Genomic DNA, 54,182 nt, shown 5'->3' on the forward strand with positions numbered 1-54,182 from the left:
CTTGCTTATGGAGACTCTGCCTTAACCGCGGCCGTGTGGCTCATCCCAGTCAAACGCTGGACCCAGCGAAATCACGCCGTTCGGGTTGATGGTCTTATGGCTGCAATAGTAGTGATGACGAATATGCGGCAGGTTAACCGTCTCGGCGATACCGGACATCTGATAGATATCGCGCAGGAAACCGCTCAGATTAATGAAATCACCAATGCGATGACGATCGCATTTGAAATGGGTCACATAGACGGGATCAAAACGGACCAGCGTGGTCCACAGCCGTAAATCTGCTTCGGTCAACTCATCGCCGGTCAGGTAACGGTGCTGACCGAGGATCTGCTCCAGCCGCGACAGCGAATGAAACAGTGCGGTAACCGCTTCATCATAAGCCGACTGTGAAGTGGCGAAGCCCGCCTTATAGACGCCGTTATTCACCGTATCGTAAATCCAGCCGTTCAGCTCATCGATTTTCTCGCGCAGGGCAACCGGATAGTAATCTCCGGCACGGGCGCCCACCGCATCAAACGCGCTGTTAAACATCCGGATGATATCGGCGGATTCATTGCTGACAATGGTGTTCTGCTGCTTGTCCCACAACACCGGCACCGTCACACGACCGCTGTAGTGCGGATCGGCGTGCAGATAGAGCTGATAGAGAAACTCGTTCTGATACAGCTTATCGCCGGTCGCTGCCTCAAAGTCATCATCAAAGGTCCAGCCGTTTTCCAGCATCAGTGGATGGACCACGGACACATCAATCATGCTATCCAGCCCTTTCAGCTGACGCATCAGCAGAGTGCGATGCGCCCACGGGCAGGCCAGCGACACATAGAGATGATAGCGGTCACGCTCGGCGGTAAATCCCGCTTTCCCGTCAGGGCCGGCGCTGCCATCGGTGGTGACCCAGTTGCGCCATGCTGATGCCGAACGCTTAAATCGTCCACCAGTAGATTTAGTGTCGTACCAGGTGTCATGCCAGACACCCTCAATTAACTGTCCCATATCGCCTCCAATGCAAACAGGGCGAGGTTGTCTCCTCGCCCTGTTAAGTATATGTGTGAATACGCGTTACGGCAGATTAGCGTGCAATCGCAGCCTGTGGCTTTCTTTTGCTCAACAGACGGTCGATGCTGTACGCGCCAGGACCCACCAGGCCTAATACCAGGAAGCCGCCCGCAATAGAGAGGTTCTTCATGAACATCAGCTGGTTCACGCCTTCGGCAAAGTTACTGTGGAACAGAAACGCGGTCAGGATGGTGAAACCGGCAGTAAACAGCGCGGTGAAACGGGTCAGGAAACCGAACAGAATCGCCAGGCCGCCGCCAAATTCCAGCAGGATAACCAGTGGCAGCATGAAGCCAGGCACGCCCATCGCTTCCATGTACTGCTGGGTTGCCGCATAACCGGAAATCTTGCCCCAGCCAGCGGTAATGAACAGGATTGGCATCAGGATGCGAGCCAGCAGCAGACCAGTATCTTCGAATTTTTTCATCATTTACTCCAGCGCTATCAGTTTTGCAGGGCAGGCTGCCCGCAGGATTTATTCCCGTTGAAAGCTGTGTTGCCATTCATTGGGTTGATAGCTGGGGATGATAGTCGCGGCGCGCAAAGGTTGTAAGTGAGATATACTGTCGGTGTTTTTCAGAATTTCTGATGAAGAGAAGCCGGCCTGTTCAGGACCGGCTTTAAGCAGGATTAACGCGGCGGTAAAGCGGACTTGATCATGCGCCAGGTGCTCCAGGCACCAAATCCGCGTTTTGCCCAGCGTAACAGCATGTTGGGACTGCGAATCGAGTAGATCGCCAGCGCGCTGCTGCCAATCGCCAGATAGCGCCGTAAACTGAGAAACGTGAACCAGCCGCGATCGTAATGGGCGGTCCCTTCCAGCCAGTCACGGCGCGCGGCGCTTAAATCAAGCCGCTGCTGCTGCACATGCTTGAGCAGTTCCTGGATGCGTTCTTCACGCTCGCGGCGGCTCATTAACGCTGATCCTCAAGTAAGCTGCGGTCAGTATCCAGCTCCTTGCGCGTGTGGCGCAACAGCGTGGACTGACGCGATTTACGTAGCGTCCAGAGCCCGAAGATAATCGCCAGCAAGAACAGGGTTCCTGTGGTGATGCCAATGGCCATCAGTCGATACTGCGCATCTACTGCCCAGATGATCAACACCATCAGACTCATCAGACCAAAAGCGGTGAACAGCATCGTCAGGCCGACCATCAACAGCAGCTGTATCAGGTTAGCTTTCTCTTCTTCCAGTTCCACCACTGCCAGACGAACGCGCGTCTCAACCATACCCACCAGCGTGGTCACAATACGCTGGCCGATGTTTATGACCCCTTTAGCCGGGCCGTGGTTATGCTGTGAATCTGCCATAGTTAACGACGCGAAATGAAGATGCCCAGTGCGACGCCAATCGCTGCACCGATACCGACACCATGCCATGGATTTTCACGCACATAGCCTTCGGCTTTTTGCGCGGCTTCGCGGGTGGTGGCAGCGATGCGCTCGCTGGATTCACCTAAGCGCTCGCGGGAGCTGTCCAGCGCCACACGCGCTTTGTTACGCAGTTTATCCAGCTCGCCTTTGGATTTCTCAGTGCTGCTGCTCAGCACCTCTTCCAGTGTGTCAGCAAGGTTTTTCAGTTCAGCACGCAAATGTTCCGACGATGTGTCTTTAGACATGAAATACTCCTTTAACATCAGTAGGTTAATTCCGGTTAATAGGGCTCCGCCTGTAACTTCTTCAGCTCCCGGCGCGCGTCATCCAGTTTTTGTTCTCGCTTAGCAATCTTATCCTTGTCATGGCCCTCATCACGCTCTTCCCTGAGTTCGTGTTCGCGCTCAGCCACTTTCTGTTTCTGAGCGTTTATTCTTTCCAGATGCGACGCTTCCAGCTTTTTGTCGGTGCAGTCAGCGCGGACTTCAGTCAGGGCTCGCTCCAGGCCGTTAACGCGGCGCTGATTGTTATGTTTCTGCGCCACCTCAATTTCACGCTGGATATCCTGTTCTTTCTGCTGACACAGCGACTCTGCCGCCAGCAAAGATCCTGACAGCGACAGCAGCGCTATTCCCAGTAATAGATCATATTTCATCAGGCTTGGTACCTTCCGTTGTTACCTGACCCGTCACCACGCAGCCTGTTCGCTTACGGCGCGTGTTGAGAATCAACTCTCGGTTAAGCATAGACATCAGCGGTAAAAAGTTCAAAGAACACCGGGAGATAGAGTTCACCTCAGACCAGAGCCGTGTAGGTGTGGTCTGAGGTGAGAACAGCGAGGAAGGAAAGATCAGGCCAGCGACAGGCGTTGAGACTGGTCGTGCTGCGCCACAATAAAGCCCTGAGGCAACAGACGACGCAGCACTTTTTGCGCCGCCAGACTCTGTTCTTCACTGTCGAAATGAATAATCAGCGCATCGCCAGCCGGGGTAATGCTTTTAATACGAATCCCCTGGGCGCTGAGCTGTTGATAAAGGTAGAAGCCGTCGGGCAGGGTCGCGCCAGCATGGGAAACGCGAATCTGCACCACCGTTTCATGTCGCATCAGGGTTGGCGCCACACCAATCGCAATCAGCGCAAAACGCCCGCGATCAACCAGGGTAACCACCGTTTTGGAATAGCCTGTAGCAATTTCATTACTCAGCTTTCCCGTTTTGATCCGCCTGTCGTTTACGCCACAACACCACCAGCGATCCCACCAGGCCAAACACCAGCAGCGCCAGCGGCAGCATCATCAGGAAGAACATCAGTTCATCCTCATAACGGCGGAAAATCGGCGTTTTGCCCAGGGCAAAGCCCATCACGGTTAAAATAACGACCCAGAGGAAGGCGCTGACCCAGTTGAAAAACTGAAAGCGAGCATTGCTCAGACCGGATAATCCGGCGATGGTTGGCAGCAGGGTACGTACAAAGGCGATAAAGCGGCCAATCAGCAGGGCAGATAACCCGTGCCGGTGAAACAGGCTGTGGGCGCGAAGATGGTACTGGGCGGGGAGGTGCGACAACCATTTTTGCACCGTAGGCGTATTACCCAGCCAGCGACCCTGAATATAGCTCACCCAGCATCCCAGGCTGGCGCCGGTGGTCAGCACCAGAATGGTTAACGGAAAACTCATGGTACCTTTGGCAATCAGTACGCCGACCAGAATCAGCAGACTGTCACCCGGTAAAAACGCGGCGGGCAGCAGGCCATTCTCCAGAAACAGAATCATGAACAGCACGCCGTAAATGGCCCATACCAGCGCGGGGTCGGAAAGCGTTTCGTAGTCCTGTTGCCACAAGGCATGCAGCAACGCTTGCAAAATATCCATCAATCTTTCCTGAACATCATTGTTAAACATGTCCCACCGGGACTTGAGCACAGACTGGCAGTTAGTTGTAAATTTTAGGCGCGCAGCCTGGGCAGGATTTTCCGGATCCTTCCAGAATTGATCGTTAAATCAGCGACTTTATAAACCCCTGTCGCAAAGGGTAAGAAAAGGGCGATAACTGTAACAAAAATCACCTGTCCGAGACAGGAAAACTCGTCGGCGAACAGGAGTTTTACCTTGTGAAACGGCGTGTAAAAAGGAGCTTTACATGACCTGACACTATTGCAGATTAACTGACCATGTTGGGCGCTTTTTAATCACGGTTAGCGGGCGTTATTTGACCCGTCTGGCAGGACGACCGGGTTTTCACCAAACATGTAACGGTCTACGTTAAATTCGAAGTCATCCGCCGTGGCATTGAACAGCATCTGTTTAGTATTTTCCAGATGTTGCCACATCGCCAGTTTACTGGCGGCCGGATCTTTACGCATCAGGGCTTTAAGAATTTGATCGTGGTCGTCGCACCAGCTGAGAATGCTGCGCTGATCGATGTGCTCGTGGAGTTTGAGCCAGTAAGGATTGTGCAGGCGATGCAGCCACATTTTTTCAACAATGGCGGCTAACGCACTGTTCTGGGTTGATCGGGCAATACGAACGTGGAACTGCATATCCCATTCAGAATCGCGAAAATGATCTTCCTGACGGGCTTTTTCCTGAATCGCCATGAGGTCAATAATGTCCTGACGCGTTACCTGCGTGGCAGCGAACTCAGCCACGTTACTTTCAATTAACTGGCGTGCCTGCAGTAACTCGAACGGGCCGAAGGTGGCGAACTCCAGCTGGCTGCTGGTCGGCGCAATGCGGTTCTGCTGCTGGCTGGCCATCACGTGAATGCCTGAGCCTTTGCGTACTTCAACATACCCTTCGACTTCCAGCATGATGATCGCTTCACGGACCACGGTGCGGCTCACTTCCATCTCTTCAGCAATCAGGCGCTCGGCCGGCAATTTCTCGCCTATCGGGTAGATTCCGGCTTCAATGCGGCGTTTCAGCTCGCTGGCCAGCTGTTGATAAAGTCGACGGGATTCAGTGAGGTCCATAGCACAGTCCAGGTAGCAAACAGAGAGTTGTTATACCACTTTGTGACGGGCGAGGAAATGGGCTGGCTTGTGCCAGCCCGGAAGACTAACTGCGGGCCACAGCGGCCTGCGGTGCGGTTACCTCAGGCGTAAGCTCTGAAATCGGTTTGTTTTTCAACACGGTCCAGATCACTACGGCACCCAACAGGTCAAATACCGCCAGCGCGGCAAACAGCGGGCTGAAGCCCAGCGTATCGGCCAGGGCACCGACCACCAGCGCAAACATGGTACTGGCCGTCCATGCCGCCATGCCGGTTAAGCCGTTGGCGGTGGCGACTTCGTTGCGGCCAAACACGTCAGAGGAGAGGGTAATCAGCGCACCCGAGAGCGCCTGATGAGCAAAACCGCCGACGCACAGCAGGGCGATAGCCACGTACGGGCTGGTAAACAGGCCGATAGTGCCGGGTGCAATCATCAACACCGCGCCCATCGTCACCACCAGTTTGCGCGACACGATCAGGTTGACGCCGAACCAGCGCTGAAACAGCGGTGGCAGATATCCGCCAATAATGCAGCCAAAGTCGGCAAACAGCATCGGCATCCAGGCAAACAGCGCAATCTCTTTCAGATTGAAACCGTAGACTTTGAACATGAAGAGCGGGATCCAGGCATTGAAGGTTCCCCAGGCCGGTTCCGCCAGAAAACGTGGCAGCGCTATGCCCCAGAACTGGCGGTTACGCACGATCTCCATCGCCGACATTTTGCGGGTGTTGCCGGTCTGATGCTGCGCTTCCTGGCCGGAAATGATGTAGTCGCGCTCCTCATCGCTGAGTTTAGTCTGCTGTTTCGGGTGCTTGTAAAACACCAGCCAGCATAACGCCCACGCCATACTCAGCACGCCGGTGATGATAAACGCCATCTGCCAGCTGTGCGCCACGATTGCCCAGACCACCAGCGGCGGTGCCAGCATCGCGCCGATTGACGATCCCACATTAAAATATCCGACCGCGACCGAGCGCTCTTTGGCCGGGAACCATTCGCTGCTGGCTTTCAGCCCTGCCGGGATCATCGCCGCTTCCGCCGCACCGACCGCACCGCGTGCCAGCGCAAAACCGCCCCAGCTACCGGCCATTGCGGTAGCGGCGCAGAAGATGGCCCACAACACGGCAAACACCGCATACCCGACTTTGGTGCCCAGCAGATCAAGTACGTAGCCTGCCACCGGCTGCATCAGCGTATAGCAGGCCGAATAAGCCGCCACGATGTAGGAGTACTGCTGTGTGGTGATATGCAGTTCAGTTTGTAGCGTGGGGGCCGCCACCGCGATAGTGTTACGGGTCAGGTACCCTAACACCGTGCCGAGAGTTACCAGTCCAATCATGTACCAGCGTAACCCTTTGATTTTACGCATCCTCTACCTCTTCCAGTTCTGTATGCGGTCATGCCGCTGTTGTTATCTGGAGCGGGACAACTCGTGATGCAGTTCTGCTCACGCCCGCAGGTCCTGTCTGAGCGACCGTTTTCTGACCTTGCCGTTTGTGAGTCAAAACACCCTCACGATGGAGCGAGAGCCTAACTTGTTATACAACTTTAAAAGTTGAGAGCCATCACAAAAACCCTTTCTGCGCTGTGGGATACTGGAAACCTGCGAAATGACAGCCGTTTAGCACGCTACAGGCGACAAAAGTGTCCATAACCGTCGACAGAGAACGCCGTTTATGTGAGCAGGATCGCAAATAAATCCGCAGCGGGCTTAAATTGGTATGATAACTTTGGGCCATTAGCGGTTCAGTTGATGAGGATGTTGCTATGTCGCGTTTTATGACCGAGGATTTTTTGCTGGATAACGAGTTCGCCCGTCGTCTCTATCACGACTATGCGAAGGATCAGCCGATTTTCGACTATCACTGCCACCTGCCGCCGCAGCAGATTGCCGAAAATTATCGCTTCGCTAACCTTTACGACATCTGGCTGAAAGGCGACCACTACAAATGGCGGGCGATGCGCGCCAACGGCGTACCGGAGGCGCTCTGTACCGGCGACGCCAGCGATCGTGAAAAATTTGACGCCTGGGCGCGTACCGTTCCCCATACCATTGGCAACCCCCTCTATCACTGGACCCATCTGGAATTGCGCCGGCCTTTCGGCATCACCGATACGCTGCTCTCGGAAAAAACTGCGGATAACATCTGGCATCGCTGCAACGAACTGCTGGCACAGGACAGCTTTACCACGCGCGGTATCATGCAGCAGATGAAGGTGAAGATGGTCGGCACCACCGACGATCCACTGGACGATCTGCGTCATCACCACGCACTGGCGCAGGACAGCAGCTTTACGGTCAAAGTGCTGCCGAGCTGGCGGCCGGACAAAGCGTTCAATATTGAAGCGGAAACCTTCCTGCCGTGGATTGAGACGCTGGAGCAGCTGACTGACATCAGCGTGCAGCGTTTTGACGATCTGCGTAGCGCACTTAATCAGCGGCTGGATCACTTTGCGGCGCACGGCTGTAAAGTCTCCGATCACGCGCTGGACGTGGTCTGTTATGCCGAGGCGGATGACGCCACGCTGGACGCCATTCTGGCTCGCCGCCGCAGCGGTGCTGCACCCAATCCGCACGAGACCGCCCAGTTCAAAACCGCCGTGCTGGTGTGGCTGGGCAGTGAATATGCCCGTCGCGGCTGGGTGCAGCAGTATCACATTGGCGCGTTACGCAACACCAACCCGCGTCAGTATCAACTGTTAGGGCCGGATGTCGGCTTCGACTCGATCAACGATCAGCCGCTGGCTGAACCGCTGGCGCGTCTGCTGGGGGCGCAGAACCTCAACAACGCGCTGCCAAAAACCATCCTCTATTGCCTGAACCCGCGCGACAACGAAGTGCTGGCGACCATGGCAGGCAACTTCCAGGGTGAAGGTCAGGCCGGCAAGATGCAGTTCGGTTCAGCCTGGTGGTTCAACGACCAGCTGGATGGTATGCAGCGCCAGATGACCCAGCTGGCGCAGATCGGTTTACTGAGCCGTTTTGTCGGGATGCTGACCGACAGCCGCAGCTTCCTCTCCTACACCCGTCACGAATATTTCCGTCGTTTGCTGTGCCAGATGATCGGTCGCTGGGTAGAGCAGGGCGAAGCGCCAGCGGATGAGGCATTGTTAGGCGAGATGGTGCAAAACATCTGCTTTAACAATGCCCGCGATTACTTCGGCATTGAGCTGGGAGCCTGAGAATGAAAAGGCTAAACCGTCACGACTTTCCGGGTGCGGTCTATCGCGACCGGGTGATCCAGTTCGGCGAAGGGAACTTTCTGCGCGCCTTTATAGACTGGCAGATTGACTGGCTTAACGAACATCAGGCACCGATGCCGGGATCGTGGTGGTGCGGCCGCGTAACCGTGAGGTCAGCGACAGCCTGAATCAGCAGGATGGTCTCTACACCACGCTGATTCGCGGCCTGAACGACCAGGGCGAGTCGGTGAGCGAAACCCGGCTGATTCGGAGTCTGAACCGCGAGATCCAGCCATATCAGCAGTTCGGGGATTTTATGGCGCTGGCGCACAACCCCGATCTGCGCATGGTGTTTTCCAATACCACCGAGGCGGGTATCGCCTTTGTTGGCACGGATCAACTCACCGACCAGCCTGCCAGCAGTTTCCCAGGCAAACTGACGCAGCTGCTGTGGGCGCGCTATTCCCACTTCGGGGGCGCCAGTGACAAGGGCTGGCTGGTGGTGCCGTGCGAGCTGATTGACCATAACGGCGACACGCTGCGTGAGATGGTGCTGCGCTATGCCGATCACTGGCATCTGCCGTCAGAATTTAAAACCTGGATTCATCAGCACTGTGCTTTCTACAACACGCTGGTCGACCGCATCGTCACCGGCTTCCCGGCCGAAAGCGCAGAGATTGAGGCGGAACTGGGTTACGAAGATCGTTATCTGGTGGCGGGTGAAGTCTACTACCAGTTTGTAATTCAGGGGCCGTCGGCGCTGTTTACCGAGCTGAAGCTGAACGCGCTGGCACCGCAGGTGCGCCATGTCGATGACATTGCGCCCTATAAAGCGCAGAAAGTGGCGATCCTCAACGGCGCGCACACCGCGATGGTACCGGTGGCGTTTCTCGCCGGGCTGGAGAGCGTCGGTGAGGCGATGGACGATCCGGCGGTTGCCGGTTTCGTGGAGGGGCTGCTGCGTGACGAAGTGATCCCGACGCTCGACCTGCCCACGAGCGAGCTACACGCTTTTGCTGATGCAGTGCAGCGTCGGTTCCGCAATCCGTTTATTCGCCATGCGCTGTTGTCGATTGCGCTGAATGGCATGACAAAATTCCGCACCCGGCTGCTGACGCCGTTGCTGGCAGCGCATCAGCAAAACGGCGAATGGCCAACCCGCATGACCTTCGCGCTGGCAGCGCTGATCGCTTTTTATCGCGGCGAATCGGCAGAAAAAAGCTGGCCGCTGCAGGATGATGCACACTGGCTGCAGCGCTACGCCGAAGGGTGGACGGCGTTGCAGGCGGATCAGATTACACCGGAGCAACTGGTGCAGAGCGTACTAAGCGATGCGCAACACTGGGGCGAAGATTTAACCCAGCGACCCGGACTGGTGGCTGTGGTGACCCGACACCTGCAAAATATCATCGCCCACGGAATGCGTGAGGCGCTGAGTCAACTGAGATAACGCTATGCAAGACGCAATTAAAATACATTCCCGCGACAACGTCGCCGTGGCGTTGCGTGACTTAGACGCTGGCGCCAGCATCGAGGTCTCTGCGCTCTCCGTGGCGCTGCAACAGGCGGTCGGGCGTGGGCATAAGTTTGCCCTGCAGCCGATCGCTCAGGGCGAGCTGGTGATCAAATATGGTTTACCGATCGCCCATGCAACCCAGCCGATCGTGGCGGGTGAGCTGATCCATTCACAGAATGCCCGAACCAACCTCAGCGATCTGGATCAGTATCAGTATCTGCCAGACTTCGTGACCATTCCGCCACAGCCGGGCGATCGCGAAGTGCAGATCTATCGTCGCGCGAACGGCGAGGTCGGTATCCGCAATGAGTTGTGGATCCTGCCGACTGTCGGTTGCGTCAATGGCATTGCCCGTCAGATCCTGCAGCGTTTCCTGAAAGAGACGCAGCAGGCGGAAGATATTGATGGTGCCTTCCTGTTCAGCCACACGTTCGGCTGTTCTCAGCTGGGCCAGGATCATGAAAATACCCGTACCATGCTGCAAAACATGGTGCGGCACCCGAACGCGGGCGCGGTGCTGGTGATTGGGCTCGGCTGCGAGAACAATCAGGTTGATGCGTTTCGCGACACACTTGGGGTGTTTGAAAGCGACCGGGTTGAATTCATGGTCTGCCAGCAGCATGACGACGAAGTGGAAGCCGGGGTGGAGCGCCTGCATGCGCTGTATGAAAAAATGCGCCATGACCAGCGTGAGCCAGGCAAACTCAGCGAGCTGAAATTCGGTCTGGAGTGTGGCGGCTCAGATGGTTTTTCGGGAATTACCGCCAATCCGTTGCTGGGACGCTTCTCTGATCAGATGATCGCCAACGGCGGCACCACCGTGCTGACTGAAGTGCCGGAGATGTTTGGCGCGGAACGCATTCTGATGAGCCGCTGCCGCGACGAGGCGATCTTCGGTAAAACGGTAGCGATGATCAACGACTTCAAGCAGTACTTTATCGATCATCAGCAGCCGATCTATGAAAATCCGTCACCGGGTAATAAAGCGGGCGGCATCACCACGCTGGAAGAGAAGTCACTCGGCTGCACCCAGAAAACGGGGCAGAGCCAGGTGGTGGATGTGCTGAAGTATGGTGAACGGCTGAAAACGCCGGGCCTCAATCTGCTGAGCGCGCCAGGCAACGATGCGGTGGCCACCAGTGCGCTGGCGGGTGCCGGCTGTCATATGGTGCTGTTCAGCACCGGGCGCGGCACGCCCTATGGCGGGTTTGTCCCGACAGTGAAGCTGGCAACCAACACGCCGCTGGCTGAGAAAAAACCGCACTGGATCGATTTTGATGCCGGACGACTGATTGTTGGCATGAGCATGGATCAGATGCTGGAAGATTTCGTGGATACCATTGTAGCGATTGCCAATGGTCAGCTCACCAACAACGAAAAGAACGACTTCCGCGAGCTGGCGATCTTCAAAAGTGGGGTAACGCTGTAAAAAAGCGATCTGATAAAGTGCGGGTTGCTTGAGATCGCGGATAAAGTCCGGCTCAGTGGCGGTGAGACTGAGCTGGCGAAGGGAACACGGTCAGATCGGAAAGTCGCAAAGGCCGTCATCCATGACACGCTCGGCCCGCGCCATCCATGGCGCGGGACGCTTTCCTCCTCTGCCCGTGTTCCCTACGCGTTGAGTTATTCGTTGCGGCTGGGCTAACCCTGATATTGGCGTGCTAGCAGTCTGAAGCGACCCGTAGTGATACTTGCGGGTCGCCTTTTTATTTTTACTGAATCAGGCCCGGCTGGTTTCGCGTTCGGCTTCCGCCTGACAGACCGCGGCAGTAAACATAATATCGGTAGAGGAGTTAAGGGCGGTTTCCGCCGAATCCTGCAATACACCGATAATAAAGCCGACCGCCACCACCTGCATCGCCAGATCGTTGGGGATACCAAACATATTACAGGCCACCGGGATCAGCAGCAGTGAACCGCCTGCTACACCCGACGCGCCACAGGCACACAACGAAGCGACCAGGCTGAGCAGAATCGCGGTCGGGACATCAATGCTGATGCCCAGCGTATGTACTGCCGCCAGCGTCAATACCGTTATGGTTATCGATGCGCCCGCCATACTGATGGTTGCGCCCAGCGGAATGGAGACCGAATAGGTATCTTAATCCAGTCCCAGACGTTTCGCCAGCGCCATATTCACCGGAATATTGGCGGCTGAACTGCGGGTAAAGAAAGCGGTAACGCCACTTTCACGCAGGCAGGTAAACACCAGCGGATAAGGGTTGCGACGAATTTTGCTGAACACCAGCAGCGGATTGACCACCAGCGCCATCAGCAGCATGCAGCCGATTAACAGCGTCAGAAGATGAGCGTATTGCCACAATGCGCCAAAGCCGGTTGAGGCGAGAATCGAGGCCACCAGACCAAAAATACCCACCGGCGCGCAGCGGATAACGCACCGTACCAGCCAGGTCACCGCATGAGACGCATCATTAAGTAAGGTGCGGGTGGTGTCACTGCTGTGACGAAACGCCAGTCCAAGACCCACCGCCCACACCAGAATGCCGATGTAGTTAGCGTTCATCAGTGCAGTGATCGGATTGGCTACCATGCTCATCAGCAGGCCACGAAGCACTTCAGTGATGCCGGAAGGCGGTGTGATTTCGGTGCTACCCGCCGCCAGAGTCAGCGTCTGCGGCACCAGATGGCTGAATACCACCGCCACCACGGCAGCGAAAAAAGTGCTCAGCAGATAGAGCACAATAATCGGCCGGATATTGCTTTTCTGACCCTGCTGGTGGTTGGCGATTGAGGCGATCACCAGCATCAGGACCAGCAGCGGTGCCACCGCTTTCAGCGCACTGACAAACAGTTCGCCCAGCAGCCCAACGGCCAGCGCCGCATCGCGAGAAATCCAGGCGAGCGCCACACCGGCGATCAGCCCAACCATGATTTGCTTCACCAGGCTGCCTGTAAATAGCGCGCCCAGACGTGAGGAGAGAGTTTTCTGCATAGTATTTTCTATATTTTGTCGCGGATGTAGTTTTAGCGGCGATGTTATGCATCAGCTAAAGCGGTTTGCCCGGCGGAGTATAAGGAAAAGAACGAATGAGAAAAGAGATAATTCTGCCAGTGTGGTGGATGTCGGGTTTTTATTATGCTGGATAGAGGAAGTGTGACAGAGGTATGAAATGTCGCTGCTGGTGGCGGCAAAATAAAAAAGGGGCATCCGCTGCCCCTGTAGGTAATTATGGTGCGATCTTGTTCTGGTCTCTTTTGCGGTTAACCCAGGCATTAATCATCAGGGTTGACGCCAGAATCAGGCCGACGACGCTCAGAGAGATACCGACCGGAATATGGTAGATATCGACAATCAGCATCTTAATACCGATGAACACCAGCACGATGGCCAGGCCATATTTCAGCATCGAGAAGCGCTCTGCCACGTTGGCAAGCAGGAAGTACATGGCACGCAAACCGAGAATCGCGAACAGGTTTGAGGTCAGCACGATAAACGGGTCAGTGGTCACGGCGAAGATAGCGGGGATACTGTCGACGGCGAAGATGACATCGCTCAGTTCCACCATAATCAGCACCAGCAGCAGCGGTGTCGCAAACAGCACACCATTTTTGCGGGTGAAGAATTTCTCGCCATCGAGCGCGTCAGTCATGCGTAAGTGCTTACGCAACCAGCGCACCACCGGCTTGTCGCCCACCGCGTGATCGTCCTCTTTCGCCAGTGCCATTTTAATACCGGTAAACAGCAGGAATGCGCCGAAGACGTAGAGGATCCAGCTAAACTGCGTCACCAGCCAGCTGCCGGCGAAGATCATGATGGTACGCAGCACGATGGCGCCTAATACCCCGTAGATCAATACGCGACGTTGCAGGTTCGCCGGAATCGAGAAGTAGCTGAACAGCATTAACCAGACAAAGACGTTATCCACTGCCAGCGCTTTTTCCAGCACATAGCCGGTGAGGAAGGCGAGGGTCTGGGTGTTAGCGACTTCGCGTCCGGCACTGCCTTCCAGATACCACCAGAACGCGGCGCTGAACAACAGTGAAACTGACACCCAGATCAGCGACCAGACGGCGGCCTGTTTGAAAGTCATGGTTTGCGCGCCGCGGCGTCCCTGCAACAGCATGTCGATGGCCAGCATAATCAGCACCACAACCGCAAAGCTGCCCCAGAGTAGTGGCGTACCCACAGTTTGCATATTCGTATCCTGTCTGAAAAATAAAAAAACGGCTGAAGTCAGAAGACGTCAGCCGCTTATTTTACTGTAAGCAAACCTCGCCTTCCGGCAAGGTCTCACTTACAACTCAGAACAGATTCCGGGTTGCCTGATGACCGGATGCTTTCGCAACGTAGTGACGATCAATCAGCTTACAAGTTACTCCCCTTTGCAGAGGCGTAAGTTACGGCTTAGCCGGTCAGGAATCAATCATTGTCGTTAATATTTAGAAATATTTACACTGCCTGCTGATCGGCTGGGAATTCCACGCCGGTCTGGCGGCGAATCTCAGTCAGCAGCGCGGCGGTAATGCGTGAAACCTCCAGTGCCGGATGGTCCACCTGTTGCTGCTCAATCAGCCGGAAAAAAGTCTCAGCTTCATACAGCATGGTATTGATATGCTGCGGCTGGCTCAGCGCCTGTTTTTCTGCGCCGCGCGGAATAAAGGTCAGTTTCTGACACTCGGAGAGTTTCTCGATCACCAGTGCACCCGCTTCGCCCTGAATTTCACTCGGCAGTGAAGAATCACTTACCTTGGAGTGCAGGATGGTCACGTCAAAATCGCCGTAGCTCAGCAGCACCACGCCGTGTGCGTCAACGCCGCTCTCCAGCAGCGTGGCCGTGGCCTGTACCCGCTGCGGTTCGCCCCACAGCGCCACCGCCGACGCCAGGCAGTAATAGCCGATATCCATAATCGAGCCGTTGGACCAGCGTGGATCAAAGGTGTTGGGATTCTCGCCGTTGAGATAGCGCGGGTAACGTGAGGAGTACTGACAGTAGCTCAGCAAGGCTTTACGCAACTTACCCACTTCAGGCAGCGCCTGTTGCAGCCGGATAAAGTTAGGCAGGCTGGCGGTTTTAAAGGCTTCAAACAGCACCACCTGATGCTGGCGGGCGCAGGCGATCATCGCTTCCGCCTCACGCAGATTCGAGGCCAGCGGTTTCTCACAAATCACATGTTTGCCGTGCGACATAAACAGCAGCGCCTGCTGGCAATGCAGGGCATTGGGACTGGCAAGATAGACCGCATCAATCTGCGGGCTGGCGGCCAGCGCCTCCAGCGAGGTAAAGGTCTGCTCACAGCGATAATCGTGGCTGAACGCCTCCGCCTGCTGCTGACTGCGCGAATAGACCGCACAGAGTTTCATTGCTCCGGTTTCATGAGCGGCATCAATAAACTGGCGTGTAATCCAATTTGTTCCCACAATGGCAAAACGAATCACGTCATCTCTCCGGCAGAAGTAAAGCGGCAGAGTAACATCTCTCTGGCCGGGTGCAATGGGGCCGGGCGAGCAGGAGTGGATCCTGCGATCCACATTCCAGTAATAAGGTGACGCGATGATTTTCAGGTACAAAACAGGGAGCGCAGGTGAAAGCAAGTAAGCACGCATTAAACTGGACCACCTTACTGATCGCCATCCCGGTCGGGTGCGCGGCATCGCTGGTGACGCTGGCTTTTCGTGGCGTAATTGAGCTTATTAATCATCTGCTGTTCGCCAGTGGAGGCGAAATCACCGAATCGGTTCACGTCTGGCCGTGGATCTTCTGGCCGCTGCTGGTGGGCGGCGGCGGGGTGCTGGCGGGTTATTTTCTGCGCTACGCTGTCGCCATTGAGCAGCAACAGACGGTGAAGACCGACTACCTGGAGGTGATAAATGCCCGTCTCGACGCGGTTCCGACCAAAACCTCGCTTTTTCGCGCCTTATCCTCGATTGCCAGTATTGGCAGCGGCGCGTCAATAGGGAAAGAGGGGCCGATGGTGCAGCTGTCAGCACTGTGCGGCAGCGCGATTGGCCGGGTGCTACCGGCATCGCTTAACCTGAAAAACAGTGACGTCGTGGCGATGGCGGCGGCGGCGGGTCTGTCGTCGGTGTATCACGCGCCGCTGGCGTCAGCAATTTTGTAGCGGAAATCGCCTTCGGCATTTCCGCGCTGCAGCGGCTGATACCGCTGATTATCGCCTCGGCCGTGGCGGTGATGACCATGTGGTCGCTGGGCTTTCGCAGTGCGCTTTATCCGCTGGCGGAGGCCAGCTTCCGGATGGACCTCAGCAGCCTGATGATGACAGTGGTGATTGGTCTGGTTGCCGGCCTGGCCGGCTGGCTGCTGATCAAGCTGATTGCCCGCAGCAAGCGGCTGTTCAGCCGGGTAACCTCATTGCCGCTGCGGCTCGGGGCGGGCGGCTTTGCGGTCGGTTTACTGGCGCTGATCTCAACCGATATTCTCGGTAACGGTTATGAAGTGATCGTCAAAGTGATGGCGGGCCACTATCTGCTGCCAGGCCTGCTGCTGTTACTGTTGCTGAAGACGCTCGCCACCAGCCTGTCGGTCGGGTCGAATGCGGTCGGCGGCCTGTTTACCCCTTCATTGCTGATTGGCGCACTGCTGGGGGTGATTATCGCCAGCGGTGGGGCAGCGCTGCATTTGCCGTCTGGCAATGTGCTGCTCTATGCTGCGATTGGCATGGCAGCGGTGCTGGCCGCCGTCAGCCAGGCGCCGTTAATGGCGATGCTGATGGTGCTGGAGATGACGCTCAACAGCAGTCTGCTGTTCCCGCTGATGATCGCCTCGGTGCTGGCATCGATGGTGGTCTACCGGCTGCAATCGACCAGTACCTATCCGGTGGTGAGCCATCACTTCAACCGCTCCGAAGCCAAATACGATTTCGATAATATGCGCATCGCAGAGCTGATCATCGCCGGCGCAGCGTTGCAGCCCCACGAATCGGTCGGCCAGGCGCTGGCGGTCAGCTCGCTGAAGCGGGAACGCTACGTCTATGTGATCAATGAAGGGGGGCGTTTCTGGGCGTGGTATCGATTCATGAGATTTCACGGCGGGTACTGGCGCAGGAGATCACCCTCGACTCACCGGTACAGTGCGTGATGGATGATGAGTTTCCGGTGATTTACCAGAACCAGAGTATGCGCGAAGGCTGGGAGGCATTTGCGGCGGTGACGCTGGAGCGGTTGCCGGTGCTGAACAATCCGCAGGAACGGCGCTTTCTCGGGGCGCTGACTAAAACCAGCCTGATTCAGAAAGCGCAGGAGTTTCTTTAAGCGGCGTTGCCGCGCATCGCCTGATCGGTCATCCAGAGGCGGGCGTCAAATTCGAGCTGGTGGTAATCGGGCTCCATGTGGCAGCAGAGCTGGTAGAACGCTTTATCGTGATCCTTCTCTTTCAGGTGCGCCAGCTCATGCACCACGATCATCCGCAGAAACGGTTCCGGCGCGAGGCGGAAAAAGGTCGATATACGGATTTCGGCCTTGGCCTTCAGGTTGCCGCCCTGCACCCGCGAGATGGCGGTATGCAAACCCAGCGCATGCTTCATCACCTTGATCCTGTTATCCCAGATCACTTTACTGATCGGCGGGGCGTTGCGCATATAGCGGTTTTTCAGCGCCAGGGTGTAGTCATACAGCGCTTTATCACTCATCACATCGTGGGTGTCAGGATAACGCTGCTGCAGAAATGCGCCTAAACGCTGATGGGTGATCAACGTCTCAACCTGCTCAAGAATAGGGGCAGGATAACCCTGAAGGTAGATCAGTGAGGACATTAGGGATTCCCGGCGAAAGACAGTATACTGCGCCCCCTTTTTGGGGCGACAATCCATCAAAGTGTACCACGCCGGAGAATTCATGAGCCAACTTGAACTGAACGATCGCACACTTATCCTGCATCGTTTCCCGCAGATGCGTGACGAAAGTCCATTACAAGCCTGGGATGCGGCTGATGAATATCTGTTGCAGCAGACGCTGCCCGAAGGCCCGGTGCTGGTGATGAACGACAGCTTTGGCGCGTTAACCTGCGCGCTGAATCCGCGCACCGTCTGGCACGTCAGCGACTCCTGGCTGAGCCAGCAGGCGACGCGGCAGAACCTGGCGTTAAACGCGCTGGACGATGGTGAAGTCCATTTTCTCGATAGCCTGGCTGCGCTGCCCGCGGCCCCGGCCGCAGTGCTGATCAAGGTGCCGAAAACACTGGCGCTGCTGGAGCACCAGCTGCGCGCCATTCGTCAGGTCGCGACGCCAGAGACGGTGATCCTGGCCGCGGCGCGGGCCAAAGAGATCCATAATTCGACGCTGCAGCTGTTTGAGCAAATCATCGGGGAAACCCGCACCTCGCTGGCGTGGAAAAAAGCGCGGCTGATTTACAGCCAGTTCACCCGTCCGGCGTTGCGTGACGCCGAACCGACGCTGGTCTGGCCGCTGGATGGTACCCCTTATCTGATTCACAACTACGCCAACGTATTTTCACGGTCGTCGCTGGATATTGGCGCGCGGCTGTTTGTGCAGCATCTGCCGGAAAATATTGAGGGTGAAATTGTCGATCTCGGTTGTGGTAACGGCGTGGTAGGCTGATGGCGCTGGAGCAGAACCCGCAGGCCGAAGTGCATTTCCTTGATGAATCTTATATGGCGGTCGCCTCCAGCCAGCGCAACGTTGAAGTGAACCGGCCTGAAGACCTGGCCCGCTGTCAGTTCCGCGTCAATAACGTGCTGAGCGGTTATCCTTCCGATCGGCTGCACGCGGTGCTGTGCAATCCGCCATTCCATCAGCAGCATGCCGTCACCGATCATCTGGCGTGGCAGATGTTCCGTGATGCCAAACGCTGTCTGCAATATGGCGGCGAGTTGCGCATTGTCGGCAACCGCCACCTCGATTATCACCACAAACTGAAAAAGCTGTTTGGCAACTGCACGCTGATCGCCTCGAACCAGAAGTTCGTGGTGTTGCGTGCGGTGAAGATGCGCTAATCAGATACTGAGCGCCAGCTGCGTCGCCTGCGCAATGGCGCGGCGCGCATCCAGTTCCTGCGCCACATCCGCACCGCCAATCAGTGTGACTTTCTGACCCCTTTCCCGCAGCGCGGCTTCCAGTTCGCGCTGCGGTTCCTGTCCGGCGCAGATAATGACGTTATCAACCGCTAACAGCAGAGTTTGCCCCTCGCGTTTCAGATGCAGCCCGGCATCATCAATCGCCAGATACTCCACGCCACCCCACATCTGCACGCCGCGCGCCTGCAGGCTGGTACGATGGATCCAGCCGGTGGTTTTTGCCAGCCCGGCACCGGGCTTACCGGCCCGGCGCTGCAATAGCCAGAGTTGCCGGGTGGCGGCAGGCGGCTGCGGCGTTATCAGGCCGCCACGCTGGCTCAGACTGCGATCGATGCCCCATTCACGATAGAAGGCGGCCAGTTCATCCTGATGCGGCGGCTGCGACAGATATTCTGCGGTGTCAAAACCGATTCCGCCCGCGCCAATAATCGCCACCCGTTGCCCTACCGGGCGCTTATCGCGCAGCACCTCAAGGTAGCTCAGCACGCAGGGATGATCGATGCCGGGAATGGCCGGGGTGCGCGGCTGAATGCCGGTCGCCAGGATCACTTCATCGGCATCGCTGAGCTGATCGGCCCCGACACGATGACCAGTGACGACCTGCACGCCCGCCGCCGCCAGCTGATGACGAAAGTAGCGCAGCGTTTCGCTGAATTCTGCTTTACCGGGGATCTGCCTGGCAATATTGAACTGGCCGCCAATGTCGGGCGCGGCATCGTAAAGCGTCACCTGATGTCCGCGCTGCGCCGCCTGCAGGGCAAACGCCATCCCGGCCGGTCCGGCCCCGACCACTGCCAGCCGGCGCGGTGCGGTGGTGTCGACCACCGGCATCAGCGACTCATGACAGGCGCGGGGATTGACCAGGCACGAGGTGATCTTGCCGGCAAAGGCCTGGTCGAGGCAGGCCTGATTACAGGCAATGCAGGTATTGATGCTGTTATCGTCGCCGCGCTGCGCTTTACTGACAAAGGCGGCATCGGCCAGAAACGGGCGCGCCATTGACACCATATCGGCGCAGCCTGACTGCAATAGCTGCTCGGCGACGGCGGGGTGGTTAATGCGGTTGGTGGCGATGACGGGCACCTTTACCTGCTCGCGCAGACGCTGCGTTACCCAGGCAAACGCCGCCCGCGGCACGCAGGTGGCGATGGTCGGGATGCGCGCCTCATGCCAGCCAATGCCGGTATTGAACAGCGTGACACCGCACTGCTCCAGCTCGCCCGCCAGCTGCAAGGTCTCGTCCAGCGTGCTGCCTTCTTTGATCAAGTCCAGCATCGACAGGCGGAAAATAATGATAAACGCCTCGCCGGTAGCGGCACGGACCGCGCGGGTGATCGCCAGCGCGAACTGCATACGCTGACTGAAATCGCCACCCCAGCGGTCGCTGCGTTGATTAGTCTGCTTCACCAGAAACTGATTAATCAGATAGCCTTCCGATCCCATGATTTCTACACCGTCGTAGCCGGCATGCTGAGCCAGCCGGGCGCAGCGGGCAAAATCAGCAATGGTCTGTTCGATGTCGGCATCGCTCATCGCCTGCGGAGTAAAGGGATTAATCGGGGCCTGGCGGGCCGAGGGCGCCACCAGATCCGGCTGATAGCTGTAGCGGCCGGTGTGCAGGATCTGCAAAGCAATTTTGCCCTGATGCTGATGCACCGCGGCGGTAATCTGCCGGTGCCAGTCACACTGAGTCTCGTCGGTGAGCATGGCGCCGTGGGCGGTGGTCACGCCTTGTGGATTCGGGGCGATGCCGCCGGTCACGATCAGCGCCACGCCTTCACGCGCCCGCTCGGCATAGAATGCAGCCAGCCGGGCAGCACCCTCCGGATGTTCCTCCAGTCCGGTGTGCATCGACCCCATCAGAAAGCGGTTTTTAAGCTGGGTAAAGCCAAGGTCCAGTGGTGAAAATAGCGCGGGATAGTGTGGATTGAGCTGGGTCATAATCACTCACGTCGAAGTGGTCGGATGAGTTAACTTTAGCGGCTTCTGCGTTAAAAAAAAGTGAAAGGATGTCAGGGTGTGAGTGAAATCAAAAACAACCGGCCTGGCGGCGCAGCGTTGCCAGGTCCGGTCCGGTTTAACACGCTTAACGCCGCCGGATCCACGAGTAGCGGGAGTGGTAGCCGCGGGCAAAGTGGGTATTGTGCCGATAGCTCGATCCGCTCTCCGCCATGCAATAGGTGCAGACGTTAACATTCTCAATCTGCTGCGGTGGCACGCCGGCCTGGAACAGCATCTGCGTCGCCAGCGCTGGCAGGTCAAACCAGACGCCCTGTTGCCGCGCTGTCGCCTGCGGACGTTGTGCCAGTGGGTTGACCGGCTGATTGCGCTGCCAGCGTAGCCAGCCAGCAAGGGCCGGGCGCTGCTGCATCTCTGCCAGCTGCGGCTCGCCCAGTTCGTAACAGCAAGGCCCCATCGCCGGACCGATCGCCACCCACAGGTTTTGCGGATCGCTGCCCTGTTGCTGCAGCGTTTCCACCGCGCGGGTCAGGACGCCCGCCAGCGTACCCTGCAGCCCGGCATGGACTGCTGCCACCACTTTGCGCTGAGCGTCGGCGAACAAAACCGGCAAACAGTCAGCGGTGTAGACCGCCACCGGCCGGTTTCCCGTGCTGATAATGCCATCTGATTCGCAGCTTTTAGGCGGCGTATTCTCAACATCAGTGACCACAATAGCGCTATGACGCTGATGACCATAGGCCGCATCAGCAGGCGGAGTGTCGCCAGCGGCCTGAAAGGCGTAATCGAGCCACGCCAGTGAATCGAGCAAGGTTGAGCGCGGGGTCACGGCCATAAGAATCTCCTGTCATAACGGCGTGCGTTGAGCTCCCCACAGCTTACGTTAACTGCTACATTTTTGAAGCTTTCCCACTCAGACCTTTCTCACCTTAAGGATGACATGATGAAAACCTCAGCAACCTTCGCCGCTTCCGCACTGGTCGCGCTGCTGTTAACCGGCTGTGCGACCTCGTCGCAGCAATCGGCACAGCAACAACTCGGCCAGCAGTCGGTGCTGGCGGTGAACTGGTTTCAGCAGTCAGGCGAATATCAGGCCCTGACCTGGCAAGCCTTTAACAGCGCGCGCCTCGCCTTTGACCAGGCACCGTCGCTGACCGGTAAACCTAAAGCGGTGATTGTCGATCTGGATGAAACCATGCTGGACAACAGTGCCTACAGCGCCTGGCAGGCGAAGAACGGGCAGCCGTTCAGCAGTAAAAGCTGGTCGGCATGGACCCAGGCGCGTCAGGCCAAAGCGGTGCCGGGTGCGCTGGAATTTGCGCGTTATGTGACTCAGCATGGCGGCACGCTGTTCTACGTCTCGAACCGCGATCAGCAGGACTACGCCGCCACGGTGGCCAACATGCAGCAGCTGGGCTTCCCCAATGTCAGTGACAAAACGGTTCGTCTGAATACCGAGAGCTCGAACAAGCAGGCGCGTTTCGATGCCATCAAAAATGAAGGCTACAACGTGGTGCTGTACGTCGGCGATAACCTTAATGACTTCGGCGGTTCGACCTGGCATCAGGGCAATCAACAGCGACGTGATTTTGTGAACCTGAACCACCAGCAATTCGGCACACAGTTTATCGTGCTGCCCAATCCGCTGTATGGAGACTGGGAGAGTGGGATGGCGGAAAATTACAATAAACTGACGCCACAACAGCAGCTGTCAGTGCGGGAATCGCGGCTGCAAAGCTGGAACGGTAAATAATTCGTCAAGAAAAAGAGCCTGACCTGTCCAGGCTCTGTTAACAAACGGCCCTGATTTACTTTCCTGCGTCACTATTTTGCTGCAAATCAAATAAATCATCTCTCGCTTCATTCTTATATGAAATAAAGCGGATTTCACTGCCTGTCTGACGTTAAGGCGGTGAATCATGCTAATGATTAATTTTTATAATTAAGAGTAATCCTGGTATTTAATGGGGCGGTTGGTATGGCAGACAATAACCCCGTTAATATTAATTGTATTTATTTGTCAGCGCTAACTTTAGTTAATTATATTTTTTATTTTAAATTAATGATTTTAAATAATTAATATAAAAAAATCATCCATTATGCCTCACCCGTCGTGCTGAATGAAATTTACGCATCATTGACCGGAGTTGACGTATAACTGACAAAAAGCGAGGCGTAAGCGTGCAGGGAAATAAGTGGCGTGCAATAGAAATGATTAACGTCTATAACCTTTTTCTGTGACTGGGTTCTTATTTCACTGACGGCTCCCACATTATTTGCGAGCCGATACACTTCGTAGTTAACCAGGAAGCGCCATTCCCGGTAGTAGAGAGAAGATGATTGTGACGACACTTAAACCCTTATTAGCGAAAAATCGCAGTTGGGCATTACAGCGCCGCCAGCGTAATCCGGATTATTTTAAAAAATTCCTCCATCAGCAAAAGCCCCATTCGTTATGGATTGGCTGCTCGGACAGCCGTGTTCCGGCAGAGGTATTAACCGGGTCCCACCCTGGCGAACTTTTTGTTCATCGCAATATTGCCAATATGGTGGTTGAAGACGACGACAATTTGCTGAGCGTGCTGCAATACGCGCTCTTTTTTCTCGGCGTGAAACGGATCGTATTAAGCGGGCACTACGGCTGTGGTGGCGTAGAAGCAGCGCTCAATCTGCCTGGCAGCGTGCTGGAGCATCAGGACTCAGCACTGGCGCGACGCATTAGCGCACTGCGTCACGATATTGAAGCCGGCCTGGCTGAACAACCCGCAGCCGCAGAGGCGCAGAGCGAACTGCTCGACCGCCTGGTTGAAGCCAACGTGAAGGCGCAATTCGCCAGACTGGTGCAAACCCAACCGGTACGGCAAATCTGGCAATCGGGCCAGGAACTGGAGGTGTTTGGTTGCGTTTATGACCTGCGCTCCGGTCATCTCAAAGAGTTGATTCAGCAATCTGCAGAGGAGCCTTCACCATGAATCTCGATACCCTACGCCGCGACATACCTGCGGGTCTGGTGGTTTTCCTGGTCGCGTTGCCGCTCTGTCTTGGCATTGCGCAAGCCAGCGGATTACCGCCGTTTGCCGGTCTGCTGACCGGTGTGATTGGTGGCCTGGTCGTCACCTCCCTGAGTCCGTCTCGCTTTGCCGTCAGCGGCCCGGCGGCCGGTCTGGTGACGATTGTGGTGGCTTCAATGGCCTCGCTCGGGAGCTTCTCCGCCTTTCTCACCGCGCTGATTATCGCCGGTGCCTTGCAGTGCCTGTTTGGCCTGCTGCGCGCCGGGCGATTTATCTCGCTGGTGCCGGGCAGCGTCATTAAAGGCATGCTGGCGGCGATTGGCCTGCTGCTGATCATGCAGCAGATCCCGGTTGCACTGGGGGCGGCAGGGGACGCCGAACTGATTTCGCTGGTCACGGGCGAGATGACCTTCTCGCTACCGGCGATACTGGTGGCGGGCGTCGGGTTAGCCATCCTGTGCTTATGGACGACGGCACCCGTCAAACGCATCAAGGCTCTGGCATGGATCCCGGGACCGCTGATCGCCGTGCTGATTGGCTGTCTGGCCACGGTGATGGGTGGACGCCTGTTCCCGGAGATGACGAGCGGCCTGGCGCGCATCTCACTGCCAGCGTTTGACAGCGTTTCTGCGCTGGTGGCAGAACTGGAAACGCCAGACTGGATGGCGTGGCAGAACCCACAGGTATGGGTGGTAGCGCTGACCCTGGCACTGGTGGCCAGCCTGGAGACGTTGCTGAGCCAGGAGGCGCTGAAAAAGCTGCGTCCGCAGACGCCAGCGCCTTCGCCGAACAAAGAGATGTTTGCCCAGGGGATCGGTAACCTGGCCGCCGGCTTTCTGGGCGCAATGCCGATTACCGCGGTAATCGTTCGCAGCTCCGTAAACGTCAGCGCCGGTGCGCAAACCAAACTATCGATATTCATCCACGGTGTACTGCTGCTGATTTGCGGTATGTGGTTTAGCGAGATGCTGAATGCCATCCCACTGGCCAGTCTGGCGGCGGTGCTGCTCTATACCGGCTACAAGCTGGCGACGCCGCGGCTGTTTGTGGAACAGTTCCGCATGGGCGCGCAGCAGTACGTGCCGTTCCTCGCCACCATCGTCGGGATTATTACGCTGGGTATGCTGGTGGGGATTGGTATCGGGATCGCGACCCAGATCCTCTACAGCATCTATAAAAGTCATCGCAACGCGCTGCAGCTCACCCGCTACGACGACCATTACGTGCTGCGCTTTCAGCAGAACCTGACCTTTATGCACAACCCGAAGCTGCAGGGGTTGCTGGACGAGATCCCGGAGAACAGCGTGGTGATTGTGGATAACGATAATGCTGAATATATCGATCCCGATGTTAAAGCAGTACTGAAGGATTTCGGCGATAATGCCGATAAACGGGGTATTCGCCTCAGTCAGTGGCCGGTTGCGGTAAAATAGCGCTAAGCGCAGCGGTAAAATCGTCAGAACGGCAAAAATCGGATATCTCGGATATCCGGTTTTTTTATTTACGGGGCATAATTGGCCCCATTTCCGCTGCCGCCTGACGTGATTCCCCTGTAAGGGGGCATGTTGCCTCAGTTTTCAACGTTAGCCCGTGAAGAGTGGTTTTATCGCAGGATGACTTTGGTGGCGCCCAGGATTAAATCATTCTGACGCCACGCCCGTTTCAGGCTGGCGTGGACAGCCCGTCTCTCTGCGACAAGGTCCGGATGTATGCGCGTTAAGCTGTTTGAAGAGCACAACGTTAAAAAAAATGCACTCTCGCTATTTTTAATCACCCTGCTGTTTAGCTTTATCGGCGGACACCTGCGCATTCCGCAGGAGCTGTCGCTGTTCTGGCCGGTCAATGCAATTGTCGCGGGGGTGATTGTCCGGAATCCCTTTCTGCATCAGGCTCGTTATTACGTCACCTGCTTCACAGCGATGGTGTTCAACGACACGGTTTTTTCCGGCTGGACGCTGGCGGCCCTGACTCTCAATGTTGCCAACCTGCTGTTTATCCTGGTCGCGGTCTCGCTGCTGGTGAAACATCTCCAGCATGACTCGGGCAGTGAACGTATCACCAGCGTATTACGTATTTTCCCGGCCTGCCTGCTGGCGGCGCTGGTGTGTGCTGCCTGGGGCGCGCTGGCGCAGCAGGCCAGGTTTGATGCCGCGCTGGCGACGGCCTGGGGCGACTGGTTTAGTGAGCAATTCTCCACCGGGCTGATGCTGTTGCCGTTTCTGCTGACGCGTGACTGGCGAACCCTGTCGCTGCGCCAGTTACTGCATATGCGCAAGCTTTCACCGGTGATCGCGGTGGTCTTTTCACTGATGGTCGGCGCGATGATGGGCGGGGCGGGCAGCCTGACATTCCCGGTCCCGGCGCTGATCTGGTGCGCTATCGTCTTGCCGATGACGCTCACCAGCCTGGTGATTTTACTGACCGGCATTACCGAAATCATTCTGGTGTCGCATGGCGTGATGAACATTCAGGGCAATGATAATCTGCTGCCGATCAGCCATCTGACTTCAGCACGGCTGGGCGTGGCGACGATTGCCATCAGTCCACTGATTGTGGCGGCCAGCATGGATGCCATTCGTCAGCTTAATCAGCGTCTGGCGCTGCGGGCCAATTACGATTTCCTGACCCAGCTGTTGTCGCGGTCCGGCCTGTATGAAAGCCTGCGTACTGAACCTTTCAGTTCGTCGCGTAAAGCCGGGGTGATCCTGCTGGATGTCGACTATTTCAAATCCATAAATGACAACTTCGGCCATGATGCCGGTGACAGCGTGCTGGAAGAGATCGCCCGGCGTATGCAGCGGGTGGTAGGTAAAAAAGGGCGCATCTGCCGTTTTGGTGGTGAAGAGTTTGTGGTGGTGTTGTTCGATCAGGACCCGGAAGCGCTCTATTTTCTCGCCGAGCTGATTCGTCAGACCATGGCGAAAGAGAAATTCTGGCTGCAGGGCAGTACGGTCACGGTGACGGTCAGCTTAGGACTGGCGCATGGCAGCGCCGGTAACGCGGGCGACTGGCCGAGGGTGATTAACCGGTTAATTTCGGCGGCCGACAAGAACCTCTATCTGTCGAAACGTAATGGCCGCAATCAGACCTCGCCGGTTAACCACCGCGCCATCACCAGCGACGTGGCCTGAAACCACGTCGCTGAGGGCGATTAGCTGACGCTGCTTTTCAGGCTGCTGGCCTGCTGGTGGCGTTCCATTGCCAGCTCAATCAGACGGGTGATCAGATCCTGATAACTGAGTCCGGCTGCCTGCCACAGTTTGGGATACATGCTGATGTTGGTGAAGCCCGGCAGCGTATTGATTTCATTAACGATGATCTCACCCTCATCGGTCAAAAACACATCGACCCGCGCCATGCCGAAACACTCCAGCGCCGTAAACGCCTTAATGGCAACCTCCCGGATCGCTTCGCTGGACGCAGCAGAAATCGCCGCGGGCACCACCGTCTGCGCGCCGCTTTCAGAGATATATTTGGTGTCATACGAGTAGAACGCGTCATGCACCACGACCTCACCGCAGGGACTGGCTTCCGGAGTATCATTGCCCAGCACCGCACACTCAATTTCGCGGCCTTTAATGCCTGTTTCGATCAGGACTTTACGGTCAAAGGTAAAGGCCAGATCCAGCGCCGCCTCAAAGGCGTCCGCACTGTCGACTTTACTGACGCCAACGGATGAGCCCTGATTAGCCGGTTTGATGAACAATGGCAGGCCAAGGCGATCAATCACCGCCTCAGCATCCAGCGTGGCGCGCTGCGCCCGGGTAACGCTCAGCCACGGCGCGACATTCAGACCGGCATCACGTAACAGGCGCTTGGTAAAGTCTTTGTCCATGCTGACCGCAGAACCCAGCACGTCAGAACCGACAAATGGCAGTGAGGCCATGCGCAGTAAACCCTGCAGTGAACCGTCTTCTCCCAGCGTGCCGTGTACGATTGGGAAAATCACATCGATCTGCGACAGCGGATGCGCATCATGACGGGTAATCAGCGGTTGCTGCTGGTTGCCGGGCACCAGTGCGATATCTTCAGCCGCGCGATTCAGGGCAATCAGGGCCGGATTTTCAGCGTTAAGTAAGAAGTTGGAGGCATCGTTCAGACGCCAGTGTCCCTGCTTATCAATCCCCAGTAACACCACCTCAAACCTGGTTTTGTCGATCGCATCAAGAATATTTTTGGCTGACTGCAACGACACTTCATGCTCAGCCGATTTGCCGCCAAATACGATCCCTACCCGCAACTTTGTCATCAATTTCTGCCTGCTGAAAAATCAAAACCACAAGATAACATGCAGCTCTCAAATGAAAACAGGGTGGGGCGGCAGAATGTTGGGTGTGAGTTGCCCGGAGAGGACAAGCGGCGGCTGACAACTATCGTAATCGGGAAGACATCGTTCTGATGAAAATGCAGCTTTTGCGATTTGATTAAGAAAGATGTCTGTTTTTGCATTTATGTCATGCCTGCTTGATTGAGGTCACTATTCGTTCAGGTTAAACCTTTATGGTTCAAATCATGTTCCTCAGTCAGGATGACAGGAGTTTGACATGGCAGTTATTCCACTCATGCCCGGTGAGGGCTTTGCTCTTCTTGCCAGAAACATCGCAGAGGCTCGTCGCGTTGGTATGCCGCGAAACATGGCGACGCCTCCGGTTTATTTGTGGTTTTATCTCAAGGTTCGAAATCATGGCCCCTGGGATTACAAACAAATGAATCCTGTCTGGGCAAATTTTGGTAACTTCAATTATGGCGCAACGGGAACGGCTGCCGGTATTCCTGCCAATGTTTTATACAGAGGCGGGGGATTCGCACAGAATCGGGCTAAAACGTCAAAAAAAGAGTGGGGGCATTGGTATGAACAAATACCCTATGGTGATGATCCTAGAGACCAGTATTGGATCAAACAGGGAATAGATTATGCCAATCAGCACGGCTATTAGGTCACTTCATTGGGCGGTAACGATCATATTAGCTTTGACTGTCGCAGTGATGGGTTATGTCTGGTATCTGAATTCTCGTCCGCCAGATGACGAACTCATCAGTAAGCGGCAGTTATCACAGGACGTCTGGCTCTATGTCACCCGATATAAAAATTCGAGTGCTACTGATAGCAACGTTTATCGCTATTATTTGAATCGTCATATTGAGCATCCTATGCCCATTATTCAGCAATCAGCGCCGGTATTGACTGCGGATGTCGGGGATGCAGCGGTAAAGGCGATTGGCGATCACGTGATGATCAGTGTAACAGGCAAGGTTTTTAACTATTCCAGTTCCGCATTTTACTATGACGGCTCTACCGTTGTAATGCCACGTATTGATTTAAACGCAACTGCCAGCAATCCATGGAAATGAAAACCGGGCTATTCATTGCCCGGTTGGTTCGTTATCTTTCGTTCCAGCAGTCAGAATGCTGAACGTTACCATCACAGTATTTCCAGGTTATTTTTTCATAAAGCAGAGAAACAGACTCAAGATGATTAATTTTTTCCACACCGGCCATCTTTATATTCGGCATTCCGGGGTTTACTGAAACGATCTTTACGCCTTCCAGTAACATATTGAAGTATTCAATTTCCTGCCCGGCATCACTGATTTTATACCACTTAAACTCAGCTGATTGCAGCGTCTGGCCTGATGTCACGGCTTTGTATAAGTAAGGGCTTGCTGAATCAAACTCCTTTTCCAGCGTAACAGGAGCATGAGTACGTATGCCTGTTATTCTGCCCGTCTGATAGTCAACCGGTAATGACACACCATGAGAAAAGCCAATTATTTCAATACTGTTTTCTCGATTTTCTATATCGACGCTGCCTTTAATAAGTGCGCCACCATCATCTTTCAACCAGAGGTAAGCTGGGATGGCATAAGTAACTCCTTTTAGATTAATCCATATAAAAATTCATGCAATCCATGTTAAGTATAAGTATAAGTATAAGTATAAGTATAAGGATAAGAGAAGTGGTGAGTAAACTTTATTCTTATTATAAATCGGAACGTATCTTCTTTGAGTGTTGTACCAATTTCAATGCAATGCCTGATGTGCAGCAATATGTTAAAATATAATGTATATTGTGATAGGGAGAGATTTTTTGTTAAAGGCCCGGCGGTTTAATAGATATAGGTTTAAAACTTAGTTGTTTATATAAGGCAAGTTATTTTCTTTTATTTGTTAACTGCTTTCGTGGAAATTAATAAAATCTAAGTCAGCCAGAAAATTCCTGAAGAGTATTTTTCTTACATAGATGTTGGAGACTGTGGTTTTGAGGCACAAGGGAATAGTGGGGTTAGCGACTAAAGCAGTTGCGCGGCCTGCAACGTGAGCACATGGCAATTGTAGTAGAGTAGGTACAGAAAGCCGCATCACCTTACGTTTCCCGCAGCACGCTGGCCGAATGGATAGAGCAGAAAAAACGTAACCGTGAATTCTTCAAACGCTTTGATCTCATCAATCAGGACGGGGACCGTATTGCGCTGGATGAAATGGTCAACCGCAGCGTGTCAGTGCCTGGTCAAATGGGAAAAGGTCGCTAAATTGACCGAAGCGGCAGCGGAGGCTGGTTTTTCTGGCGGAATCGCCGCCCCCCTTGGAGCTCTGTCAATAACTGTACGGGGCCAGAGTGCCGACGGTTAGAGCTGGAGGGACCAAACGGTGATGAATATGAAAGTGGGCTGTTACTTAAGGGCCGTAGCCTCAATGCAGGTGCGAAAATGCGGCTTATCTACCGGAACGGCAGATTGCAGGAAAAACCATTCTGATCTGGCAAGATTCAGATCAAAGCCATTGATACATAAAAATAGTTTCAATTCCGACTGGATTTTCTATACTGCATGCATAAACAGTAGTTGTAAGCAGATGAGGGAACATGCAGGACTATCTTTTGGAGTCGGTGAAGCTTCAGCGTATTGATTTCTTTTTAAAACTTGTTGCTGTCAGTGATTGTAGTGATCAAGAAAAACGCATGGCAATTGAGTGGGTTTCCGAACTCACAGATGAGTTAATGGCGCGCCTGCGAAAGCATGAATACAGCCTTTTAATGAATCAGGCTGAATGATGAAAGGCCTAACAGAACTATGAGCCGTGAATGCATGACTATGCTGCATGAAATCGCATGATCCCAAAAGGATCTCTGATGCTCAGGCCCGCTAGTCTTGGCGGGTCTTTGTATATGTCATGCACCTGCATGAAAACCGCTGTATAAAGCGCGCAGGCGTGGCGGGGGTACGAGCGCGCGCTATAAGATTTGCTTGTTGATCTTTACTCGTTATTGAGGTTATAAATTAGGATAAATCCGAGGGGTGCTACATGAAATTTTTAACCAAAACTATCGCTTTGTTATTAACTATTTCTTGCGCTATTTGGTTGTTTATAAAGCCAGGTTTTGATTCCGGTACCGCCCTTTTAGCTGCATTAGTTACTCTTGTCGGCTTGTTTATTGCTGACAAAGCCCAATCATCCTTCTTTCAACAAAAAGTTAGTGGCGGATCTACAGGAATTCAGGCTGGAGGGAATGTGAACATTAACTCAAAAGAAAACAGTAAGGATCAGATATGAGCTTATTTAATGCAGGCACGAGTCAAGAAGTTTCTAATGGCTCAACAGCAATTCAAGCTCAGGGTGACGTAACCATAACTAATGGTTTGTCGGCACAAGACGTAAAAGTTATATTTGAATTGTTGTTCGAGAATCAGTTCCCAAAAATACAAGAGATAGCTCGTCAGCAAGCCATACTAAATGGCAATGAATTTCAAGCTAAAGTCATTTCAGATCTGCATAAAAACTCAAAACGCATTATTACAGATAAATTTAAAGACCCTGACGTTCAAGCTTTACTAAATGATGCTTTAATCTCCGCTTCTCGCAAGGGGGAGAAGTCGCATCCAGAATTATTGTCTAAGTTGATTGTTGAGAAAGTCTCTAGTGGAAATTCAGATTTAAAAGACATTGTAATCTCAGAGGCTATCGACGTTATACCGAAACTGACTAAGCAGCAAATAGCCCTGATGTGTGGTGTATTTATTTTAAAAGACATGCAAATATCTTCCCCTTCAGGCGAGGTTATTTATTTGCTCTCCCGCTTTCATGATAAATTTGAAAAAACATTTGGTTTAGATTTTAACTTATCTAACACAAACCTAAATCATATAAGCTACACTGGCGCTTGTAATTACAATGATTTTATGGGTATTAATGCTATTGATGCTTATCTTGGCAAATACAATAATTTTGGCGCAGCAAACAAAATCGAAGCGCAAGCAAAAGTTAAGGCAGTCGCACCATCCATTCATAATTTCCTTGAGAGAATTAACACACCAACGATAGGTGGCATCACTTTAACTAGCGTGGGATTAGCAATAGCCATTACGGCTATTAACGAAATTCAACAAATTGAATATTCAAATTGGATAAGATAAAGAGGTATTCCTCTTTATCTTTCTGGGCGCTTATATGCCTAAGCTGTAAGATTCAAAACGGATAACATCCTCACCTAGCCGAACATTTAACTCTTCAAACCGCTTCTGAAGTGGAATAAGTTCATTACGCACAAACACCTTGCTGGCCTTCTCAATGTCACCAAACCCGCCAGTGTTGTTCGGGATAATTCCCATCAACTGCGGCGGCACACGATGCACGGCCAGCATGTCGTCGCGGCTCACGTTTTTAATGTTCAGAAACTCATCCTTTGCCGCCACCTCTGACAGCGGGATGATCTGGATGCCGTCCTTTTTCCCGTTTGGGCTGTACATAAACAGGTTGCGGAAGTTGCCAGGGCCCTTTGCGCTTTTCATGGCACCGCGGATATTGTCCACGTCCTGCTGGCTCTGCGCCGGATCGGTCATGTACATGATGAAACCCGCATGGCTGCCGTTAAGGTAATACTTGCGGCGGAACAGCGTGGCCGACTCATTCAGCAGCGCCGACGGGATGGCCGACAGGTAGCCCGGCAGGCCGTAAATCTCCTGATTGATGTCCGGCTCCATCAGGTGAAACACGCTTCCCTTCGCAAACTCATAAGGCTCCGTGTTAATGCCGTAGTGCGCATACCAGTACGTGTCCAGGTCGAGGCCACGCCGGGTGAACTTCGCCAGCGACGGCTCCAGCTTCAGCACGTTACCGAGGCGGCTGGTCCGCTTCTCCAGGTAGGCATTACCAAAAATCAGATAGTCCAGCGCAAAGCGGCTGAACGCCTGCTGATTCAGCAGCGGATGCGGGATAAAGGTACTCGCCAGAATGTTGCACTTCACACTGATGGGTGAGCTGTGATGCACGGCGGCGCGGAACGTGCGCGCCAGCCCGTCAACGCTCACGGGCGGTTCATACCAGCGATCATTGATAACACACTCCACGTAGTCCAGCAGTTCGCGGCGGTCCAGCACCGGGATCGGGTCGCCAAAGGTAAACGCCTCCGACGCTGCCCCGCTGGTCATGTTATCCGGCTGCGGCACGGGCTGCGTGCGGGTGCGGTTCCTGCGTTTGCTCATCAGTAAATCTCCACAATGTTCTGCGTATGTGCCGCCTGTCCCTGCAGCGGCTCGTTTGCCAGTGCGTGCATGGTCGCCCAGGCTAAATCGCCGTGGCTGACTTCTTCGCTGCGGCTGGTTTCATAGGTCGGACGGTTGCCGCTGGCCGTGGTGGCCTTGCGGATAGACATGAATGACTGCGCGATGTCGAGGTGGCTGGCGTCAAACTCCAGCCGCCCGCTGGCGATGGTGTCGTAAGCCTTCAGCACCAGGGCGTTTTTGACGTTCGGGTTATAGACAAATTCTTTCACCTGCGGAAAGAAGGCTTTGACGTTTTCGTAAACGCCCAGCCCGACGCCGGTGGAGTCGATGCCGATATAGGACCAGAATATGCCCGCACATCAGGCAGTCATAGCGGCACAGGCCAAAGAGCTGAGTCAGAAATAAACAGCCAGCTGAATGCCCTGAACACCCTGACCCAGACCAGGAGCGCAGCCTGATTTTGCAGAGATGACAGCGCGAACGGGCGATGTGTCATCTGACCGGCGAAATATGAAAAGGCGGCTTTGCAGCCTGCCGGGTGTTATCGCGAGGGCTGTAATTACTGGAATGCCGCAGCCAGCTATCGGGAATTAAAGCGTAACCGCCTGGCTGAGAAGATAGGGAGCCGAAACACTCTGCCCTGGCAGCAAAATTCGGTACTGAAGAATATATAAACTAACGCTTTAATGATCCGGCTTTTTCATCCTGATTTTCTTATTGTCCTATTTCAGGTATTTATTGAGATTCCCGCCGGTATAGCCGATCAGACAGAAAAATTTCTTCTTAAATATCCCCTGCGATGCGCTGCTTTTACAATGTTCAACAGTGTGAGCACGGTCAAACCCATCCGAAAAAGATTTTAATATACTAGAATGGTAGAGCGGCTTTGGCAGGCCGTCGGGAGTGTTAATTTATTGTCTAAAGCAGACAGATAAACGGTTTTGCAACAGGTGAAGAAAGGAAAAACTCTATAAATTCAATTTGTTGAAAGCCGAATTAGCCCAGGTCTCTATTTAAACCGTTAATATCGAAGGTGATAGGATGTTGTTATTCCAGCAGAGAGCTTTCTCTGGTTTATTGTTCGCGATATTGATTATTTCGGCATGAAATTAGTGAAAGAAAGCAATCGGAGTTACCGGAGAGGTAACAGATGAGTGACCGTAATTGCCAGGGATGTTACAGCGCAAAATTTTAGTTTTAAATCACTATAACCCTATCGCTATTTTGAGGCTATTTATGCTACCTTTTTTATCGCTTTTTTGGGTGCTGGCGGGGATCGTTATCCTGGTTGTACTTAATCTGAAGTATAAAGTCCATAATATTTTCTCTTTGCTGATTGCCGGCATATTTGTAGCCATTATGGTCGGTATTCCTTTAGGTAAAATCGTAACGGTTATTCAGCAGGGCATTGGCAGTATTATGGGTCACCTCGCGCTGATTATTATATTTGGTGCGATTATTGGCAAATTCATGACCGAATCCGGGGCCAGTCAGAAAATTGCCGATACGGTGATACGGCATTGTGGTACCCGCTATCTTTCTATCGGTCTGATGTTTATTGGGGTGATATTTGGTATCGCGATGTTTTATGAAGTTGCCTTTCTGATTGCCATGCCATTGGTGATGAACATCGCGGTGAAAGCCAACATTCCCTACATGAAACTGGTTATCCCGACGGTGGTGGGCGCGACGATGGGACACAGCCTGTTCCCGCCTCAGCCTGGCCCGGTTGCGTTAATAAGCGCGTTCAATGCCGATATCGTCCAGGTCTACCTTTATGGCATGTTGGTGATTTTGCCAGCCTTATATTGTGCGGGCATCTTATTACCCAGGTTTTTGCCAGGCATTAACCGTATTCCGCTTAACTCGATTATCAAACCGATCGAAGAAATCGATCCCCAGCGACTCCCCTCTTTTAAAATCAGTATCCTGATTCCGTTGATTCCGGCCATCCTGATGATTCTCGCTTCCGTGGTAAGACCGCTGGCGGGTGAAGATTCGATGCTAACTCAGGTATGCAAGTTGTCAGGCAGCGCGGAAATCAGCATGTTACTGGCGACCTTCACGGCGATCTGGTTTCTGGGCATTAAGCGCGGCATGACGGCTGATGGCATTACGCAGCATGTCTCAAAATCGATTTCTCAGATTGCCAACGTGCTTTTTGTCATCAGCGCCGGCGGTATTCTGAAGCAGGTGATTATCGATTCTGATGTCGGTGACAGCATCGTTCAGCTGATGAGCCATGTTCCCTTCTCGCCCTTTATTATCGCCTGGTTAATCACTGCCGTTATCCGCATTCTTACCGGACAGGGCGCGGTTGCCGCCATCACCTCCGCCGGTATTGTCGCGCCGATGATTGGCGCCTTCGATCTCAATCCCGCCTTAATGGTGCTTGCCGTCGCCTGTGGCAGTAACACCATTACCCTGATGTACGACGGTGGCTTTTTATTGTTTAAAGAGACGTTTGGTATCTCAATGAAAGACACCTTTAAAACCTGGGGATTACTGGAGTTAATTAACTCAGTGGTGGGGTTGGGAATGGTGATGCTGATTAGTCAGTTTTTAGGGTAAGTGTCGGCCCGCTTAGCTGGACCCTATGGTTTAAGCGGGCAGGTTATCTGATATTTATCCCAGACGGGCGATACGCGAGCTGGCCTCGTCAAGATGATGGCGTAATGCCTCAAGGCATGGGGCGAAATTGGCGGAGAAACGCCCGCAACGGCTCGCTATAACAAAGCAGTTCTCAGCCAGGCCCAGTGCTTCCTGCCAGATATCCCGGCTGATTACTTCCGGTAGTGATGCTGGTCGAAGCGCGTTTACGATTGCGCCACCCGCTATGGGAGCGAACCCCATAGGCAGAATATCGTAGGCCGGTGCTAGCTGATACGGGCGACCGTGGCTGCTAAAGAACGACAGGTTTCCGTGGTGCATGTCGGTATTGCCAATTAGCATTCCAAATGCCCAGAGCCGGGCAGTACCCGCTGCGGCATCAGGATGGACATGCCCTTGCTTCACAAGGCTGTTAACCAGAACAGGCCAGGGGGCGCTGGCATTGCCGACAAATTCTGCCTCAAGTGCCCGCAGTGAGAAGATGCCAATACGTCCCAGTTTGCCAACGCGGTCGAATCGGGGGATCTCCAGGAATCGCTGACCACCAAAATCATATACCTCAGTCTCCACACCGAGCACCCTCAATGCCAGGTGCTCGGCTAGCAGGAGGTCGCGCCAACGTTCGCTAATCGGATTATCGTCCGGGGCTGAGAATTTCACTAAGACGTGACCGCGTTCTGTATAAGTGCAAAATTTCGGCTGTTCCCCGCCTGCAGATGATCCCGGTGCTTCACCGGCTCCAGCCGCTATTGCCAAAGCGGGGTAGGCTGTGGCGCGCTCAACGGGGATGGGTTCCGGCATTTCAAGGAAACGTTCCCGAGCCTGCTCTCCTATCAGCAGGTTGCCGATAGCATCATGGCCCTGTGCAAGCAATGCCCTGACGACATCCTGGTCTGCCCATTGTTCTGGATTCGCTGGCAGACCGAGAGCGGTCGCATAGGCTGATGCGTAGGCTCGCCCGAGATACCCTTGTGGACGCATATCAAACAGCCACCACGGCAGCCCGTCACTATGAAGACTTATTTTGTCGGTCTGTACCATGACAAATCCCTCAGGATGAACCGGAATCAGCTCGCCAAGGGGTCTGATGCGCCCTTCATCAGTGATGCGGTAAATGGGGGCAGATCGAAATCCGCGATAAACATCGCGCAGAACGTACTGAATAGATGGACCCGCTCCAATCCGAACAATGTCATCGCCCATATCTCTTATTGCGCGGGAGAGTGTTGGCTGGCTAATACCCATTATTTCAATCAGTTGCCGAGTTTGTGTTGGGCCATGGCTGAGTAATCGGCGTATCGTTTCAGAGCGAGTGGGCATAAAGTTGAATCGCTTTTTGAATAGATAAGTGAATAGATAGATGAATGTATACCCTATCACTTCTTCTACAATCCGTCCCTCCAGAGGGGCATAGTCCCACGTCCTGATCGGGGACTCATTAGTGCAATCCGGATAATTAAATTCAACCCTATCCATGGCAGGGCGGTCATGTAAGTATCCCGCATAATCGTGCCATTCACATTTAGAGATCATCCGGCATAATCAATCTGCCAACGAAGGAGATCGCTATGCGTAAAGTCCGTTTTACTGAGCATCAGATCATCGCTGTGATTAAGTCGGGTGAAGCAGGATGAACTGTTAAAGATGTCTGCCGGGAGGCCGGTATTTCTTAATTGTAGTGGTCAATAAAAATTGGCCAGCTGCGCCAGAGCATTGCCGGGACGCGCCACTGCTGGCTTTCTGTCAGAGTTAGCCAACTGAAAAGAGTAAAAAGAATTTCAGTTTTTTCAGTGGAAAGGATCTATAGAGGATCTAATGAAAAACACAACTACCAGAGAAGTAATGGGGTTTTGTATTTTATGTGAGTCCGGAAGATCAAATTATGCGAGGGAAAACAATAAAGAAAAACCCGCAGAGTCTTAGCTGGTGCGGGTTTCAGCAGAGATTAACTGTTTTAAAAATCTGAAAACTGTTTCGCAGGGATATCCCCTTTCGCTATGCTGTAGGACGTTCGTTCCAGGAGTCATGCGCCAGCAAATTGCCGTCTTTATACAGGTGTGTAATCTTCTCGTAGTTCAGGGCGACTTCTTCCATATGACCTGTGCCCGGACAGCCTCGCGTGTCGTGCATCACCGGACTAACAGAAATTACTTTGACGTTTTCCAGTGTAATCCGGTAATACTCCACTTCCTGGCCTGAGTGGTTGATATGGTAGAAGCGGAACTCTGCACTTTTCAGCGTTTGGCCCGTTGCGGCTGCTTTGAACAGGTAAGGTGATGCGCTATCAAGCTCTTTAGTAAATTGAAATGGTGCGTGCTGACGTGTTCCGGTTACTTTCCCTGTCATTGGATCAGTAGGGATAGTCAGGCTGTGGTGAAGTGTCCTTAACTCCATTGAGCCTTCGCGGTCTTGCACATCAGAGGAACCACGAATAGTAGCTCCGCCGTCGTCGGTCAAAAATAAATGTACTGGTACAGCCATTTCGTTAGCTCCTTGCGTTAATCGTATAACCATTTACCGGCTCTGGCCGATTTAATAAACATGTCAATTGTGAAATCAGGAACATCGACAGGATCAGGTTTCCTGAATGGATTCCATGAATGTTTTATTTTGGGGTAGTAGGCTTCAAGATGGAAATCAGACATATCAACGGCAAATTCTTTTGAATAATCTTCAACTAATTCTTCAATATCATCCCGATCAAGCTGAACATCAAAATGAATATTTGCTTCTGGCGTGTACGTGTCATATTTCTTTTTCCTGAACATGTAGGCACCAGCACGTACAGAAAACATGCGTAGTACTCGTTGCTCAATGTCGTCATCACCGATCACCATAACTTATCATTGCCTCTTGCTATGGTGTTATATTCGCGGATTGAATTGTAGGTTATCTGTGAAACATCAACCAAAAGAACAACCTCGCCAACTAACGGAATAGTACGGCCTACCCATGTACCGACCTTCCTCACCATCCTGCGTTTTACAGTCCACGGAGTGTAGCCGCCGATCCATGTAGGCATTTTCAATCCGAACGGGAACATTCTATTTCCGAATACTTTCCTCACACCTTTTGAAAGTCTGGATGTTCCTTTCAGTGCCGTTTCTGGTTTAGTCCGGGTAACCTGGTCATTTATACCTGCATACAGTGCATAGATTGCTGAAATATCTTTAATGCCGAACTGATCAGCCGTGTTGAAAACAAACACCATGAAAAAGAGTTCAGAGGCGGTAAGATTCGATTTTCCCGCATAGAACTATGTTCCGTTTAGTTCCTCTACTGTATCCATCAGTAACCCTTCAGACTGTAATGATTTGTTAATCATACTCCTGAGCAATCAGACGCGGGGGAAATTTTTTCCGGGAAATTTCTGTAACCATGAGGTTTTGCAGACGTCAGCTAGCTGGATCGTGGCTTGAGCACTTCAATAAATTATGTGAGGGGACAAAAAGGGGACACTAGCAATATAAATAGCAAAAAGACCGCTCTTTCGAGTGGTCTGACTATATGTTTTTACTGCTAAAATTTGGTGGCCCCTGCTGGGTTTGAACCAGCGACCAAGCGATTATGAGTCATATGAATAGCTTGTTTCATTATTTTCCAATCTTAACCACTCTTATCTGTTAGTTTCTATAAAACAGTGAGTTATGGTTATTTTTTCGTTTCATGTTGTTCCGGGTATTTGCTTTCAGTATCATCCTTACGTCACCTGCTACATCACCCAGAAAACGGCAATAAAATTCTCGTAAGGACTTTCTCTTGGCAGATAATTTAACGGACTCAATGGTACGCGGTCTTAAAGCTCGCGACTCGGCTTATCAGGTATGGGACAAAAGTGGTGAGCGCGGAGCAGGGCGTCTGGGCGTTAAAGTTGAGCCATCCGGGCAGCGGGTTTTCTACTATCGCTATTACTGGGATGCTAAACGCCACTTCATTCAGTTGGGTCGTTACCCTGAAATGTCGTTAGCTCAGGCTCGTCAGCTTACGAAAGGTTATGCCGGTACGCTGAAGGAAGGGAAGAACCCTAAGGTCGAAAAGGCTGAACAGGAAATCGCGCTGGAAAAGCAAAAGCGCGCTGAACAGTTAAAGGGCAGCATCGAGCAGCTTATTCAGGGTTACACCAACAAAATGCGTGAAGATGGAAAGCGGACATGGAAGCAGGTGCTCTACCGTCTGGAGAAAGAAACGTATTCCTTTATCGCCAAAGATATCAAAGCTAACGAAGTCACACCGTTACATATCAAACAGATTCTGTCCGCTATCATTCAGCGCGGTGCGAGCGTTGAAGCAAACCGTGTGCGTTCTTATCTGATGGCAGCTTTCAACTACGGGCTTAAAGCGGATAACGATCCGGCCAACCATCAGCAGAACGTGATGTTTGGGCTTGAGATGAACCCGGTGAGCGTCATCCCCAAACAGTCGGCTGCAGAAAAAGCGGGGACGAACTGGCTGAAGTTGAATGAACTGCAACAGCTGATGGGTGACTTTCCCAAAACGCCAGGCGTTGGCAGCACGGTGAGTTTGCTGCTTAATTTATGTGTTTACGCTGGTGGTCAGCGCCCACATGAACTGGCTTCCAGTCGGTGGGATGCCGTGAACTGGGAAGAGAAAACGCTGTTGATCGTTGCTGACGTTTCAAAGAACAAGCGTGACCATCTGGTGCCGTTAACGGATTCAGCGGTCGAAATGCTGGAAAGGCTGAAGGTGGAAAACGTTAACGATAGTCCGTTTATCTTCCCGCAGCGACTGGATGCGGGCAAGCATCTACGAACTGACAGCTTTGCGCAGGCAATTATCTATTATCGCGAGCACTTTCCTGATCATCCGGTGTTTGTTGCGAGGGATTTACGGCGGACCTGCAAAACGCTGATGGGCGAAATCGGTGTCTCGAAAGAGTTGCGTGACCGCATTCAAAACCATGCATTGCAGGATGTCAGCTCGAAGCACTATGACCGTTATGATTATCTCGTAGAGAAAAGAAGGGCATTAGAACAGTGGGAAAACAGGGTTAATCATGTTGAGCAGGCCACCAGCAATGTGGTGAATTTATTCCAGAGAGGATAAGAATTGGCTGGATATAGTCTGAATTATTTGGAGAGCATACGCGAGTCAGGTTCATCGGACAGCGCATTGATAATAGACTGGGCATTATCGATCAAGCGGAATTTGATGTGTTATCAGTTCACGCAGATACTGGTTTACAGTCTTTTTGACGGGCATAAAGCGTTTTTCAAGGCTATTCAGGCCGAAATCACTGACAATTATATGCCGATGATACAGCTTGTTGACGATTTTTTGCCAAATTAGCGAGCTAAACCGATAGCTTTTGCTTTAGCTTGATACTGCTTAAGATTTTGCTCAACTTTCTGCACATCTTCACCCGTTTCAATAGCCGTTGAGCTGGCAACGGAGCGGTAAATTTGTTGTTTGGTTATTTTGGCGCTGGTGGCTCGACTTTGCATTGTGAGGTCCTCATTGTGCTTATCGGGTTTGTAGTGGGTGGGAGATGAGCTTACAAGATGGTTTATCAGAGGGTGTTTCCCGGGAGGTAGCCCACCATTGAGGTGGGCTAATCTGCTTAATCCTGGTACCTGGCTCTTGCTCTCACTTCTTGCATGTTCATTCCGTGATGAAAACGCTGATGTCCACACATCCAGCATGAACAGAGACATGGCGTATGATAAGCCTTACCGATATTGACGTTAGTAGCACCTTCAGGCCAGCTGTAAGCCGCATTATTGTAACGACCGCGTTTAGTTTTGAGCCTTTTCATATGATGGCGACGAAACGCTCGATTTCTTGTATGCATGGGTAATCCCCGAATATACCGTCGGGGCAGCCACACCTTCGTGTGACCGCCGGAACGGGTATTCGGAGTGGAGGATTTTACGCATTGTTATGATCCTTGTTAAAATCCATTCGCCTGAATGCCGGAAAATTCTACTCGTTAGTATTCCAGTTTATGAAGTGATTTTTCAACCTTTCAACAGTGTGTCGCCATTTTGGCGTTGTCGGTTTACAAACGGTATTTTGATTACCGAAGAATCCAAGTTCATTTACTGCATCCTGTTCACTACGGGTTTCAAGCCACTTCACTGAAACAAAATACTCAGATTTATCGGGATCACCTGAGTTATCGTGATAAAGGTTTCCATGTTTAAGCACGTCCATCGCGAGTTTTTCGCCAGCCTCAGTATTGATTGTAAAGCTGCTGGCTGGCTCAACGGCACTTTGCACAATACCGACGCCAACATAACCTGTTTTTGGGATGTTAACCCAGACGCGTTGACCGGGCTGAAGCTGTTTTAAGGTCTGGCTGTACCAGCTTCCGCCACCGGCACTGATAAAGCCATAACGGCGCGCCTCTTCCCAGTTACGACTATTTGAGTCACCGAACGAGACATAGAACTGTCCGTTCCAGGGTTCTTTTGATTGAGCACTCGTACCTGCGGTGGCCTGAGCAGCGTTAGTTTGCGTCTCGCTGGGATCGAGAAGCCAGGCGCGACTTAAAAACTGTTCATCCCCGTGCTGAAAGACTTTGAAGAACAGCACGTTGATAGAGATACCATTTTTGCTCAGGTAGTCGACAATGCGTTCGGTGGACGGATCCAGTTCCGCCGCTACGATAATGATTTGATGCGACTGGTTAATAGACTCTTCTTCTAACTCAGTATTGAAACGTTGCTTAAAGGCGTCACCCAGATTACCGCCGCCAGAGAATTTTTCATAAATTTGTGACAGGCGGTCTGCGGTTAAATCGTCCACCCACGAAGCGTAATCCAGCGCCTGAGCGACTACCTCGCGCGGTGTGCGGTCGCGTTTCAGCTCTATCAGGATTAGCGAGGCATCAGGCGCTATCGCCAGCAGATCAATACGCCCCTTATCGAGCGTATTTTCCTGATGCCCGATAATCATCCACTGGTCTGAAAGAATGGTTGGGTCGTTTAAAATCATTCTTTCCAGCAAACTCTCACTGACCAGCTTGCTGATGGTCAGCGGCTGAGGGTTATCCCCTACTCGCCAGATAGCATGATGAACCGGCATCGTCTATTCCTTAGTTTAATGCTGCGTCAGTGAGTGCATCCGCCAGATGAAGCTGGGTTTGCTGCGCGGATTGCAGGTGGGATTTTAAGTGGTCGCAAACGCTAAAAAAATCTTCAACTAGTGAAATTACTTTTATTTGAATTCTACTAGGGGGAAGTGCGACAGGAGCGAACTTCAAGGCATCTTGAGATATATTCATCTGGCTTTCAGCCATACCTGATTTAGATGATTCTAAATACTCAGCAGTCACGCCACAATTAAGGCATAAAGATATGTAACGTGCTGATATATCAGTGGAGGCTAAATGAAACCTGATTATTTTATCTGATATCATTAATTTCATGCGCGTTTTTTCAACCAGGCAAGAAATCCCCACTCGATTCTTCGGTCCTGCTCTTGTTATCAAAATGTCACCAGGTTTTACTTCATATTGTGGTCGAGGTTGCTTGCTGCTTGGTAAAGTTTTATTCTCCTGTTCTCTATACTCTAATGTTTGTACGGCAGTAGTTTTCAATACACCCCATACTTCTTCATTTGGCGACGGCTCAGGCATACATGCTGGACTCCAACCTGCATCGATGTTTCCTATAATGTCACCAATTCGGCACCACGCCCACCCCTCCGGCAACTCAAAAGGCTTTTCCTCATCACTAACTGGCGGCAAAGGTTTTTGTTTTTTAATTTTACCTTCTTTCACCAGTTGCGATTTTTCCTGCTCAATACGTTTAAGCAGTTCGGATGCGGGCTCATCACTCGGATCCTGCGGCACCAGTTTGCCCATCACCGCCAGTTGCAGAATGGTTTGCTTAAGCGCATCAATACTGGATTCGGTAGTAAACAGCGTGTCGAAATGCTGGCTGATTCGCGCCCAATTTTCGGCTAACTCTTCGGCGTTCTGGCTATTAGTGAGTGTTGCCAGCAGAGTTTCAACCAGTTGCTGATGTGCGTCCAGACTGGTCAGAGATTGCTGTTCCAGTTGGTCACAGATAGAAAGAAGCTCATTGACTGAATTAGTTATTTTAGCTTGCTCAGCTAAAGGAGGAAGCCCTACAATTAAAGGGTTTAACTTAGCTAGCGAAATATTAGCAATATTTGTTGTCTGACTTGATGATTCAATCAACTGAGATTTATTAGTATCACATCTCAAAAGTAGCATCAAAAATTTTGGGTCTATAATGATGGGGCGCAAGACGCTTAAAAAACCTCCAAATGTTACAGTCGTTTTATTCGGAATAGTTGCAAGTGCAACTTTGCCTACCAACTCTCTGCTATTTGCCATTGACATTACAATGTCATTATTAAGGAGGGTTTGGTCATTTCTTTTGATGAACTCTTTTGGAACATAAATGAGATCATTCCAGTCAATATTTTCTTGAATGTTTGCAGTTCGGAGGCAGGCGATTTTGTTATTAGATGCCTCCTTTGATTTTTCATTGCCAGGAAATGTTATACCTCTCACAATATTCGCAAAGTCACCGAGTTGGCAGAATTCCCAACCCACGGGCAACTCAAACGGCTTCTCATCTTCACTTATTTTTGCCAAAGGCTTCTGCTTTTTAATTTTCCCCTGCTTTACCTGCTCCACTTTCTCTGCGGCAATACGCTTTAACAGCTCTGACGCCGGTTCATCATTCGGATCTTGCGGCACCAGTTTGCCGCGCACTGCCAGTTCCAGGATCAGCTCACGCAGTTTTTTAATACCGTACAGATCGATTTTACCGTTGCTGCTTCTCCCGGCTGTCGAGCGGGTTTGCAAGGCGGAAGTCCAGGTATCGAAATGGTCGGTTATCAGTTTTTCAACGGCCATCAGTTTGCCCCCTTGTTACCTGCTAGCGCGGCCCCGAGGATGTCGCGTAGCTGGTTGCGCAGCTCGCTTATTTCGCCCTGCTGCTGCTGGAATTTCGCCAGTAGTTCGTCCGGGTCGTGGCTGATGGTTTCACCCTGGTACGGGTTCTTGATGTCGAGGTTAAAGTTGCGGGCGATGATGTCGTCGATGCTGACTTTCCACGCCTGATTGTTCTCTTCACGGCTTGCAAAACCATCAGCTTCATTCCCCCACCAGTCGATTTCAGCCTGGAACTCTTCAAACTTCATCGGCTTGGTTTTGCTGTAGTTCTTCACGCCGTCCGGGTAAGGGTGCTCGTAGAACCACACCTCTTTGGTTGGCTGACCTTTAGTGAAGAACAGAATATTGGTTTTGATACCGGTGTAGGGGTTAAACACGCCATTCGGAAGGCGCACGATAGTGTGCAGGTTGCACTCTTCTGTCAGCAGCTTTTTGATTTTGGTTTTAACACCTTCACCAAATAGCGTGCCATCCGGAAGAACGACAGCGGCGCGTCCTTGATCTGCCAGCACTTCCACAATCAACTGCAGGAAGAGGTCAGCAGTTTCGCGCGTTTGTGTTTCAGAGGGAAAGTTTTTCTCGATGCCATCTTCTTCGGTGCCGCCAAATGGCGGGTTGGTAACAATCACATCGAACTGCTCATCCCATGAAGAGAGCGGCTTGCTTAACGTATTGTCATGGCGAATCTGTACCGGGACTTCAATGCCATGCAGCAGCATATTAGTGGTACAAAGCAGGTGCGGCAGCTGCTTTTTCTCTACGCCATGAATCTGCTTCTGCAGCGTTTGGTGATCGTCGGTACTGTGAACGTAGTTGGCTTTGATATGATCAACCGTACAAGCCAGAAATCCGCCAGTGCCGCAGGCAGGGTCAATCACGCGCTCGCCCAGTCTGGGATCGATACGGTTAACCATAAAGCGGGTAACGGCGCGTGGTGTATAAAACTCACCAGCGTTACCGGCGCTTTGCAGGTCGCGCAGAATCTGTTCGTAGATGTCGCCAAACAGATGACGTTCGTTGCTGTCGCCGAAATTAATCTCATTCAGTTTGTTGATGACCTGACGCAGCAGCGTGCCGTTTTTCATATAGTTATAGGCGTCGCTGAAAGCTTCCCGTACCACAAATCCACGTGGATTTTTATCGCGAGGCGCAGGCAGGTTTTTCAGGGCAGGGAAGAGATCGTCATTAACGAACTCAAGTAGCGCGTCGCCCGTTATACCTTCTGCATCAGCCGCCCAGTTGCGCCACAGATAACGTGCGGGAACCGGCAGACGATACTCTTCAGCATCCATTATGGCTTCCAGCTCTTCTTCCTGAGTGTCGAATATTTTTAAAAACAACAGCCATGAAAGCTGGCCCAGACGTTGCGCATCGCCGTCCACACCGGCGTCTTTACGCATAATGTCCTGTAAGGATTTGATAACTGAACTGATAGACATGTTTGTTGCAATTTCCGTAATAAAAAAGTCTGCCACCGAGCGGTCGCTACGGTGACAGACATTGAAAGGGAATCAGGCCGAGCGAGGAGGGAGTTCGTAGATTTCGTTTTCCAGTTCACTCACGGCACTCATGTAGCTTTCCTTGTCACCAAAGTTCTTTTTGATGATCTCCAAAGGGCGGCCCATGGTATCAAAAGGTCGAAGCTTCAGTACCTGAATATCTTCGATTTCCTTTACGCCCGCATCGGCGTATTTATCGAGCAGGTTGCTCAAGACGGTCTGAGCCGACTCAGAGTACTTGGTAAAGTAGTTACGCTTACGCACATTATCGGCGCGTTCACGGCGGGTGAGCGGCGGCTGGCCGTACACGACATGGCAGAGCATATCGAAGGGATCCAGCTCTTTGCCGACCTCTTCCGTCAGTACATCCCAGATAATACCTTGCTGTTCCAGCTCTTCGATAATGGCCTGTTTACGTTCAGCACTTTGCCAGCGCTGAACAAAGTCATTTAAAGACGCGTACTCTTTCATCAGCGTACGACGGGTGTAATCCTGAAATGATTCGGTGACCAGCTTACCGTCAGCGTCGTAATACTGAACGCGTTTAGATAACACGTTAACAGCAACGCCTTTAACATAAAACTTCCTGCGTCGTTCCTCGTCTGTTTCGGGCATTTCGCCGTCAGGTTCGGTTTCTGTTGAGGTGCCAGAGGGATAATCCGGCGATGGTTCTTCTGCATGGCCTGTTTGACCCGCTCCATATGATACTTCATCTTCCAGCTGTTCATCAAAATCTGACTCTGGATCGGCGACCTCATCTTTTGTCGTCGTTATGACTTTCACAGGCAAGCCATCAAAGCGTTCATCTGCAAACAGCTCGGTGGCTTTTCGGAAATCCAGAATGGTGAACCATAGTTTGTTGTAGCGTTCATCAATACGCGTGCCGCGTCCGATGATCTGCTTAAATTTGGTCATCGACTGTATGTTTTGTTCAAGCACAACCAGCTTACAGGTTTTGGCATCGACACCCGTTGTCATCAGTTCTGATGTTACGGTGATAACCGGGTAGGGCTTCTTCGGATTGATGAAGTTATCCAGCTGGTTTTTCCCCTCGGTCTCATCACCTGTAATACGCATAATGTATTTGTCATTTTCTTTCATTTGCGCTGCGTTGAGATTTACCAGTGCGCGCCGCATCCGCTCTGCATGAGGGATGTCATTACAGAAGACGATGGTTTTATCCATGGGGTTGGTACGTTTGAGGTAATCCGTAATGGTTTCTGCCACCAGCTGAGTGCGTTCATCAATGACTAAGTTGCGATCAAAATCTTTTTGGTTGTAGATGCGATCTTCTATCAGCTCACCATTTTTATCGACTTCCCCTTTCGCTGGACGCCATCCTTGCAGGTCAACATTGATATCAACGCGTACGACTTTGTAAGGTGCCAGGAAGCCATCCTCAATGCCCTGTTTAAGCGAATAGGTATAGACCGGCTCACCGAAATAGTCCGTATTTGAAACCTCATGGGTCTCTTTCGGCGTCGCTGTTAAACCGACCTGAGTCGCACTACTAAAATATTCCAGAATCTCGCGCCAGGCACTGTCTTCAGCGGCGCTGCCGCGATGGCATTCGTCAATGATGATCAGGTCGAAGAAGTCACGCGCAACCTGCTTATACGCTTTTTCATGCTCTTCGGTTCCTGTCATCGCCTGATACAGCGCCAGATGGATTTCGTAAGCGGGATCGACAGTGCGGCCAGTGATTTTGGTCATTGCCTGCCCAAAAGGTTGGAAATCATTGGTGCGGGTTTGATCAACAAGAATGTTGCGATCGGCAAGGAACAGAATGCGTTTCTTGTGCCTGCCTTTCCATAACCGCCAGATAATCTGGAAGGCAGTGTAGGTTTTGCCGGTGCCGGTTGCCATCACTAATAAGATGCGGTTCTGGCCTGCTGAGATAGCCTCAAGCGTTTTATTGATTGCCTGAAGCTGATAATAGCGCGGCGATTTACCGGAGCCGTCTTCATAGTAGTCCTGCGTAATAACAGGTAGTTGTGCGGCGGTATAACCTTTCCAGAGACAGAACTTCCCCCATAACTCAGCAGGCGTTGGGAACTCTTCAAGTGTAATCTCTCGTTCCAGCTGATAGGAGTTCGTTTTGTCGTGAAATACGAAGCCATCACCATTGGAGGCAAAGACGAAAGGAACCTCTAACAAGGCGGCATAACCAAGTCCCTGTTGCATCCCTTTGCCAATTTCATGCTTGTTTGCTTTCGCTTCGATGACTGCCAGCGGTAAGCCAGGCTTATGGTAGAGCACTATATCTGCTGATTTGACTTTCTGACGGGATGCCAGCTTACCCCGCACAACTACCTTGCCATCACGTAACTTCACCTCCTGGCGAATTTGCGTCATGTCATCCCATCCGGCCTTCTTGACCGCAGGCAGAATAAATTTAGTTACGATGTCGGTTTCAGTCAGTTGAGCTTTGTTCACGCCAGCCATAGCATTTCCGGTCAGATTAAAGTGAAGGAATATGGACCAATTCTTGCACAAATAAAGTGCTTCGTTAATGTCTTTAGGCAACAGAATCAGCACGGTGAGATCTTTAACCTTGCTAAGTCAAATATGCAGCTTGGTGCTTTTTGTTAAACCCTCCTTATTGATTATCCTCTTGTGTTCATCACTGCTCAGGGTATGATTTTGCTATCCGATGCTTACCGGTTGGGTTTCCCAGATAAAAAGGAAGCCTGTCTCCCGGTAAGGTCTGTCTCTGAATTCACCATCTTTAGTAATAAAAATCAGAACTCGTCACGACAGCCAGAGTGACTTTAAGTGGCACGGCTTTTATTTCTGACAGACATTGAAAACAGACAGGTTGGTGAGTTCTTTTAATCTTTTGCTATGATCTACAGGGTTTGATATGGCGGAACACTCTTCTTCAATCAATGACAAATCTCAAGGGTATATCCTTAAATCACTTGAGGATATGCGGCGTAAATTGCTGGATTTGACTTCACGAAATAGGCTATTAAATTTTCCGGTTAACCAAAAGCATTCTTCCTTACGTATCATCAATGAGCTGCCAGATCAGCTATTTCAAACCCTCAGGTCAGAACAGGTCATGCAGTTCGCTCCTGTTCCGGATCCGACCAAAGCACAGTTACAGCAGTTTGGTTATCTGGAAAAAAATGCTTCTTCAGCAGAAGAAAAAGCAACGAAATCATTGCCCGATGCGAAAACCTGGGCTGGAAAATTGGGTATCAATACCAGCTATGAGTTGCTGAGCAGCGCCCAAAACAATATCTCATCTGAAGATTATGAGCTGGTAATCAAAGCAAGAGATGTCATCCTTGAGCATCTGAAAGAAAACGGGGGCTCTTTAGCAGGCATCAGAAGTACTGAGGCTAACTCCGGCCTTCCAGGCCAACATCTGGATTCTCTTCTTACCCGGCTTGGCTACAAAGATATCGGTGAGTTTGAGCGCGATACGAAAGCGGGCAAGCCGTTGCGTAAACCATCCGTTCAGGCATCCCTGACCGATGACCAAATCCAAACACTTTACTATCCAGCCGAGCTGGAAGCTGTGTTGCGTTCTATCCATGGTAAGGCGCAGGTCGCAATTGAAGAGACGGGGGCTGGTATTCTCTATTTGTCCCTTGGCTTTCTGGAATGGTATGAAAGCGAAGATTCAGATAAGGCTAGACTTGCTCCACTCTTTACTGTTCCGGTGACGCTTGAGAAAGGCAAGCTCGATCCACAGGCCGGCCTCTATCGTTACCACTTACGTTATACCGGGGAAGACATTATCCCTAATTTGTCGCTGCATGAAAAATTACAGGGCGATTTTGGTCTTGCCTTGCCCAGCCTTGATGACGAGATGTTGCCTGAAACTTACTTCAAACAAATACAGGCAATCATCGAAAAGAATAAGCCGCGCTGGAAAGTGCGTCGCTACGGAGCATTGAGCTTATTAAACTTCAGCAAGATGCTGATGTATCTGGATCTTGATCCAGAGCGCTGGCCTCAAGGCAGTAAAAACTTACTGAATCATGAAGTGATCAAACGCCTTTTTACGTCTCAGGCGGAAAATAATTCGAATACAGGAAGCTTGTCCAGGGAGTATTCGATCGATACTCTCGATAACATTCATGAAAAATTTCCGCTTATTTATGATGCTGATAGTTCGCAGCATAGCGCTCTGATTGATGCTGTAAACGGTGAAAATTTGGTAATCGAAGGGCCACCAGGGACGGGGAAATCACAAACAATAACGAACCTTATTGCCGCTGCGATGCTGAATGGTAAAAAGGTTCTCTTTGTTGCGGAAAAGCTCGCTGCGCTAGAGGTGGTAAAACACAGACTCGATAAGGCGGGATTAGGTGACTTTTGTCTGGAGCTTCATAGCCATAAATCGCATAAGCGTAAGGTTTTAGAGGATATTCAGAAAAGGCTGCATAATCCGACATTGCAAAAAACGCCTGCGCAAATTGACGCAGAGATTTCACGCTATGAAGATTTGAAGAGTCAGTTAAACAGCTACGCTCAGGAAATTAATGAGATCTGGAAGCATACCGAGCTTACTGTTCACCAGATTTTGACCGGGGCGACACGCTATCGACGCGAACTCGGTATCGATCCAACTCAACTGCATATAGAAAACCTTTCGGGGCAGAAATTGAATCGCGTGGCGCAGTTAAGACTACGTGACCAAATCAAAGAGTTTAAAGATGTAGTTGTGGAATTTCGTCAACAGGTCGGTGAGCAGGCTGAACTATTGGAGCATCCCTGGTATGGCATCAATAACGTCGATATCCAGCTTTTCGACAGTGATAGAATTGTTTCAGTTCTGAATGAATGGAATGTAGCGCTAATCTCATGGCAGCAGGCACTCTCAGATTTTCTAAATCAGTATTCGATTGTTACTGCCAATCATGACGAAATGAGCTGGCAGACTCAGTTAGTTGAGTTGTCCGGTCGACTTCCGGATCTGCCCGCTGAAGCTGATTTTCAGGCTTACGCCAAACTTGATGATAATAAGGTTGAACATTTAAAAAATTGGCTGGTGGATTTCAATGTCGTTCAGGCTGATTATCGTCATATGGCTGACTACCTGATGCCTGAAAAATTGCGTCTCCTTGAGGAAGGGACTTCTGCGCCTGACTTCCCGAATATCGCTAAAACATTTGGTCTGGATAGCGTGACCACGCTTGCTGATGTCGTACGTCTGATTCGTAGTTTAGAGCAAATGTATGTTTCTTTTGAAGCAGATCGTCAGCATCTTTCCGCACTACTTGAATCTTTACCATCTTCTGTTTCCGAAAGATTTCCTGCTACTCCGCAAGGTTTTAGTCAAATAGCGACATTTATTTATGTTGCATTTGAGCTACCTGGCGATTTAGTTAAATACAGACATGAAAGGTTCGATGATGATGGTATCGAGCCGCTGATCGAAGAGTTAAGCCAGCGGTTGGCATCGTTACATACCCTGCGCGGCCAGTTAAAGTCACGCTTTGTACTGAATAAAGTAACTGATGATGAACAGCTGAAGACTATTGAAAGCAGCTTGAAAGACTCTGGCTTGTTTAGCTGGTTAAGCGGCTCATGGCGACAAGCCAAAAATACGCTAGTCGGCTTATCCAGCGAACCTAATACAAAATGGAAGACGCTTTATGATGAACTGCCCAAGCTTCGTCAGTATGCTCAAGAACTAACTGAGTTTGAGGCACGTAATTTTAGCCAAATTTTCGGTGAGCTTTATCAAGGATTAGAAACCGAGCCGAACCAGATGCGGCAGCTTCGAGACTGGTATAGCAAAGTGCGTAGTGTCTGGGGTATCGGCTTCGGCGCTAACGTTGCCATAGGCAGCGCTTTACTCACTTTGGATAGTCAGATTTTCAAAGGTATCCAGCAGTTAAGACATCAGGGTGTGGATACTCAAATCTCGCAGCATCTGACCAAACTGAAAGAGTTTGAAGAAACTATCCCATCAAACGTTTTGTTCCCTGAAAACGTTCAAACACTGGCCGGTAACACAAATATTTTTTCACCACTTATAGCCAACCTTAAGGATGCACTGTTTCCAATACAGCAATGGTTTACAGCTGAGCAACTTACTTTGGAGACAGTAAATGAAAAGATCGTCATCTTGCATCAAATACAAGAAAAGCAGCGTATTTTAGGTGAAGATATGTTGCCTGGCGATATTTTTGCGATAGCAAATGAAATGGCTTTCGGAGCAAGTAAAGATAATACGCGTCTTCTAAATGTGATGAGTGAAACCATTACTTTTACAGAAAAAATGCGTGAAAAAATCCACAACTCTGATTTGTCTGATGCTATCAAAAATTTATCCGGCGGCGATGAGTACCGAAGCCTGCAACAGCATTTTCACGCCCTTGAGCATAAGTGGCAAATTAAAACAGACCGGCAAATGAATTTTGCACAGGAGACTCAGCTTGATATTGTGCAATGGCAACAGCGATGCCAGGATCGTCTCTCCGCATTAATAGAGCGTAATAAAGAAGCAATATCTAAACCTCGATGGTTAAATGGTTGGCTTAATTTTACCCGCGTATCTAAAGCTATTGAAAGTAATGGGCTACAGCGTATCCGTGATGCGATCATGGGCCATACACTTGCAATTGAACAAATCGATACCGGCTTGCAGGTGGCTATTTTCGATCAGCTGGCGCGCGAAGTTGCTTCTGAACGTCCACATCTTCTACGGGTGTCGGGTAATAGCCGGAGCGCCATGCAAAAAACATTTCGTGACTATGACAAGGCGCTTCAGAAATTACAGCGTGAACGTATAGCAGCCGTCATTGCAAGCAATCCGGTTCCCCAGGGCGCATCAGGGGGAAGAAAAGCAGACTACACGGAAATGGCTCTTATCAGAAACGAGACCGGCAAGAAGACGCGGCACGTTCCGATTCGTCAACTTATTAATCGAGCCGGTCGCGCACTGCTCCAGTTGAAGCCCTGTTTTATGATGGGGCCAATGTCTGCGGCTAATTACCTTCAACCGGGTGACATTGAATTTGATCTTGTTGTGATGGATGAAGCTTCACAGGTTAAGCCTGAGGATGCGATGGGAGTTATCGCGCGCGGTAAGCAAATTGTCGTAGTTGGTGACCCTAAACAGCTTCCGCCAACCAGCTTCTTTGATCGTGCAGGCATTGATGATGATGACGAAGACACTGCTGCAGTAAGTCAGACTGACAGTATCCTTGATGCCTCTTTGCCGCTTTTCAAAATGCGCCGTTTAAGATGGCATTATCGTTCTCAGCACGAGAGCCTGATTGCCTACTCTAACCGTCATTTTTATAATAGCGATTTAGTTGTTTTCCCTTCACCTAACGCTCATGCTCCAGAGTATGGCGTTAAATTCAGCTTCGTTAAAAACGGTCGTTTTATTACTCAGCATAATATTGAAGAAGCTCGGGTTATTGCCAAGGCTGTGGCTTTACATGCAATTCATTCACCTGAGGAGTCTTTGGGGATCGTAGCCATGAACTCAAAGCAGCGTGAACAAATTGAACGAGCCATTGACGAAATGTGTCGTGAAGACTCTCAAGCTGATGCAGCTATTGATCGGTTAAGAACGAAAAGCGATGCACTCTTTGTTAAGAACCGGC

Annotated in this window: 39 protein-coding genes, 1 tRNA gene and 8 pseudogenes; 18 read left to right on the plus strand and 30 right to left on the minus strand. The window is 51.8% G+C overall.

Annotated features, from left to right (window positions below):
* Positions 1–21: 21 nt before the first annotated feature.
* From HA41_RS10260 to HA41_RS10305, 10 genes and pseudogenes are all read right to left on the minus strand, one after another.
* Positions 22–996, minus strand: coding sequence for a glutathione S-transferase family protein (locus tag HA41_RS10260; protein ID WP_094120707.1), 975 nt, complete (start codon positions 994–996; stop codon positions 22–24).
* 76 nt (positions 997–1,072) lie between these two features.
* Complete coding sequence (locus HA41_RS10265; RefSeq protein ID WP_094120708.1) at positions 1,073–1,486, minus strand: DoxX family protein; 414 nt, start codon at positions 1,484–1,486, stop codon at positions 1,073–1,075.
* Positions 1,487–1,689: 203 nt separating this feature from the next.
* Complete coding sequence (locus tag HA41_RS10270) at positions 1,690–1,974, minus strand: YqjK-like family protein (protein ID WP_094120709.1); 285 nt, start codon at positions 1,972–1,974, stop codon at positions 1,690–1,692.
* Entirely contained in the window at positions 1,974–2,369 is a 396-nt protein-coding gene (locus HA41_RS10275) for a phage holin family protein (RefSeq protein ID WP_094120710.1), read from the minus strand. Before HA41_RS10275 ends, HA41_RS10270 begins: the two co-directional genes overlap by 1 nt.
* Before the next feature lie 2 nt (positions 2,370–2,371).
* Positions 2,372–2,677, minus strand: coding sequence for an ElaB/YgaM/YqjD family protein (locus tag HA41_RS10280; RefSeq protein ID WP_094120711.1), 306 nt, complete (start codon positions 2,675–2,677; stop codon positions 2,372–2,374).
* A gap of 35 nt (positions 2,678–2,712) precedes the next feature.
* Positions 2,713–3,087, minus strand: a complete 375-nt coding sequence (locus HA41_RS10285; RefSeq protein WP_094120712.1) for a DUF1090 domain-containing protein — start codon at positions 3,085–3,087, stop codon at positions 2,713–2,715.
* A 195-nt stretch (positions 3,088–3,282) separates the two neighbouring features.
* Positions 3,283–3,629: pseudogene (gene mzrA, locus HA41_RS10290) on the minus strand (EnvZ/OmpR regulon moderator MzrA).
* Positions 3,629–4,303 carry a DedA family protein gene (locus tag HA41_RS10295; protein ID WP_094120713.1) on the minus strand — a complete coding sequence of 225 codons (675 nt, stop codon included), beginning with the start codon at positions 4,301–4,303 and terminating at the stop codon, positions 3,629–3,631. The pseudogene mzrA and the gene HA41_RS10295 overlap by 1 nt, the downstream one beginning before the upstream one ends.
* A gap of 323 nt (positions 4,304–4,626) precedes the next feature.
* Positions 4,627–5,403: a transcriptional regulator ExuR gene (gene exuR / locus HA41_RS10300; RefSeq protein ID WP_094120714.1), complete on the minus strand. Its 777-nt coding sequence runs from the start codon at positions 5,401–5,403 to the stop codon at positions 4,627–4,629.
* A gap of 85 nt (positions 5,404–5,488) precedes the next feature.
* Positions 5,489–6,793 (minus strand): MFS transporter, encoded by a 1,305-nt coding sequence (locus HA41_RS10305; RefSeq protein WP_094120715.1) that lies wholly within the window; start codon positions 6,791–6,793, stop codon positions 5,489–5,491.
* A gap of 398 nt (positions 6,794–7,191) precedes the next feature.
* On the opposite strand from HA41_RS10305, the gene uxaC reads away from it, so the two are divergent.
* The 3 genes and pseudogenes from uxaC (at position 7,192) to HA41_RS10320 (ending at position 11,552) form a co-directional block, all read left to right on the plus strand.
* Positions 7,192–8,607 (plus strand): glucuronate isomerase, encoded by a 1,416-nt coding sequence (uxaC, locus tag HA41_RS10310; protein ID WP_094120716.1) that lies wholly within the window; start codon positions 7,192–7,194, stop codon positions 8,605–8,607.
* Positions 8,608–8,609: 2 nt separating this feature from the next.
* Positions 8,610–10,057, plus strand: a pseudogene (locus HA41_RS10315) (tagaturonate reductase).
* Between the two features lie 4 nt (positions 10,058–10,061).
* Positions 10,062–11,552, plus strand: a complete 1,491-nt coding sequence (locus tag HA41_RS10320; RefSeq protein ID WP_094120717.1) for a UxaA family hydrolase — start codon at positions 10,062–10,064, stop codon at positions 11,550–11,552.
* A 291-nt stretch (positions 11,553–11,843) separates the two neighbouring features.
* Here HA41_RS10320 and sstT read toward each other — a convergent pair.
* The 3 genes and pseudogenes from sstT to HA41_RS10335 form a co-directional block, all read right to left on the minus strand.
* A pseudogene (gene sstT / locus HA41_RS10325) lies at positions 11,844–13,076 on the minus strand (serine/threonine transporter SstT).
* 235 nt (positions 13,077–13,311) lie between these two features.
* Entirely contained in the window at positions 13,312–14,280 is a 969-nt protein-coding gene (locus tag HA41_RS10330; RefSeq protein WP_094120718.1) for a TerC family protein, read from the minus strand.
* Positions 14,281–14,534: 254 nt separating this feature from the next.
* Positions 14,535–15,521 (minus strand): Gfo/Idh/MocA family protein, encoded by a 987-nt coding sequence (locus HA41_RS10335; RefSeq protein WP_094120719.1) that lies wholly within the window; start codon positions 15,519–15,521, stop codon positions 14,535–14,537.
* 146 nt (positions 15,522–15,667) lie between these two features.
* On the opposite strand from HA41_RS10335, the pseudogene HA41_RS10340 reads away from it, so the two are divergent.
* Positions 15,668–17,354 (plus strand): annotated as a pseudogene (locus HA41_RS10340) (chloride channel protein).
* Here the strand turns inward: HA41_RS10340 and HA41_RS10345 are convergent.
* Entirely contained in the window at positions 17,351–17,854 is a 504-nt protein-coding gene (locus tag HA41_RS10345; RefSeq protein ID WP_094120720.1) for a M48 family metallopeptidase, read from the minus strand. The pseudogene HA41_RS10340 and the gene HA41_RS10345 overlap by 4 nt on opposite strands.
* Positions 17,855–17,936: 82 nt before the next feature.
* Here HA41_RS10345 and rlmG point away from each other — a divergent pair.
* Positions 17,937–19,054, plus strand: a pseudogene (gene rlmG, locus HA41_RS10350) (23S rRNA (guanine(1835)-N(2))-methyltransferase RlmG).
* On the opposite strand, the gene HA41_RS10355 reads toward rlmG, so the two are convergent.
* Positions 19,055–21,076 (minus strand): NADPH-dependent 2,4-dienoyl-CoA reductase, encoded by a 2,022-nt coding sequence (locus tag HA41_RS10355; RefSeq protein ID WP_094120721.1) that lies wholly within the window; start codon positions 21,074–21,076, stop codon positions 19,055–19,057.
* A 145-nt stretch (positions 21,077–21,221) separates the two neighbouring features.
* Positions 21,222–21,929, minus strand: a complete 708-nt coding sequence (locus HA41_RS10360) for a purine nucleoside phosphorylase YfiH/LACC1 family protein (protein WP_094120722.1) — start codon at positions 21,927–21,929, stop codon at positions 21,222–21,224.
* A 108-nt stretch (positions 21,930–22,037) separates the two neighbouring features.
* Between HA41_RS10360 and HA41_RS10365 the strand changes: the two genes are divergently transcribed.
* From HA41_RS10365 to HA41_RS10380, 4 genes are all read left to right on the plus strand, one after another.
* Positions 22,038–22,847 carry a 5'-nucleotidase, lipoprotein e(P4) family gene (locus tag HA41_RS10365; protein ID WP_094120723.1) on the plus strand — a complete coding sequence of 270 codons (810 nt, stop codon included), beginning with the start codon at positions 22,038–22,040 and terminating at the stop codon, positions 22,845–22,847.
* Between the two features lie 583 nt (positions 22,848–23,430).
* The gene (locus HA41_RS10370; protein WP_094120724.1) at positions 23,431–24,066 is read left to right on the plus strand and encodes a carbonic anhydrase; all 636 of its coding nucleotides are present in this window, start codon (positions 23,431–23,433) and stop codon (positions 24,064–24,066) included.
* Positions 24,063–25,538: a SulP family inorganic anion transporter gene (locus tag HA41_RS10375; RefSeq protein ID WP_094120725.1), complete on the plus strand. Its 1,476-nt coding sequence runs from the start codon at positions 24,063–24,065 to the stop codon at positions 25,536–25,538. Before HA41_RS10370 ends, HA41_RS10375 begins: the two co-directional genes overlap by 4 nt.
* A 276-nt stretch (positions 25,539–25,814) precedes the next feature.
* A complete protein-coding gene (locus HA41_RS10380; protein ID WP_094120726.1) occupies positions 25,815–27,236 on the plus strand; it encodes a GGDEF domain-containing protein in 1,422 nt (473 codons plus the stop codon).
* A gap of 20 nt (positions 27,237–27,256) precedes the next feature.
* Here HA41_RS10380 and ddlA read toward each other — a convergent pair whose 3' ends face one another.
* Positions 27,257–28,354 carry a D-alanine--D-alanine ligase gene (gene ddlA, locus HA41_RS10385; protein WP_094120727.1) on the minus strand — a complete coding sequence of 366 codons (1,098 nt, stop codon included), beginning with the start codon at positions 28,352–28,354 and terminating at the stop codon, positions 27,257–27,259.
* Positions 28,355–28,649: 295 nt separating this feature from the next.
* On the opposite strand from ddlA, the gene HA41_RS10390 reads away from it, so the two are divergent.
* Both HA41_RS10390 and HA41_RS10395 read left to right on the plus strand, forming a co-directional pair.
* Entirely contained in the window at positions 28,650–29,042 is a 393-nt protein-coding gene (locus tag HA41_RS10390) for a polymorphic toxin type 44 domain-containing protein (protein ID WP_167373378.1), read from the plus strand.
* Positions 29,020–29,457, plus strand: a complete 438-nt coding sequence (locus tag HA41_RS10395; protein WP_143807313.1) for a hypothetical protein — start codon at positions 29,020–29,022, stop codon at positions 29,455–29,457. Before HA41_RS10390 ends, HA41_RS10395 begins: the two co-directional genes overlap by 23 nt.
* A gap of 31 nt (positions 29,458–29,488) precedes the next feature.
* Here HA41_RS10395 and HA41_RS10400 read toward each other — a convergent pair whose 3' ends face one another.
* Positions 29,489–29,992, minus strand: coding sequence for an Hcp family type VI secretion system effector (locus HA41_RS10400; RefSeq protein WP_094120729.1), 504 nt, complete (start codon positions 29,990–29,992; stop codon positions 29,489–29,491).
* 401 nt (positions 29,993–30,393) lie between these two features.
* Here HA41_RS10400 and HA41_RS10405 point away from each other — a divergent pair.
* The 4 genes and pseudogenes from HA41_RS10405 to HA41_RS10420 all read left to right on the plus strand — a co-directional run.
* Positions 30,394–30,612: pseudogene (locus HA41_RS10405) on the plus strand (replication endonuclease); the annotation flags it as partial.
* Between the two features lie 356 nt (positions 30,613–30,968).
* Positions 30,969–31,157, plus strand: coding sequence for a hypothetical protein (locus HA41_RS10410; RefSeq protein WP_094120730.1), 189 nt, complete (start codon positions 30,969–30,971; stop codon positions 31,155–31,157).
* Positions 31,158–31,408: 251 nt separating this feature from the next.
* Positions 31,409–31,657, plus strand: coding sequence for a hypothetical protein (locus HA41_RS10415; RefSeq protein WP_094120731.1), 249 nt, complete (start codon positions 31,409–31,411; stop codon positions 31,655–31,657).
* Positions 31,654–32,517 (plus strand): LPO_1073/Vpar_1526 family protein, encoded by an 864-nt coding sequence (locus tag HA41_RS10420; protein ID WP_094120732.1) that lies wholly within the window; start codon positions 31,654–31,656, stop codon positions 32,515–32,517. The genes HA41_RS10415 and HA41_RS10420 overlap by 4 nt, the downstream gene beginning before the upstream one ends.
* A 30-nt stretch (positions 32,518–32,547) precedes the next feature.
* Here the strand turns inward: HA41_RS10420 and HA41_RS10425 are convergent, their stop codons facing one another.
* Positions 32,548–33,585 (minus strand): phage portal protein, encoded by a 1,038-nt coding sequence (locus HA41_RS10425; protein WP_094120733.1) that lies wholly within the window; start codon positions 33,583–33,585, stop codon positions 32,548–32,550.
* Positions 33,585–33,947 (minus strand): annotated as a pseudogene (locus HA41_RS10430) (phage terminase large subunit family protein); the annotation flags it as partial. The gene HA41_RS10425 and the pseudogene HA41_RS10430, both read right to left, overlap by 1 nt.
* Before the next feature lie 895 nt (positions 33,948–34,842).
* Between HA41_RS10430 and HA41_RS10435 the strand changes: the two are divergent.
* A complete protein-coding gene (locus HA41_RS10435) occupies positions 34,843–36,177 on the plus strand; it encodes a gluconate:H+ symporter (RefSeq protein WP_094120734.1) in 1,335 nt (444 codons plus the stop codon).
* A 54-nt stretch (positions 36,178–36,231) separates the two neighbouring features.
* Here the strand turns inward: HA41_RS10435 and yjjJ are convergent, their stop codons facing one another.
* The 5 genes and pseudogenes from yjjJ to HA41_RS20990 all read right to left on the minus strand — a co-directional run bounded on the left by yjjJ (position 36,232) and on the right by HA41_RS20990 (position 39,828).
* The gene (yjjJ, locus tag HA41_RS10440; RefSeq protein WP_094120745.1) at positions 36,232–37,536 is read right to left on the minus strand and encodes a type II toxin-antitoxin system HipA family toxin YjjJ; all 1,305 of its coding nucleotides are present in this window, start codon (positions 37,534–37,536) and stop codon (positions 36,232–36,234) included.
* 675 nt (positions 37,537–38,211) lie between these two features.
* On the minus strand, positions 38,212–38,697 hold the full coding sequence (locus HA41_RS10445) for an Hcp family type VI secretion system effector (protein WP_094120735.1): 486 nt from the start codon (positions 38,695–38,697) through the stop codon (positions 38,212–38,214).
* A 17-nt stretch (positions 38,698–38,714) separates the two neighbouring features.
* Positions 38,715–39,053, minus strand: coding sequence for a DUF1493 family protein (locus tag HA41_RS10450; RefSeq protein ID WP_094120736.1), 339 nt, complete (start codon positions 39,051–39,053; stop codon positions 38,715–38,717).
* Positions 39,047–39,505, minus strand: a pseudogene (locus HA41_RS10455) (STM2901 family protein). Before HA41_RS10455 ends, HA41_RS10450 begins: the two are co-directional and overlap by 7 nt.
* Before the next feature lie 238 nt (positions 39,506–39,743).
* Positions 39,744–39,828, minus strand: a tRNA-Met gene (locus HA41_RS20990).
* Between the two features lie 147 nt (positions 39,829–39,975).
* Between HA41_RS20990 and HA41_RS10460 the strand changes: the two genes are divergently transcribed.
* Positions 39,976–41,280: a tyrosine-type recombinase/integrase gene (locus tag HA41_RS10460; protein WP_094120737.1), complete on the plus strand. Its 1,305-nt coding sequence runs from the start codon at positions 39,976–39,978 to the stop codon at positions 41,278–41,280.
* Positions 41,281–41,519: 239 nt separating this feature from the next.
* Here the strand turns inward: HA41_RS10460 and HA41_RS21100 are convergent, their stop codons facing one another.
* The 5 genes from HA41_RS21100 to hsdR all read right to left on the minus strand — a co-directional run bounded on the left by HA41_RS21100 (position 41,520) and on the right by hsdR (position 49,050).
* On the minus strand, positions 41,520–41,678 hold the full coding sequence (locus HA41_RS21100) for a hypothetical protein (RefSeq protein ID WP_167373379.1): 159 nt from the start codon (positions 41,676–41,678) through the stop codon (positions 41,520–41,522).
* Positions 41,679–42,156: 478 nt separating this feature from the next.
* Positions 42,157–43,260: a PDDEXK family nuclease gene (locus HA41_RS10475; protein ID WP_094120739.1), complete on the minus strand. Its 1,104-nt coding sequence runs from the start codon at positions 43,258–43,260 to the stop codon at positions 42,157–42,159.
* A 10-nt stretch (positions 43,261–43,270) separates the two neighbouring features.
* Positions 43,271–45,067 carry a restriction endonuclease subunit S gene (locus HA41_RS10480; RefSeq protein WP_094120740.1) on the minus strand — a complete coding sequence of 599 codons (1,797 nt, stop codon included), beginning with the start codon at positions 45,065–45,067 and terminating at the stop codon, positions 43,271–43,273.
* Positions 45,067–46,545, minus strand: a complete 1,479-nt coding sequence (locus HA41_RS10485; RefSeq protein ID WP_094120741.1) for an N-6 DNA methylase — start codon at positions 46,543–46,545, stop codon at positions 45,067–45,069. The genes HA41_RS10480 and HA41_RS10485 overlap by 1 nt, the downstream gene beginning before the upstream one ends.
* A gap of 72 nt (positions 46,546–46,617) precedes the next feature.
* Positions 46,618–49,050 carry an EcoAI/FtnUII family type I restriction enzme subunit R gene (gene hsdR / locus HA41_RS10490; RefSeq protein ID WP_094120742.1) on the minus strand — a complete coding sequence of 811 codons (2,433 nt, stop codon included), beginning with the start codon at positions 49,048–49,050 and terminating at the stop codon, positions 46,618–46,620.
* A 418-nt stretch (positions 49,051–49,468) separates the two neighbouring features.
* Between hsdR and hhe the strand changes: the two genes are divergently transcribed.
* The coding region (gene hhe, locus HA41_RS10495) for a DUF4011 domain-containing anti-phage protein Hhe (protein ID WP_094120743.1) at positions 49,469–54,182 on the plus strand (4,714 nt) is incomplete at its 3' end.

Origin of the sequence: Pantoea conspicua (genome assembly GCF_002095315.1) — a bacterium.
Lineage (GTDB): Bacteria > Pseudomonadota > Gammaproteobacteria > Enterobacterales > Enterobacteriaceae > Pantoea > Pantoea conspicua.

Coding starts and splice junctions, on each gene's coding strand:
- HA41_RS10260 (WP_094120707.1), bottom strand. CDS start 996: ATGGGACAGTTAATTGAGGGTGTCTGGCATGACACCTGGTACGACACT.
- HA41_RS10265 (WP_094120708.1), bottom strand. CDS start 1,486: ATGAAAAAATTCGAAGATACTGGTCTGCTGCTGGCTCGCATCCTGATG.
- HA41_RS10270 (WP_094120709.1), bottom strand. CDS start 1,974: ATGAGCCGCCGCGAGCGTGAAGAACGCATCCAGGAACTGCTCAAGCAT.
- HA41_RS10275 (WP_094120710.1), bottom strand. CDS start 2,369: ATGGCAGATTCACAGCATAACCACGGCCCGGCTAAAGGGGTCATAAAC.
- HA41_RS10280 (WP_094120711.1), bottom strand. CDS start 2,677: ATGTCTAAAGACACATCGTCGGAACATTTGCGTGCTGAACTGAAAAAC.
- HA41_RS10285 (WP_094120712.1), bottom strand. CDS start 3,087: ATGAAATATGATCTATTACTGGGAATAGCGCTGCTGTCGCTGTCAGGA.
- HA41_RS10295 (WP_094120713.1), bottom strand. CDS start 4,303: ATGGATATTTTGCAAGCGTTGCTGCATGCCTTGTGGCAACAGGACTAC.
- exuR (WP_094120714.1), bottom strand. CDS start 5,403: ATGGACCTCACTGAATCCCGTCGACTTTATCAACAGCTGGCCAGCGAG.
- HA41_RS10305 (WP_094120715.1), bottom strand. CDS start 6,793: ATGCGTAAAATCAAAGGGTTACGCTGGTACATGATTGGACTGGTAACT.
- uxaC (WP_094120716.1), top strand. CDS start 7,192: ATGTCGCGTTTTATGACCGAGGATTTTTTGCTGGATAACGAGTTCGCC.
- HA41_RS10320 (WP_094120717.1), top strand. CDS start 10,062: ATGCAAGACGCAATTAAAATACATTCCCGCGACAACGTCGCCGTGGCG.
- HA41_RS10330 (WP_094120718.1), bottom strand. CDS start 14,280: ATGCAAACTGTGGGTACGCCACTACTCTGGGGCAGCTTTGCGGTTGTG.
- HA41_RS10345 (WP_094120720.1), bottom strand. CDS start 17,854: ATGTCCTCACTGATCTACCTTCAGGGTTATCCTGCCCCTATTCTTGAG.
- HA41_RS10355 (WP_094120721.1), bottom strand. CDS start 21,076: ATGACCCAGCTCAATCCACACTATCCCGCGCTATTTTCACCACTGGAC.
- HA41_RS10360 (WP_094120722.1), bottom strand. CDS start 21,929: ATGGCCGTGACCCCGCGCTCAACCTTGCTCGATTCACTGGCGTGGCTC.
- HA41_RS10365 (WP_094120723.1), top strand. CDS start 22,038: ATGAAAACCTCAGCAACCTTCGCCGCTTCCGCACTGGTCGCGCTGCTG.
- HA41_RS10370 (WP_094120724.1), top strand. CDS start 23,431: ATGATTGTGACGACACTTAAACCCTTATTAGCGAAAAATCGCAGTTGG.
- HA41_RS10375 (WP_094120725.1), top strand. CDS start 24,063: ATGAATCTCGATACCCTACGCCGCGACATACCTGCGGGTCTGGTGGTT.
- HA41_RS10380 (WP_094120726.1), top strand. CDS start 25,815: ATGCGCGTTAAGCTGTTTGAAGAGCACAACGTTAAAAAAAATGCACTC.
- ddlA (WP_094120727.1), bottom strand. CDS start 28,354: ATGACAAAGTTGCGGGTAGGGATCGTATTTGGCGGCAAATCGGCTGAG.
- HA41_RS10390 (WP_167373378.1), top strand. CDS start 28,650: ATGGCAGTTATTCCACTCATGCCCGGTGAGGGCTTTGCTCTTCTTGCC.
- HA41_RS10395 (WP_143807313.1), top strand. CDS start 29,020: ATGCCAATCAGCACGGCTATTAGGTCACTTCATTGGGCGGTAACGATC.
- HA41_RS10410 (WP_094120730.1), top strand. CDS start 30,969: ATGCAGGACTATCTTTTGGAGTCGGTGAAGCTTCAGCGTATTGATTTC.
- HA41_RS10415 (WP_094120731.1), top strand. CDS start 31,409: ATGAAATTTTTAACCAAAACTATCGCTTTGTTATTAACTATTTCTTGC.
- HA41_RS10420 (WP_094120732.1), top strand. CDS start 31,654: ATGAGCTTATTTAATGCAGGCACGAGTCAAGAAGTTTCTAATGGCTCA.
- HA41_RS10425 (WP_094120733.1), bottom strand. CDS start 33,585: ATGAGCAAACGCAGGAACCGCACCCGCACGCAGCCCGTGCCGCAGCCG.
- HA41_RS10435 (WP_094120734.1), top strand. CDS start 34,843: ATGCTACCTTTTTTATCGCTTTTTTGGGTGCTGGCGGGGATCGTTATC.
- yjjJ (WP_094120745.1), bottom strand. CDS start 37,536: ATGCCCACTCGCTCTGAAACGATACGCCGATTACTCAGCCATGGCCCA.
- HA41_RS10445 (WP_094120735.1), bottom strand. CDS start 38,697: ATGGCTGTACCAGTACATTTATTTTTGACCGACGACGGCGGAGCTACT.
- HA41_RS10450 (WP_094120736.1), bottom strand. CDS start 39,053: ATGGTGATCGGTGATGACGACATTGAGCAACGAGTACTACGCATGTTT.
- HA41_RS21100 (WP_167373379.1), bottom strand. CDS start 41,678: ATGCAAAGTCGAGCCACCAGCGCCAAAATAACCAAACAACAAATTTAC.
- HA41_RS10475 (WP_094120739.1), bottom strand. CDS start 43,260: ATGCCGGTTCATCATGCTATCTGGCGAGTAGGGGATAACCCTCAGCCG.
- HA41_RS10480 (WP_094120740.1), bottom strand. CDS start 45,067: ATGGCCGTTGAAAAACTGATAACCGACCATTTCGATACCTGGACTTCC.
- HA41_RS10485 (WP_094120741.1), bottom strand. CDS start 46,545: ATGTCTATCAGTTCAGTTATCAAATCCTTACAGGACATTATGCGTAAA.
- hsdR (WP_094120742.1), bottom strand. CDS start 49,050: ATGGCTGGCGTGAACAAAGCTCAACTGACTGAAACCGACATCGTAACT.